Genomic DNA, 56,275 nt, shown 5'->3' with positions numbered 1-56,275 from the left:
GCGTTCCGCGTCTTGGTAAACAGAACGTTAGCAATATAACCCAAAGATGGTTCGATTTATAACGATTTAAGTGCCCTTGCGGCGCTTCTCTAATCCTTTTGGGCTGTTTCGTTGCGGAGATCTTTACGTTACATTAGCTATCGCGAATTTTATCGCACAGGAATAATCGTGACGCATAAGTGGTTCCGAATAAATTTTTTGAAAGTGGGGCGTGCCCACGGCCAGACCGGGGCACCCATAAAAATAAATGGAAAAATCCTAGGAGGGCGTAATGTATCCTGGAAGCTCCAAAGTGGGTGATTTTGAAGATAACAACAAGGCTTTGTCACAAAAGAAAAAAATCGTAATGCTCGCCAAGATCGACCTGTTCGCCGAATGCCTGATGCAGGCCGTCGGGTCCAGGTTTCAAGGGCACGATATCGTCAGCTTCTCCGATCCCGACAATCTGCTTGACGGTAGTCTCGTCGATGTCACGCTGATCATGCTGTACCGGATGCCTCCCAAGTCCTTTCCGGCTATCTTGCGGACCATTCACGAGTTCCACCCGCGGGCATCGATTGGCCTGGTGGTGGAGAATGCCGAGGAACTCGATCCGTCGATTGCCGGCTTCGTCGAAGAGCGCCTCATCCATGGCGTCCTGCCGTTGAACCTCAATCTGGATGTCTGCCTTGCAGCCATCGACTTACTGATGAAGGGCGGCGAACATTTCCCGGCGGCTCTGCTGCGGCGGCTTTCTCCCGAGCCTTTCGCGGCGAACAGCCTTTATGGCCGGCGCGGGGAGGCCCCGGGCCAGACGACCGTTTCGGGAACAGGACGGCGCAAGCGCGATGCTGGCCCCGATGGCCTGACGACACGCGAGGTCCAGATCCTCGATCTGATCTGCAAGGGCACGCAGAACAAGATCATCGCGGACCGGCTCGGGCTGTCGGAAAATACCGTCAAGGTTCACGTCCGCAACATCTATAAGAAGATGAACGTTCGCAACCGTACGGAAGCGGCGTCTCGATACTTCACCAACGATGCGGCGACGGAGCGCAACGGCGACGTCCTCCTGTCGCGTTGGAAGAACTAGGCGCGACGTAAGGCAGACATTTGTCTGCTTGAGGGCTTGGCCGTCGTCGAAGGCGTGCCAAGTTCTATTCGGCCCCAGGTGCGTTCTCCTGGGGCTGATTCCCGAAATCAAATGCTACTTTGAGCCTGCCCCGGCGATTGGCCGGGCGGTCCCGCTGTGGCATGTCTCCTCGACAGGTGCGTGAAAGTTCGAAGGATCACACCGAAAATTACCCTAGAATATACTGGTAAATATTTCGTTACTTTTGGCCTGGATTGGCTGAAATGTAATCACATATGATTATGTCAATAGTAATTTGTTGTAATTTTGGATTATTTACTGGAAATATATTCCATACATATTGACTGGACGGTTCGTATTTGATAATTAGCTAATATTGAAATTGAGAATCTAAAAAATATTGATTGAAATTGAATAGTTTATTTTTTGTCGGGTTGTGCGTGTCGTTGTAATAAAGAGAATATTTTTATTATCTATTGCGCTCGCATCCCGTCTCCAAATCACCAACAAAAATGGTGAGTTTAATAATTGGAGGTGCGCATGCGAAAGGTCGTCACGGGACCGCTGTCCGTGGTCGGACAGCGGGAGTTTCTTAAGAAGATCGCAGGAATACCGAAGAGAATACTAGTAACGGGTGGAAGTGGTTTTCTCGGATCTCATATTTGCGAAAGACTTATTTCCCTGGGTCATACGGTCATCTGTCTTGACAACTTTTCGACCGGCCGGCGCGAAAATCTCTCTCATCTGGCGCAGGACCCCCATCTCCACATCATCGATCACGACGTTCGAAAGCCCTACCTGATCGATGCCGATGTCATCTTCAACTTTGCCTCCCCCGCGTCACCACCGGACTATCAGGCGGACCCGGTCGGGACATTGATGACGAACGTTCTCGGCGCGCTGCATGCGCTCGAAAACGCCAAGGCCACTGGCGCCACCGTCATCCAGTCTTCGACTTCGGAAGTCTATGGCGATCCGCTGACCAGTCCGCAGCGGGAAACCTATTTCGGCAACGTCAACACGATCGGGCCGCGAGCCTGCTATGACGAAGGCAAACGGTCGGCCGAGACGCTGTTCTTCGACTACCACCGGACCTACGGTGTGAAGATCAAGGTCGCGCGTATCTTCAACACCTACGGTCCGCGCATGCGGCCCGACGACGGGCGGGTGATATCCAACTTCGTCGTCCAAGCCCTGCAGGGCAAGGACCTGACGATCTATGGTGACGGGCACCAGACCCGGTCCTTCTGCTATGTCGACGACCTGATCGACGGTTTCCTCCGTCTTTCGGTCTCGGCCGACCCGTGCACCGGGCCGATCAACCTCGGCAATCCCGGAGAGTTCACGGTTCTCGAGCTCGCGCGAATGGTGCTTTCGATGACGGGCTCGCGCTCGCGCATCGTGCATCTGGCGGCGGCCACCGACGATCCCCGCCAGCGGCGACCCGATATCACCCAGGCGCGTGGCGAGCTCGCATGGGAGCCGAAGGTGATGCTGCGCGAAGGCCTTGAGCGCACGATCGCCCATTTCGACGAGCGCCTCAGTGCGGCCGGTCGCGCAGTGGCCGGAGAGGCGGTATGACATGTCTCGCGTCGCACTGGTCACCGGCGGAGCCGGCTTCATAGGCAGCCACACCTGCAAGCGTCTGGCTGAGCAGGGCATCGTTCCCGTCGTCTACGACAATCTCTCGACGGGGCATCGAGCCAACGTGAAATGGGGCCCCCTCGTGGAGGGGGCGATCGAGGACAAGGAACGGCTGGCGGCGGCAATCCGGACCCATTCGCCCGAATGCCTCATCCACTTTGCCGCATCCGCCTACGTCGGGGAATCGGTCGAGGATCCCGGAAAATACTACACCAACAATGTCGCCGGCAGCATCGCGCTTCTGGAAGCCTGCCGGGCGACCGGACTTGGACGCATCGTCTTTTCCAGCTCGTGCGCCACCTACGGCATCCCGCCGCAGCTGCCGATTACCGAGGACATGGTTCAGCTGCCGATCAATCCCTATGGCCGCACCAAGCTGATGATCGAACTGATGCTTGGCGACTATGCCCGTGCCTACGGCATCCGCTCGGTGGCGCTGCGCTACTTCAATGCGGCCGGCGCCGATCCGGAAGGGCAGCTGACCGAAAAACACGATCCGGAAACGCATCTCATTCCCCGTGCGCTGATGGCGGCGGCCGGGCGGATCGACAGGCTCGATGTCTTCGGCGACGACTATGCGACACCGGATGGCACCTGCATCCGCGACTACATCCACGTGACCGATCTTGCCGACGCGCATGTGGCGGCGGTGAACTATCTGCGCGACGGCGGCGAGGTGTTGCACGCCAATCTCGGTTCTGGCCATGGGACGTCGGTCCGGCAGGTGCTGTCGGCCATCGACCGGGTCACCGGTCGGCCGGTCCCGGTGCAGATGCTGCCGCGCCGGCCCGGCGACCCGCCGGTTCTCTATGCCGACACGAACTGGGCGCGCCAGAGGCTGGGTTTCCGTCCGCAGCTTTCGGACATCGACACGATCATCGCGACGGCCGCGCCGAGCTTCGGCCTGGAGGTGCGCTCATGAACTGGTCGCTGGAAACCGCGAAACCGGATGAGACGATCGCCTTCGGGCAGAGCCGGAAGGCCGCTTCGGCGCCCGCCGCCCTGTTTTCGGGCCGGCTGCGACTGCTCCATGTCCTCGGCATTGCCGCATGGTTTGGCGCCCTCCTGTATTTCTGGCAGTGGTGGCTTGATCCTGCCCACGTCGTCGACTGGCCGTCCTATGTGCTGATCACGGTGGTCGTCGGATGGATCACGCTGCTGCCGGTCTATTTCATCGTGATCTTTTCCGGCGCGAAGGTTATGGCGGCAAGCGCCGGCCCGGTGCCGCAGGGGCGGGTCGCGATGGTGGTAACCAAGGCGCCTTCGGAACCCTTTTCGGTGGTGCGCAAGACGCTGCTCGCCATGCTCGACCAGACCGGCTGCGAATTCGACGTGTGGCTCGCCGACGAAGATCCGTCGCCGGACACGATTGCCTGGTGCGCGGCGCGCGGGGTGATGATCTCCACGCGAAAGGGCGTCTCAGACTACCATCGCTCTTCCTGGCCGCGCCGGACCCGGTGCAAGGAGGGAAACCTCGCCTATTTCTACGATCACTATGGCTACGAGCGCTACGATTTCGTCGCCCAGTTCGATGCCGATCATGTGCCGGAAACCACCTATCTCGTCGAGGTGCTGCGCCCGTTCAACGACCCGTCGGTCGGTTATGTCTCGGCGCCGAGCATCTGCGATGCCAACGCCGCCACCAGCTGGGCAGCGCGCGGGAGGCTCCACGCGGAGGCCAGCATGCACGGCTCGCTGCAGGCCGGCTACAACAACGGCTGGGCGCCGCTGTGCATCGGTTCGCACTATGCCGTTCGGACGAAGGCCCTGAAGCAGATCGGTGGGCTTGGGCCCGAACTTGCCGAAGACCATTCGACAACGCTGATCATGAATGCCCATGGCTGGCGCGGCGTGCATGCGCTGAACGCGATCGCCCATGGCGACGGACCGGCCAATTTCGCCGATCTCGTGGTTCAGGAGTTCCAATGGTCGCGAAGCCTCGTCACGATCCTGTTGAAATACTCGCCGGTCTACGTGCCGAAGCTGTCGCCGCGGCTGAAGTTCCAGTTCCTGTTCTCGCAGCTCTGGTATCCGCTGTTTTCGTCGTTCATGGCGCTGATGTTCCTGATGCCGATCGTGGCGCTCGTCTCCGGTCGGACCTTCGTCGCCGTCACCTATCCGGAATTTCTGCTGCATTTCGCGCCGCTCTCGCTGGTGCTGATCGCGCTTGCCTATTTCTGGCGCTCGACGGGCACGTTCCGGCCCTATGACGCACGCGTCCTGAGCTGGGAAGGCACGCTGTTCCTGTTTGCACGCTGGCCCTGGTCGCTGCTCGGTTGCCTTGCGGCGGTGCGCGATCATCTGACGGGCTCCTTCGTCGACTTCCGCATCACGCCGAAGGGCGGCGGTGCTGCCGCGCCTTTGCCGCTGCGGGTGCTGATGCCCTATCTGGTGCTCGCCGTCGCGTCGGCGCTGGTCGCCTGGGGTATCTCCGATGCCGGCACGGCGCGCGGGTTTTATGTCTTCGCCGGCATCAACGCGCTCATCTATGCGGGGCTGGTGGCGGTGATCCTCATTTGCCACGCACGCGAAAACCGGTTGGCCCTGATCCCGCGGTCGACGATGACGGCGGCGACGGCCGGGTGCCTGGTGCTGGTCTCGGTGCTCTCGGCTCAATCGGCCGTGCGCCATGGGGCCGAGGCAACCCAGGCGCTGTCGCACGGCCTGCAGTTCGTGAGCTTCACCGAAACGAGATACACGGTCGCCGGTGCCGGCAGCGGCACCAATCTCAAAACCGTTCGCTTCCGCCTGAAATGGAGAGGGTTTTCACAGCCATCCGACGGGCAGGCGCGCGGCGAAATCAGTGCATCGAATGTCATCCAGCAAAGTAACAGGGAAACGATAACGACCAGGAAGGTCGGTCGGTTTCATGTGCCGTCATGACGACGGCAAGCAGTCGAGTGTGTGTGATCTCCAATGCGAGGAGAAATGCAATGAAAGGGTCGTTGAAAGTCATAGCTCTCCCGCTGCTGGTGCCTTTGGCAGCGGCCGCGGTCTATTTCGGCGCCGAGCCGGTCAAGGCGAAGATGGAAGTCAAGCCAAAGCCGCTTAGCGCCTATGAGGTCTACTCGCTCTACCGCAACAAGACCTGGGAATGGTCGACAGGCGGTGCCCGGTTCGAAGCCCACGGGCGCAAGCTCGTGGCGTTCGTCGACAAGGGCAAGGGCGATCGTTCCTTTGCCGAAGGCAACTGGTACGTCAGCGACCTCGGCATGATGTGCATGCAGGCCACCTGGACGACCTCGGCCAATGCCGGCAACGCCCGGAGCTGCTTCGGTCACGCCCGGATCGGCGACACAGTCTATCAACGCAAGGTGCCCAACGGGAAGTGGTACGTCTTCAGCCATGCCAAGCCCCGCGCCGGTGACGAGTACAAACGCTTCGTCGCCCACGACAACATCACGGCCAAGGCACTCCGGCTGAAGGAACAGTTCCTGGCCAAGAAATAGACGTTCTGCTGCAGGAGGATGAAATGAAACGCAAATTGGCATTCGCGCTATGCACGGCTCTGGCTCTCCAGCTGGATCTCAGTGCAAGCTTGGTATCCGCGTTGGCGCAGGAGAAAGCCAATCCTGCGACCAGTGCAGAACAGACGATGAGCGATAAACGTCCGGTCATTCACCCGGGCGGAACGAAGTTCGGTGCCTATGATCCGCATGGCGATTTCGGCGCCCAGAGCGATGTCTCGACCGAGGCCCTGTTCCTGCCTTGGGAAGACGTGGACCTCGCTTCCCTGCAGGTCGCCGACGAGTACGCGCTCCAGCGCAATCGCAACCTGCTGATCACCATCGAGCCCTGGTCCTGGTCGCTGGACTGGAAACTGACGCCGACGCAGCTTCGCGACCGCATGCTCAGAGGTGAGTATGACGCCAACATGGAAGCAATCGCCAACACGATTGCCGGGCTGAAGAGCCCAGTCATCGTGCGCTGGGGCCAGGAAATGGAAGATACGTCCGGGCGTTTCTCCTGGGCCGGCTGGGAGCCCCAGGACTGGATCAAGGCCTACCGGCACGCGATGGACATCGTGCGGGCGAAAGCGCCAAAAGCGCAGATCATGTGGTCGCCCAAGGGGCTGCCGAACCTGGTCGACTACTATCCGGGCGATGACTACGTCGATCTCGTCGGCCTCTCGGTCTTCGGGCTCGAACCGTTTGACAAGATCGAATACGGCGCGCCGAAGACCTTCACCGAGGCACTGAAACCCGGCTACGACCTGGTCGCCAAATACAACAAGCCGATATGGGTGGCCGAGCTCGGATGGGAAGGCAGCCAAGCCTATATGCAGCCCTGGATGAACGCCGCGACGCAAGCGGATTCGCAGTTCCCCAATCTCGCCGAGGTCGTCTACTTCAACGACCGCGACGTCATCGATTGGCCGCACGACCTTGGTCGGCCAAACTGGCGGGTGGTCAACGACGCCACGAACTGAGGCTCTCGCCGATGCGTGCCCCTCTTGGGGCACGTTGGGGGGTCACTGGGCGCGGCTGGCTTGCGGGTGGCCCAGGTCTCCAAAGTAAAAAGCCCCTCGCTTGAGGCGAGAGGCTGATTTGATTGGGCGGTGGCGTCCGGCCGATGCCGGACCTGCTTACTCGGCCGCCTGCGGACCCAGTTCGCCGCGACGGATCTGGTCGGCTTCGATCGATTCGAACAGAGCGCGGAAGTTGCCCTCGCCGAAACCCTCGTCGCCCTTGCGCTGGATGAACTCGAAGAAGATCGGGCCGATTACGGTTTTCGAGAAGATCTGCAAGAGGATCTTTGTCATGCCACCGTTCACGACACCTTCGCCGTCGATGAGGATGCCGTGCTTCTTCATCCTGTCGATCGGCTCATCATGGCCGTGCACACGGTCGTGAGACATGTCGTAGTAGGTCTCCGGCGGGCCCGGCATGAACTTCAGGCCATTGTCCGACAGCTTGTCGGTGGCATCGTAGATGCCTTCGGTGCCGACGGCGATGTGCTGGATGCCTTCGCCCTTGTACTTGCGCAGATATTCCTCGATCTGGCTCGTATCGTCCTTGGACTCGTTCAAGGGGATACGGATCTTGCCGCAGGGCGAGGTGATCGCGCGACTGACGAGGCCGGTGATGCGGCCGTCGATGTCGAAGAAGTGGATCTGCGTGAAGTTGAACAGTTCGCGGTAGAACGCCCACCACTTGTCCATGTTGCCGCGATAGACGTTGTGGGTCAGGTGGTCGAGATAATAGAAGCCGACGCCCTCGGGCTTCGGATTGCGCTCCCCGGTCCACTCGAATTCGGCCTCGTAGGCCGAGCCCTTGGCACCGTAAGTCTCGACGAAATAGAGCAGCGAACCGCCGATGCCGACGATCGCCGGGACGTCGAGGCACTTGTCCTTGCCTTCGTAAGGGATGGCGCCCTTCGAGACTGCATGCTCGAAGGCGTGCTTGGCATCGACGACGCGCCAGGCCATCGACGGGGCGCAGGGGCCGTGTTCGTCGACGAAGCGCATGGCGTGCGAGCCAGGCTCGGCGTTCAGGATGTAATTGATGTCGCCCTGGCGCCAGACGGTGATGTTCTTGCTTCTGTGTTTGGCGACCGGGCTGTAGCCCATGCGAGTAAAGAGCTCGGCCAGCTTTTCCGGTTCCGGATGGGCGAATTCGACGAACTCGAAGCCGTCGGTGCCGGCGGGATTGTCAGCGGTAATCGTTGCCGGCGGGGCGTCATGCGGGAAGGGGCCCATCGGAAGTCTCCTCTTATTCTTCCAAACTTTGCTGGAGTATGACGCAATTCCCATGCATGATGCTTGTATTCTTGCGCGGTTTAGACAGAATGGCGCACGAAACATGCAAAATTGCGTATTAGGATGCACGAATGGAGCAGCTTGACGGGTTCGATCTCAAGATCCTCAGCGAATTGCAGCGTGACGGGCATCTGACCAACAACGAACTATCGGAACGCATCGCGCTTTCGCCGTCGCAATGTTCGCGCCGGCGCACCCGGCTTGAAGCGGAAGGCTACATCACCGGCTACCAGGCACAGATCGACCGGCAGAAGCTCGGCCTCGATCTGATGGTGGTGATCTCGGTCACGCTCGCTACCCACAATCGCGACAATGCCAAGCGCTTCGGCAAGCTCATTTCCGGCCTGCCGGAGGTGCTGGAGGCCTATGCGCTCACCGGCGAGATGGACTACCACATGCGGGTGGTGACGCCAGATCTTGCGGGGCTGTCGCGCTTCGTCAACGAAGTGCTTCTGCCGCACGACAGCGTGCAGCATGTGAAGACGTCGATCGTGCTTGAAACCTTGAAGAGCTTCGAGGGCGTGCCGATCCCCGAGCGGATGAAGGGCTGAAGCCTCAGGCAGAGGGCGGAGGGTCGAACCTGCCGATAGCGCGTTCCACTGCTTCCAGCCCGACGGCGAGCGCCTGTATCCCGGCCGGCCCGATCAGCGTGTCGAGTTCCGCCTGATAGCGGACGGCGAGCTCCGTCAATTCGCCATAGGCCCGGATGCCGGTCTTCGTCAGTTCCAGATGTTCGATGCGGCGGTCGTTTTCGTCTTCGCGCCGCGTCAGCCAGCGGCGTTTTTCGAGCAAGGCGACGGCGCGGCTGACCTTGGTCTTGTGCATGGCCGAGTGCGCGCCGACTTCGGTGGCCGTCATCGGGCGGTTTGTGCTGCCGAGGGCGGCCAGAGTGCGCCATTCCGGGCGCGTGAGCTGGTAGCGCGCCTTGTACTGGGCGGCAAAGCGCAGCGCGACGAATTCCGCGGCGCGGTTCAGCCGATAGGGCAGGAAGGCATTGAGTTCGAAGCCATCGGCGGCCATCGGGCATCCTTGATAGTTACAAAATCGATAGTTACGATTGCAACTAATATGCCGAAGGCGACGCCTGCGTCCACCCTGGGAAAAGGCCGTCGCCGCGGTATTTGGAATTGCGCCGGACCTGTGAACAGGTCGCTTCGCGAAGCCGAAGCAGGGCGCCATGAGGAGGAGGATCGACGATGCTGGACAAGGCAGGAAAACAGGCCGGGACACAGGCTAAGGCCAACGAAGCGCTTGGCTACATGCCCGGCTTCGGCAATGATTTCGAGACCGAGAGCCTGCCGGGCGCCCTGCCGCAAGGGCAGAACAGCCCGCAGAAATGTGCCTATGGCCTCTATGCCGAGCAGCTTTCGGGCTCCCCCTTTACCGCGCCGCGCGGCACCAACGAGCGGTCCTGGCTCTATCGCATCCGCCCGAGCGTTCGCCACACCGGACGTTTCAACAAAATCGACTATCCGCACTGGAAGACGGCGCCGCATGTCGCCGAGCATTCCCTGGCGCTTGGCCAGTTGCGCTGGAATCCGCTGCCGGAGCCGACGGAAAAGCTGAACTTCCTGCAGGGCATCCGCACGATGACGACGGCGGGCGATGCGCCGACGCATTCGGGCATGGCAGCGCATGCCTATGCCTTCAACGCCGACATGGTGGACGACTATTTCTTCAATGCCGACGGCGAGCTGCTGATCGTTCCGGAAATGGGCGCGATCCAGGTGTTCACCGAGCTCGGCAAGATGGACGTCGAACCCTCCGAGATCTGCATCGTGCCACGCGGCACCATGTTCAAGGTGACGCGACTTGGCGACGAGAAGGTCTGGCGCGGCTATGTCTGCGAAAACTACGGCGCCAAGTTCACGCTGCCGGATCGCGGTCCGATCGGCGCAAACTGCCTGGCCAATCCGCGCGATTTCAAGACGCCGGTCGCCGCCTTCGAGGAGAAGGAGACGCCCTGCCGCGTGCATGTGAAGTGGTGCGGCGGTTTCCACGTAACCGAGATCGGACATTCGCCGCTCGACGTCATCGCCTGGCATGGCAACTACGCGCCCTACAAATACGACCTCAAGACCTATTCGCCTGTTGGCGCGATCCTCTTTGACCATCCGGATCCGTCGATCTTCACGGTGCTGACGGCGCCCTCGGGCGAAGAGGGCACGGCAAATATCGATTTCGTAATCTTCCCGCCGCGCTGGTTGGTGGCTGAACACACTTTCCGTCCGCCCTGGTACCACCGCAACATCATGAGCGAATTCATGGGGCTGATCTACGGTCGCTACGACGCAAAGGAAGAGGGCTTCGTTCCCGGCGGCATGAGCCTGCACAACATGATGCTGGCGCATGGGCCCGATGCGTCGGGCTACGACAAAGCGACGAATAGCGAGTTGAAACCGGTGAAGCTCGACCATACGATGGCCTTCATGTTCGAGACCCGCTTCCCGCAGCAACTGACCCGCTACGCCGCCGAACTGGAGACGTTGCAGGACAACTACATCGACTGCTGGACGGATCTGAAGAAGCGGTTCAACGGGACGCCGGAAGGCGATTGGTCTTGAGTTCACGCCTGGTTTTGCTCGGCAGCAAGGGCGGTCCGGCGATCCGGCCGGGCGGCCCGTGGCCGACGTCGTCTCTGCTTCAAATCGGCGGCCGGACGGTTGTCGTCGATTGCGGCCTTGGCGTCACGCGCGGACTGACCGATGCCGGTGTGGCGCTGAAGACGCTGGACCTGATCGTCATTACCCATCTGCATTCGGATCATGTGCTGGAACTCGGGCCGCTCATTCACACGGCCTGGACCGCGGGGTTGTCGCAGGCGGTACGTGTGTTCGGCCCCGCAGGCACCCGCGCTTACTGGCAGGGCTTCCTGCAATCGATGGCCTTCGACATCGAGATCCGTATCGTCGATGAGGGCCGGCCCGACCTGCGGATGCTGGTCGAGGTCATCGAGTTTTCGGAAGGCGAGATCTTCTCCGAGAACGGCCTGACGCTCTCGGCGCTGCGCGTCGACCATCCGCCGGTGACCGATTGCTTTGCGCTTCGGTTCGACGATGCGGAAGGCTCGGTCGTGTTCTCGTCCGATACGGCCTATTTCCCACCGCTTGCTGATTTCGCCAAAGGAGCTGACATCCTCGTGCATGAGGCGATGCTCGCCGAAGGCGTCGACCGGCTGGTGGCGCGCACCGGCAATGGCGCGCGGCTGAAGGAGCATCTGCTGGCGAGCCACAGTTTCGCCGAACAGGCGGCGGCGATCGCGGCGGCTGCCGGCGTCGGCCGGCTGGTGCTGCATCACCTCATCCCCGCCGACGACCCCGAGATATCTGAGGCCCACTGGATTGCAGCGGCTCGCAAAAACTGGGCGGGCGCCTTGACGATCGCCACCGACGGCCTTGTTGTGAAGATTGCGGACGATTCGTCCGCGTAAAGAAATTCCGCGACGGCCGCGAAGCGGTCGTCGGTCTGGAACAATGAGAAGTTTGAGAGGGAGGACTGCATGAAACTGGCGACACTCAAGGACAGTACGCGCGACGGAAAGCTCGTGGTCGTCTCCCGCGATCTTACCCGCTGCTCGGAGGTCGGGCACATCGCCCGCACGCTGCAGGCAGCGCTCGACGACTGGGCGCATGCGGGCCCTCGGCTTGCGCGCGTCGCCGAAGGGATCGAGACCGGTTCGCAGCCGACGATCCGCTTCCATGAACATGATGCGCTGTCGCCGTTGCCGCGCGCTTACCAATGGGCCGACGGCTCGGCCTACGTCAATCACGTCGAGCTGGTGCGCAAGGCCCGCAATGCCGAGATGCCTTCAAGCTTCTGGACCGATCCCTTGATGTACCAGGGCGGCTCCGACAGCTTCATCGCGCCGCGCGATCCGATCCCGCTTGCCGACGAGACCTTTGGCGTCGACATGGAGGGCGAGGTCGCCGTCATCGTCGACGACGTGCCGATGGGTGCGACCATCGACGAGGCACGGGCGGCGATCCAGCTCGTCATGCTCGTCAACGACGTGTCGCTGCGCGGGTTGATCCCGGCCGAGCTTGCCAAGGGTTTTGGTTTCTTCCAGTCAAAGCCGTCGTCGGCCTTTTCGCCGGTTGCCGTTTCGCCGGATGAACTGGGCGACGCCTGGGACGGCGGCAAGCTGCACCTGCCGCTCCAAGTCGACCTCAACGGCAAACCCTTCGGCCGCGCCAATGCCGGCATCGACATGACCTTCGATTTTGCGCAGCTGGTCGCGCATGCGGCCAAGACCCGGCCGCTTTCCGCCGGCACGATCATCGGTTCGGGCACCGTTTCCAACAAGCTCGACGGCGGACCGGGCAAGCCCGTTGCGGAAGGCGGCGCCGGCTATTCCTGCATCGCTGAACTCCGGATGATCGAGACGATCGCCGGCGGTGCGCCGAAAACCCAGTTCCTGAGGGTCGGCGACGTCGTGCGCATCGAGATGAAGGACAAAACCGGTCATTCCATCTTCGGAGCTATCGAGCAGACCGTCGAAGCTTACAACACAGTCGCAAACGGCTGACTGACACGAACGGGCAAGGCATGAGCGAGACCGTCCTTTACGACTACTGGCGTTCGTCGGCGAGCTATCGGGTGCGCATCGCGCTCAACAGCCTCGGTGAAAGCTATCGTTCTGTGCCTGTCGACCTGCTTGCCAAGGCACACAAGGCGCCGGAGCATCTGGTCCGCAACCCGCAAGGGCTCGTGCCTGTCCTTGAGATCGATGGCGAGCGCTTCACGCAATCGCTCGCCATCATCGAGTACCTCGCCGAGACCCGGGCAACCTCCGGCTTCCTGCCGGAAGACGCCATCGGTCGTCAGCGGGTGCGCAGCCTGTCCTATGCGATCGCCATGGACATCCACCCCGTCTGCAACCTCAGCGTCGTGTCCCACGTCATGGCCAATGCCGAGGACAGCGAGGCGGCGCGGCGCAACTGGATGCGCAAATTCATCGGCGAGGGGCTTTCCGCCTTCGAACGGTTGCTCGACCATTCCGCGACCGGGCGCTTCTGCCATGGCGACATGCCGACCATGGCGGATTTCTGCCTTGTGCCGCAGGTCTACAATGCCCGCCGATGGGACGTCGATCTTTCGGCCTGTCCGCGGCTGGTCGCGATCGACCAGAACTGCGCGGAGATCGAGGCTTTCGCCCGCGCGCACCCGGACCGCACGCCGCGCTGAGGGGCCACGCGGCTTCCCGCTTGATCCCTTCTCCTTGCACCTTCGGATGCGCCCGCATCCTGCGGGCCGCCTTCTCTGGCCGGTTCCGTCAAGCGAATGTCGCGAATGGATCGACGGCGGCGAAAAGGCCGCGCTAGTTTTTGTATGACTGGCCGTATAAGGGGGGCCGGAAAAACCTCTGGAGCGAGAGACATACCGATGAAAAGCTATGTGCTGAACGTCAGCTGCAAGACCACCCGTGGCATCGTCGCCGCGATCACCGGCTACCTCGCCGAAAAGGGCTGTTATATCTCCGACAGTTCGCAGTTCGACGACCTCGAAACCGGCCTGTTCTTCATGCGTCTCAGCTTCATCAGCCAGGAAGGCGCAAAACTCGACGAGTTGAAGGCAGGTTTCGAAGCGGTGGTGAAGCGCTTCGACATGAACGCCGAGATCCGCGACAGCGAGGAGCGCATGAAGGTGCTGCTCATGGTGTCGCGTTTCGGCCATTGCCTCAACGACCTGCTCTATCGCTGGAAGATCGGCGCACTGCCGATCGATATCGTCGGTGTCGTCTCCAACCACTTCGACTACCAGAAGGTGGTGGTCAACCACGATATCCCGTTCCACTGCATCAAGGTGACGAAGGAGAACAAGCCGAAGGCGGAAGCCCAGCTGCTGGAACTGGTCGACCAGACCGGCGCCGAACTGATCGTGCTTGCCCGCTACATGCAGGTCCTGTCCGACGCGCTCTGCAAGAAGATGTCGGGCCGCATCATCAACATCCATCACTCCTTCCTGCCGTCGTTCAAGGGCGCCAACCCCTACAAGCAGGCCTATGAGCGCGGCGTGAAGCTGATCGGCGCGACGGCGCACTACGTCACCGCCGACCTCGACGAAGGCCCGATCATCGAGCAGGACATCGCCCGCATCACCCACGCCCAGAGCGCCGAAGACTATGTCTCGATCGGCCGCGACGTGGAAAGCCAGGTGCTGGCGCGCGCGGTGCACGCCCATATCCACAACCGTTGCTTCATCAACGGCAACCGTGTCGTCGTCTTCCCGCCGAGCCCGGGCTCCTATGCTTCCGAGCGTATGGGGTGAGGTGTCAGGCAAATCGCATGCTGAAAACGAGAAACGCCGCCGGTTCGATCGGCGGCGTTTCTCGTAGGTTGGAGCGCGAGGCGACTGGAACGCGCTACGCTATTGCAACAGCTCAAGCCCGACCGCCGTCGCCTCGCCGCCGCCGATGCAGAGCGAGGCGATGCCGCGCTTGACGCCCTTGGCGCGCATGGCGTGAAGCAATGTCACGATGATGCGGGCGCCGGATGCGCCGATCGGGTGGCCGAGCGCGCAGGCGCCGCCGTTGATGTTGACGATCTCGTCCGACAGGCCGAGGTCGCGGATCGCCGCCATCGCCACCACGGCGAAGGCCTCGTTGATTTCGTAGAGGCCGACGCTGCCCTTCTCCCAGGCGAGCTTTGCCAGCAGCTTGTCGATTGCGCCAATCGGGGCGGTCGTGAACCAGGCCGGCTCCTGGGCGTGGCCCGCATGGCCCGCGACGATAGCAAGCGGGGTCAGCCCGCGTTTTTCCGCTTCGCTGGCGCGCATCAGGATCAGCGCCGCTGCCCCGTCTGATATCGACGACGAATTGGCGGCCGTCACGCTGCCGCCGTCGCGGAAGGCGGGTTTCAGCTTCGGGATCTTTGACGGATCCGATTTGGTCGGCTGTTCGTCGCGGTCGAGATTGGCGGTCTGGCGCTTGCCGGCGCCAGCGACTGCCACGACTTCCTCGGCAAAGGAACCATCCTCAGCTGCGCGGGTTGCGCGCTCCAGAGATCGCAGCGCAAAGCCGTCCTGATCGGCGCGCGAGAACTGATAGTGCTCGGCCGTGTCTTCGGCATAGGTGCCCATCAGCCGGCCGGAATAGGCGTCTTCGAGGCCATCGAGGAACATGTGGTCCTTGACTTCGCCATGACCCAGGCGGAAGCCGCCGCGCGCTTTCGGCAGCAGATAGGGCGCGTTGGTCATCGACTCCATGCCGCCGACCGCAAGCACCGACGCGCTACCGGACAGCAGAGCATCGTGGCCAAGCATCAGCGCCTTCATGCCGGAGCCGCAGACCTTGGAGATGGTCGTCGACGGCGTTTCCTTGCCGAGGCCGGCGCCAAGGGCTGCCTGGCGCGCCGGGTTCTGGCCAATGCCGGCCGGCAGCACATTGCCCATCAACACCTCGTCGACAGCATCAAGGCCGGCACGATCGAGTGCGGCTTTGAGCGCTATGGCGCCGATTTCTGGCGCGGTCAAATCCTTGAGGCTGCCCTGAAAGGCGCCCATTGGCGTGCGGGCCGCCGAAACGATGACGATCGGGTCAGTTCTGCTCATGTCTTTCTCCCATACGGCAAAAGGCAATGGTTGGCGCGAGTGCGTGCCCCGCGTGTGTCCTTCTCCCCGCGTGGCGGGGAGAAGGTGGCCGGCAGGCCGGATGAGGGGCACTTTTGCCCCAACCGCCCCTCGACGTCAGATATGCAGCGCGTGCCCCAGCGCCTTCAACGCGGACTCCTGGAAAGCTTCCGATTGCGTCGGATGCGCATGGATCGTGCCGGCGATGTCTTCGAGGCGCGCGCCCATTTCGATCGCCAGGCTGAAGCTTGCCGAGAGTTCCGAGACGCCGTGGCCGACGGCCTGGATGCCGAGCACCAGGTGGTTGTCGGCGCGAGCGACGATGCGAACGAAACCGTCTTCGGCAAGCGTCGTCATGGCGCGGCCATTCGCCTGGAAGGGGAACTGGCCGATCTTGATCTCGATGCCGCTCGCACGCGCCTCGTCGGGCGACAGCCCTGCGGTGACGATCTCCGGATCGGTGAAGCAGACGGCCGGGATGCAGCGCTTGTCCCAGCTGCGCTTGTGACCGGCAACGATCTCCGCCACCATTTCCCCTTGCGCCATGGCGCGGTGCGCCAGCATCGGCTCGCCGGTGACGTCGCCGATCGCATAGATGCCGCGCATGGACGTCCGGCACTGGTCGTCGATGCGGATGAAGCGGCCAGTGCGGTCGAGGTCGATTTCCTCAAGGCCGAAGCCCTCGGTCACGGGTTTGCGGCCGACGGTGACCAGCACCTTTTCGGCGGCGACATCGATTGCGCGACCGTTGTGTTCGGCTTGCAGGCTGCCGGTTTCGGCGGAGTAGCTCTTGGCGACCGTCTGGGTGAAGACCTCGATGCCGAGTTCGCCGAGACGCTTGGCGATCGGTTTCGTCAGATCGGCGTCATAGAGCGGCAGAATGCGCGGCTGCGCTTCGAGTACGGTCACGTGGCTGCCGAGCTTGGCGAAAGCGGTGCCAAGTTCGAGACCGATGTAACCGCCGCCGATGACGGCGATGCTCTTCGGCACACTTTTCAGCGACAGGGCCTCGGTCGAGGAAATGATCGACCCGCCGAAAGGCAGGTCGGGCAGCTCGACCGGCGCCGAGCCGGTGGCAATGACGATCGTCTCGGCGCGGATGCGCTGCAGTCCGATCTCGGTCTCGACATCGACGGTCTTGCCGTCGACGAAACGGGCGGTGCCGATCACCGCCTTGACACCCGCCTTCTTCAAAAGGCCGATGACGCCGCCGTTCAGCCGTCCGACGATGCCGTCTTTCCAGGCGATGGTGCGGGCGAGGTCGATTGTCGGATTGGCGAGCGACAGACCGAGCGGGCTGCGGCCGGAAGCGGCCGAGCGCAGCTTATGAAACTCTTCCGCCGCGTGGATGAGGGCCTTGGAGGGAATACAGCCGACATTGAGGCAGGTGCCGCCGGCTTTCGCCTTTTCGACGATGACCGTGTCGATGCCGAGCTGGCCGGCGCGGATTGCGCAGATGTAGCCGCCGGGGCCGGCGCCGATGACGAGCAGCTTGCAGGAAATTTCCTTCATGATCGCCTCAGGCCTCCACGAAAATAAGCGCCGGCGTTTCGAGCAGGGTCTTCAGCCGCTGCACGAAGACCGCCGCATCCCACCCGTCGATGACGCGGTGATCGAAGCTCGAGGAAAGGTTCATGATCTTGCGCGGCACGAACTGCGTGCCATCCCAGACCGGGCGGACAGCGAGCTTGTTGACGCCGATGATTGCGACTTCCGGATGGTTGATGACCGGCGTGGAGACGATGCCGCCGAGTGCGCCGAGCGAAGAGATGGTGATGGTCGATCCGGTGAGCTCGTCGCGGGTGGCCGTGCCGGTGCGGGCAGCGTCCGCCAGGCGATTGAGCTCGTTGGCACAATCCCAGATGCCGCGGGCTTCGGCATGGCGCACGACCGGAACGGTGAGGCCGGCCGGGGTCTGCGTCGCGATGCCGATATGCACGCCGTGATGGCGGCTGATGATGCCGGCGCCGTCGTCGAAAGTGGCATTGACGGCGGGTTGATCGGCAATGGTGCGCACGAGCGCGCGCATCAGATAGGGCAGGATGGTCAGCTTCGGCTGGTCGGGTTTGCGGTCGCGGTTCATCGTCGTCCGCAGGTCCTCGAGCGCCGTCATGTCGACCTCTTCCACATAGGTGATGTGGGGAATGCGCGAGGTCGAAAGCGACATCTTCTCGGCGATGCGACGGCGAAGGCCGGTTACCTTGATCTCGTCGACGGCGGTCTTGCGCTGCAGGCCGGCTGGCGCAAGCGCCGGCTGGGCGCCGCGGGCGATGAACTGGTCGAGGTCATCATGGGTGATGCGGCCGGCCGGACCGGTGCCGGTCACCTGGCGCAGATCGACGCCGCTTTCCTTGGCGCGCAGGCGCACCGCCGGCGAGGCAAGGGCCTTCTCCAATCGTTCGCCGGCGGCATGGGCGCCGTTGGCGTGGACACCGTTCGTGGTCGGTGCCTTGACCTCGACCTTGGCGGGCTGGGCCGGCTTGGAGACCGGCGCGGGCGCCTCAGTCTTCACTGCGGGTTTTTCTTCCACCTTCGCGACAGGCTTCTCTTCCACGGGAGCAGCCGTTTCGCCTTCGCCTGATATCTCGATGCGCACGAGCGGCGCCTTCACCGCAACGGTGTCGCCCACCTCGGCGCCGAGCCAGAGCACGGTGCCGGTGACGGGCGAGGGGATTTCGACGGTCGCCTTGTCGGTCATCACGGCGGCGAGCACCATGTCCTCGCGCACGGGGTCACCGGGCTTCACATGCCATTCGACGAGTTCAGCCTCGGCCACGCCTTCGCCGACATCGGGCATCTTGATTACGAATTCGCCCATGTCAGGCCTCCATCACTTCGACGAGCGCGCGTCCGACGCGCGCGGGGCCGGGGAAATAGTCCCATTCCTGCGCGTGCGGGTAGGGCGTGTCCCAGCCGGCGACGCGCACGACGGGCGCTTCGAGATGGTAGAAGCAGTGCTCCTGCACGAGTGCGGCCACTTCGCCGCCGAAGCCCGACGTCAGCGTCGCTTCGTGCACGACGACGCAGCGCCCGGTCTTTTCCACCGACTTGACGATCGTATCGAGGTCGAGCGGCAGCAGACTGCGCAGGTCGATCACCTCGGCGTCGATGCCGGTTTCCTCGGCAGCCGCGAGCGCCACGTGCACCATGGTGCCATAGGCGACGACGGTGACGGCGGAGCCCTCTCGGCGGACTTCCGCCTTGCCGATCGGAACGGTGTAGTGGCCTTCCGGCACCTCGCCGAGATCGTGTTTCGACCAGGGAATGACTGGCCGGTCATGGTGGCCGTCGAAGGGACCGTTGTAGAGCCGCTTCGGTTCCAGGAACATCACCGGATCGGGGTCCTCGATCGACGCGATCAGCAGGCCCTTGGCGTCGTATGGATTGGAGGGCACGACGACTTTCAGGCCGCAGACGTGGGTGAAGAGCGCTTCGGGGCTCTGGCTGTGCGTCTGGCCACCGAAGATGCCGCCGCCGGTCGGCATGCGCAGGACGATCGGGCAGGTGAAATCACCGTTGGATCGGTAACGAATACGGGCCGCTTCCTGGGTGATCTGGTCGTAGGCCGGATACATATAGTCGGCGAACTGGATCTCGACGCAGGGCTTCAGCCCGTAGGCGGCCATGCCGATCGCCGTGCCGACGATGCCACTTTCGCTGATCGGCGCGTCGAAACAGCGGGTCTTGCCGTATTTCGCCTGGAGGCCTTGCGTGCAACGGAAGACTCCACCGAAATAGCCGACGTCCTCGCCGAAGACGACGACATTGTCGTCGCGCTCCATGGATACGTCCATGGCGCTGCGCACGGCTTCGATCATTGTCATTCTGGCCATATCAGTATCCTGCCTTCTGCCGCTGGCGGCGAATGTGCGGCGGCATCTCGGCATAGACGCCCTCGAAGATATCGCGCACCGACGGCTTGCCGCCGGCATGCAGCGTGCCGTGGCCCTCGGCCTGTTTCTGGGCCTGGATCACTTCGTCGGTGATCTCGGCTTCCGCCTGCGCATGACGTTCTTCCGACCAGGCGCCGCGCAGAATCAGGTGCTTCTTCAATCTCAAGACTGGATCGCCGAGCGGCCAGGCCTCGGATTCCGTCTTCGGGCGATAGGCGCTCGGATCGTCGGAGGTCGAATGGGCGCCGACGCGGTAGGTGACGTATTCGATCAGGGTCGGGCCGAGATTGCGCCTTGCACGCTCGGCCGCCCATTTGGCGACGGCGTAGACGGCGAGATAGTCGTTGCCGTCGACGCGCAGGGCCGGAATGCCGAAGCCGAGGCCGCGGGCGGCAAAGGTGCCGGAGCCGCCACGGGCGATGCCCTGGAAGGTCGAGATCGCCCACTGATTGTTGACGATGTTGAGGATAACCGGCGCCTTGTAGGTGGAGGCAAAGACGAGCGCCGAGTGGAAGTCCGATTCCGCCGTCGAGCCGTCGCCGATCCAGGCGGCTGCGATCTTGGTGTCGCGCTTGATGGCCGACGCCATCGCCCAGCCGACCGCCTGCACATATTGGGTTGCGAGGTTGCCGGAGATGGTGAAGAAGCCATGCTCCTTGGAGGAATACATGATCGGCAGCTGCCGGCCGCGCAGAGGGTCGCTCTCGTTCGAGAAGATCTGGTTCATCATCTCGACCATGGGATAGCCGTCGGCGATCAGAAGACCGGCCTGTCGATAGGTCGGGAAGTTCATGTCGCCCTTCACCAACGCCTTGCGGAAGGCGCAACTGACGGCCTCTTCGCCCAGATGCTGCATGTAGAAGGAGGTCTTGCCTTGACGCTGCGCCATGACCATGCGCGCATCGAAGGCGCGCAGCAGCATCATGTGCCTGAGGCCGGAGAGCAACTCGTCATCCGAAAGCAGCCCGGCCCAGGGACCGACCGCTTCGCCGTCGCGGTTCAAGACGCGGATGATCGAATAGGCGAGGTCGCGCATCTCTTCCGGCGCGACGTCCACCTCCGGGCGCGGCACGGAGCCGGCCTTCGGGATCTTCACGTTGGAGAAATCCGGCTGGCCGCCGGGCCGAACGGCGGGTTCGGGGACATGCAGGCTAAGTCGATCGAGATCGCTCATGCGGTTTCCGGCCTCCTCCGGAGTGCGCAGTGCACCAAATCAAGATCGGTTCCAGTCGAACCGCTCTTCATTTCTGTTCTCACGCATTTCCGGACGCAAAGGCGCTAGGACCCTCGCTGGAAATGCTCTGGGACGGGATAACGATGGGCCTGAGGTGTACGAGGACGTGCAATGTGACCGGCAAGGCTCCTCCGCCCGAGGTCTGCACAGACTCCTCCCAAAAAGCCCCCGCTCTCCCGACGGGAATGCTCACAGACTGCCACGAGTTCCGGGGCTTATGAAGGTCTTTCCGTGTTGCGGGGCAGGGGCAGGCGAAGAAAGATAGAATCCTGCCGGGAGTGCGCCCACGCGTTGTGTCGTTCACCTTCCTGCCGGTCGTTGCCGGTAATTTTCTTTCGCGGCGATCAGTCGGCGGTAGCGCTCAGACCGGCGGGGCGATGGTGATCGGCGTTCCATCGAGGAAGCGCGAGAGCCGGAATGGCGTCGGATCGACGATCGGTTTCTCGCCGGTTACGAGGTCGGCGACGAGGTGTCCGGCGCCAGGCCCGATGCCAAAACCGTGGCCGGAAAAACCCGTCGCGACAATGAGGCCCGGAACGGTTTCGGCGGGTGAGATGACGGGGACGGCATCGGGCATCACATCGATCAGTCCTCCCCATATCTGTTGCACCTTGGTTTTGCGCAGGAATGGCAAGGCCCTGCCGGCGGCGTCGAGGGCCCGCAGGGCGCGCCGCGAATCCGGATTGGGATCGAGCACGCGGTGGCGTTCGAAGGCGCCGGGCCGGTCGAGCGGGACGGTGCCGATCTCGAACAATTCGTTCCAGCTCTGGGCGTTGATGCCCACCTGCACGGCATCGCCCTCCGCCTTTCGCGCCGGCTGGAAATCCCGGAAGAATGCGAAGCTGTCGGGCACGACCGCGTGCAGGTTGGCGGCACCGTCGGCAATCGTGTAACCGCCATCGAGGCGCTTGCGATAGGCATAGGTCGCGGTTGCGCCGGCCCCTTCCGGACCGCCGGAGACCGGCCCGGTTCTCAACACCGTATTCCGCACCTTCAGCTGCGGCAGCCGGATGCCGAGGCTTTTGAGAAAGAGCCTGGACCAGGCGCCGCCGGCGACGATGACGGTCGACGTCTCGATGCGGCCTCTCTCGGTGACGACGGCGGAGATCCGGCCCGCTGCCTTTTCGACCCCGCGCACGGCGCAGCCCGTCAGGATACGTGCACCGGCGCGGCGTGCACCGGCGACAATCGCGGGCACCGCCTTCTGCGGTTCTGCCCGGCCGTCGCTCGGCGTGAAGAGCCCGCCTCGGTAGCGGATGGCGGCGCCCGGCATCATCGCCTCTGTCGTGTCGGAGCTGAGTTGCACGCTGTCGACGCCGTAGGGTCGGGCCATGGCAAGCCATGCGTCGCGATTGGCGATGTCGCGCTCATTCTCGGAGATATAGAGGATGCCGCTGCGGCGAAAGCCGGTCTCGCCACTGATGCGCGTGTCGAGCGTGTCCCAGATCTTCAGCGCCTCGATCGCCAGCGGGATTTCGCGCTCGTCACGGCCCATCACCCGAACCCAGCCCCAGTTGCGGCTCGATTGCTCGGCGCCGGGCGTGCCCTTCTCGCAGAGCACGACGTTGATACCGCGTTCGGCAAGGAAGAGGGCGGTGCTGACGCCGATGATGCCGCCGCCGACGATGACGACGTCGGCCCTGGCGGGCAGGATGGTGTCTGTGGCGATCGGATCGAGCGTGGGGCCGGGCATGGGGAGGGCACTTTCGGGCAGGAGGTGTCGCGGTCATCGGTGCATGCCGCCGCCGCGAGATCAAGACCTGCAATCTGGCCGTCGTCGGCCGGCGCTCGGTTGCTGGCAATCTTTTATCGCCAACCCGTCCGGTTCGCCGCGAGACGGTCTTTCGGAATTTTGCGCGTGCTTCTATGCTCGTGCGCATGAGTGAGAGCCGCCCTGATCTTCGCCCCGTCCTGCGCATCGATTTTCCGCCCGCCGACCGGCTCGGCCGCGGCAAGATCCTCTTGCTCGAACTGATCCGCGAGACCGGCTCCATCTCCGCCGCCGGGCGGGCGATGGACATGTCGTACCGCCGCGCCTGGCTGCTGGTCGATGCCCTGAACCGGATGTTCAGCGAGCCTTCGGTAGAATCGCAGCGCGGCGGCAAGCAGGGTGGCGGAGCCCTGGTGACGCCGTTCGGCGAAGAGCTTATCCGGCGCTACCGCGAGATGGAGGAGAAGGCACGCCTTGCGATCGGCGAGGATCTGGCCTGGCTCGAATCCGTTCGGAGCAGCGATACACCAGCGTTCGATACGGCCGAGGCTGTTTCCAAAAAGGCCTAATGCATGTCGCGCAAAAGCGTGCAGCGGTATCGCGGCAACGACATGCATAAAAACAAGAGCTTAGAGCCTGGCGCGCGAATGCGTTTTCATGCGACAGGCTTTAGTGATCGATCGCGACCGACTTGATGACGGCATAGACGGTTTTGCCGGGAACAAGCTGCAGCGCGTCGCAGGAAAAGCGGGTGATGCGGGCGGCAATCGTCGCATCGCCGCAAGTCACCCGGACATCGACGCTGCCATCCTCCTCCGATGTCAGCGTCAGAATGCGCCCTTCGAGTACGTTGAGCGCACTGATTTCCACTGGCCTTGAGGTCGCCAGCATGACGTCGCGGGCGGCTATGTGCAGGCGAAGCCTGACGCCGGCCGTCGCGCTGACACCGGCGATGCGCAGCCGTTCCCGTCCGACCCGGACGGTCGTCAGTTCGTGCACCGGATCGGTTCCCTCGACTTCGCCCTCCAGCAGGACACCGGCTTCGCGCCTGCCGGTGGCAAGCGTTGCGGCGGGCGCGCTCAACACCTCGGCGGCCGCGCCCGATGCGGTGACCCGACCGTTTTCGAGCACGACCACGCGCCGGGCCAACCGGGCGACTTCGCCGACCGAGTGGCTGACATAGACGATCGGTATGCGGGCATCGTCGCGCAGCCGTTCGAGATAGGGCAGGATTTCGGCCTTGCGCGCCTCGTCGAGCGCGGCCAGCGGCTCATCCATCAAAAGCAGGCGCGGTGCCGCGAGCAAGGCGCGGCCGATGGCGACGCGCTGCTTTTCGCCGCCGGAAAGGGCCGAAGGGTTGCGTTCGAGCAGATGGCCGATGCCGAGCAGGTCGACGATGCGGGTAAACTCATTGCCGGTGCCGCTCTTGCCGGCGAACCAGCGGCCATAGGCGAGGTTGCGGCGTACGCTCAAATGCGGAAACAGCCGGGCCTCCTGGAAGACATAGCCGAAGCGCCGGCGATGCACCGGCGTGAAGATTCTCCTCTCGCTGTCGGCGATAACGTCGCCATCGAGCAGGACACGTCCGCTTTCGGGCTTCATAAGCCCGGCGATGATGTTGATGAGCGAGGTCTTGCCGGAGCCGGAGCGGCCGAACAGTGCGGTCACGCCTCCATCCGAGGTGAAGGCGGCGTCGAGCGCAAAATTGCCGAGTTGATGATGAGCTTCGACGGTAAGGCTCATTGGGCTGCCACCCGGCGCGCGGCAAATGTCGCCAGCAGTTCCGAGAGGATCAGCGCGGCCATGGAAATGATGACGGAAATGATTGTCAGCCGCATGGCGCCGGCATCGCCACCGGGCACCTGGGTGAAGGTGTAGATGGCGGCCGAAAGCGTCTGCGTCTCGCCGGGAATGTTGGAGACGAAGGTGATCGTGGCGCCGAACTCGCCCATCGCCTTGGCAAAGGCGATGATCATGCCGGCGATGATGCCGGGAATGATCAGCGGCAGCGTGACGGTGGCAAAGACCCAGAGGGGGCTCGCGCCGAGCGTGGTCGCCGCGTCCTCGAGCTTGCGGTCGACCGCCTCGATCGACAGGCGGATGCTGCGCACCATCAACGGGAAGGCCATGACGGCGCAGGCAAGGGCAGCACCGGTCCAGCGGAAGGAAAAGACGAGGCCGAAATAATCGGCGAAGAAGGCGCCGAGCGGGCCGCGGCGGCCGAAAAGCAGGAGCAGCAGGAAGCCGGTGACGACAGGCGGCAGGATCAGCGGCAGATGAACGAGGCCGTTCAGCAGTGTCTTGCCCCAGAAGCGCCCGCGGGCAAGCAGCATGGCGACCACGAGTGCGAAGGGCAGGCTGCAGATCATTGCGACGGTCGCGACACGCAGGCTCAACAGGATCGCCGTCCATTCCGCATCGCTCACTGCAAGCCAGTCCAATGGATATCGCTCCCCAATACGAGGCTTGTGGGACGCGGCTGTCTGCCCCCTATGCCTCTGACAAATGTTCGCGTCGCCCGCGTTTGGGCGCGGGCGGCGCGAACATGACGTTAGATGCTTCGCCTGCCTCTGGACAGACGGCACTAGCGCCTATTTCAGCCGGTTACTTCAGGACCGTGAAGCCCTGCTTTTCAAAGAGTTCAGCAGCCTTTGCCGACTTGACGAAGTCGATGTAGGCGGCCGCATCAGGGCTCTTGCTCTCGGCCGTGATTGCGATCGGGTAGATGATCGGCGGATGGCTGTCTTCCGGGAAGGTGCCGACGACCTTGACGCCCGGGTCTGCCGCGGCATCGGTCTGGTAGACGATGCCGTACGGCGCTTCGCCGCGCGAAACGAGCAGGAGGGCGGCACGCACGCTTTCAGCGCCGGCGACCTTGGCCTCCACGGCCTTCCAGGCGTCGAGCTTTTCGAGCGCAGCCTTGCCGTACTTGCCGGCCGGAACGGAATCGACGGCACCCATGGCAAGGCGACCGTCACCGAGAATGGCTGCGAGATCGAAGCCCTGCTTGATTTCGACCGGGGCAGCGTCCTGCTTGCCGGAGACGAGCACGATGCGGTTGCCGAGCAGGTTTGCGCGGGTGTCGTCCTTGATCAGCTTCTTTTCGGCGAGGTAGTCCATCCAGGCGAGGTCGGCAGAGATGAAGACGTCGGCGGGCGCGCCCTGTTCCACCTGCTTGGCCAGCGCCGAGCTGGCCGCGTAGGAAACGGTCGTTTCCTTGCCACTTTCCTTCTGCCACTCGGCATTGATCGCATCGAGCGCGTTCTTCAGGCTCGCAGCCGCAAAGACCGTCACCTTCTCTTCGGCCTGCGCGGACGCCGGCAGAACACTTGCGCCGGCCCAGGCGAGGCCGAGCGCCAGCACCAGTCCCTTCAGCCAGTCTCTTCTCTTGATCATCGATTTCCCTCCAACGATGCGTGATATCTCTTAGGATACAACGATATCGCCTCCTGATTACCGTTGTATCTGTTGAAATACAATGCTCCTCAAAAGGGCTAGCGTAATACCCGTGTGGTTGTGGCCGCCCGGCAAAACCGGTGCAGCATTCCTGCGGCGGGCGCGATTGGGCTTGCGATGATGTCCGGGCGGCCTAAATTGCGGCCTCGATCCCCTGACATGGAGCGGACGTGCAATGGAAACGGCAGTGAAGCTTGAAGAAAGCTGGAAGGAAGCGTTGGCACCGGAATTCGCCAGCGCCTACATGGCTGACCTCAAGCAGTTCCTCGTGGCCCAGAAGAACGAGGGCCGGCAGATTTTCCCTCGCGGGCCTGAGTATTTTCGCGCGCTCGACCTGACGCCGCTCGACAAGGTGCGCGTGGTCATTCTCGGCCAGGATCCCTATCACGGTGACGGCCAGGCGCATGGGCTCTGCTTCAGCGTTCGCCCCGGTGTCCGGACGCCGCCCTCGCTCGTCAATATCTACAAGGAGCTGAATACAGATCTCGGCATTCCGCCGGCGCGACACGGCTTTCTCGAAAGCTGGGCGAAGCAAGGTGTGCTGCTCCTCAACAGCGTGCTGACGGTAGAGCGCGGCAACGCTGCGTCACACCAGGGCCGCGGCTGGGAAAAATTCACGGATGCGATCATCCGTGCGGTCAACGACGCCGAGCATCCCGTCGTCTTCATGCTCTGGGGCTCCTATGCGCAGAAGAAGGCGGCCTTCGTCGACCGCTCGCGCCATCTTGTCCTGAGGGCACCACATCCATCGCCGCTCTCGGCCCATTCCGGCTTTCTCGGCTGCGGGCATTTTTCCCAGGCCAATGCCTTCCTTGAAGGCAAAGGCTTCGATCCGATCGACTGGCGGCTGCCGGAAAATCCGGCTGCGGACATCAACTGAAGGCTTGGCGCGAATGACGGCTTTGTCGTCGCCCTGAGGTCTTGCCTTGGCGGCGGCGATCCGCCTAAGACGCCCGAACGAAATGGCGGAGGCGGGCATGCGCAAAATTCTGATCATCGGCATCGGTTCGGGCAATCCCGAACACATGACCGTGCAGGCGATCAACGCGCTGAACCGCGCAGACGTGCTCTTTATCCCGACCAAGGGAGCGAAGAAGACCGAGCTTGCCGAAGTGCGCCGCGACATCTGCGCCCGCTACGTCACGCGCAAGGACAGCCGCACCGTCGAGTTCGCGGTGCCCGTGCGGCGCACCGAAGGCGTCAGCTATGACGGCAGCGTCGATGACTGGCACGCCCAGATCGCTGGGATTTACGAAGCGCTTCTGTCGAAGGAGTTGGGCGAAGAGGGAATTGGCGCGTTTCTCGTCTGGGGCGACCCGATGCTCTATGACAGCACCATTCGCATCGTCGAGCGGGTCAGGGCACGCGGTGAGGTCGCCTTCGCCTACGACGTCATTCCCGGGATCACCAGTCTGCAGGCGCTTTGCGCCAGCCACCGCATTCCGCTGAACCTCGTCGGCAAGCCGGTGGAGATCACCACGGGGCGTCGGCTGCACGAGAGCTTTCCCGAGAAGAGCCAGACCTCGGTCGTCATGCTCGATGGCGAACAGGCGTTTCAGCGGGTCGAGGACCCGGAGGCGGAGATCTATTGGGGCGCCTATCTCGGCACGCCGGATGAGATCGTCATTTCCGGCCGCGTGGCTGAGGTGAAGGACCGGATCCTTGAAACGCGGGCGGCGGCGCGCGCGAAGATGGGATGGATCATGGACATCTATCTCCTGCGCAAGGGCGCCGACTTCGACGAGTGACGGGGAGGGCCGATCTGCGTCGTGTTTGATCTCACTCAAGGTTTGCGGCTGTGTTATAGCGTCTTAAGAGGCTTCTTCAGGGAGGAGAGCCTCAAGTGATGACGGATTTGATGACCAGCTGCGCCCTTACATTGACCGGAGATGCCGGCACCGTCGCTTCGATGCGCCGCGGCGCTTGCCCGTCGCTCGCAGAGCCGATGCAGACCGGCGACGGCCTACTCGTGAGGGTGAGGCCAACGGATGACAGCCTGACGCTGCCGAAGGTCATTGCCCTTGCCACGGCTGCCGAGCGCTTCGGCAATGGCATCATCGAGATTACCGCGCGCGGAAACCTGCAGCTTCGCGGCCTGAGCGCGGCTTCGGTGCCAATGCTGGCGCAGGCGATCGGCGATGCGGAGATCGCCATTGCCGAGGGGCTCGCGATCGAGGTGCCGCCCCTGGCCGGCATCGACCCGGACGAGATCGCCGATCCGCGGCCGATTGCCACCAAGCTTCGTGAAGCGTTGGGTGCGCGCCAGGTGCCGTTGAAGCTTGCACCCAAACTATCCGTCGTCATCGATAGCGGTGGCCGGTTTGGTCTCGGCGCTGTCGTCGCCGACATTCGCCTTCAGGCGGTTTCGACTGTCGCGGGGCTGGCCTGGGTGCTGTCGCTTGGCGGCACGTCAACGAAGGCATCGATCGTCGGGACGTTGGCCGGCAACGCGGTCGTGCCCGCCCTGGTCACCATTCTCGAGAAACTGGCGAGCCTGGGCACGACGATGCGCGGGCGCGATCTGGACCCGTCGGAAATCCGCGCGCTCTGTCGCTGTGAGACATCGTCCGAACGCCCGGCCGCTCCGCGTTCGGCCGCAATACCCGGCATTCATGCGCTGGGTAACGCCGACACCGTTCTTGGCCTCGGTCTGGCCTTTGCTCAGGTGGAGGCCGCCGCGCTGGCATCCTACCTGCATCAGGTCCAGGCGCTTGGCGCCAATGCGATCCGGCTTGCGCCCGGGCACGCCTTCTTCGTCCTCGGCCTTCGCCCCGAGACGGCGGCTGTGGCGCAGAGCCTGGCAGTGGGACACGGTTTTCGCATTGCCGAGCAGGATCCGCGCAACGCGATCGCCACCTGCGCCGGCAGCAGGGGTTGCGCCTCGGCGTGGATGGAAACCAAGGGCATGGCCGAGCGCCTCGTCGAGACGGCGCCGGAATTGCTCGACGGGTCGCTCACCGTGCATCTCTCCGGCTGCGCCAAGGGCTGCGCCCGGCCGAAGCCGTCCGAACTGACGCTTGTCGGTGCGCCATCAGGATACGGGCTTGTCGTAAATGGGGCTGCCAATGGCTTGCCAAGCGCCTACACCGATGAGAATGGAATGGGATCCGCCCTTGCCCGGCTCGGCCGGCTGGTGCGGCAAAACAAAGACGCTGGCGAATCGGCGCAGTCCTGTCTTACACGGCTCGGAGCTGCGCGCGTCTCGGCAGCGTTCGAACAGGGATAGACATGCCTGAGTATGATTACATTCGCGATGGCAACGCCATCTACGAGCGTTCCTTCGCCATCATCCGCGCCGAGGCCGATCTGTCGCGCTTCTCCGAAGAGGAAGCGGATCTGGCGGTGCGCATGGTGCACGCCTGCGGTTCCGTCGAGGCGACCAGGCAGTTCGTGTTTTCTCCCAATTTCGTAAGCTCGGCCCGTGCGGCGCTGAAAGCCGGTGCGCCGATCCTCTGCGATGCCGAGATGGTTGCGCACGGTGTCACCCGCGCCCGTCTGCCGGCTGGCAACGAGGTGATCTGCACGCTGCGCGATCCTCGCACGCCCGCACTTGCGGCCGAGATCGGCAACACCCGCTCCGCCGCAGCCCTGAAGCTCTGGAGCGAGCGGCTGGCCGGATCAGTGGTCGCGATCGGCAACGCACCGACGGCGCTGTTCTTCCTCTTGGAAATGCTGCGCGACGGCGCGCCGAAGCCGGCGGCAATCCTCGGCATGCCCGTCGGTTTCGTCGGCGCGGCGGAATCGAAGGATGCGTTGGCCGAGAATTCCTATGGCGTTCCCTTCGCCATCGTGCGCGGCCGGCTTGGCGGCAGCGCCATGACGGCGGCAGCGCTCAACTCGCTCGCGAGGCCGGGCCTGTGAGCGGCGTCGGCGTGGGGCGCCTGATCGGTGTTGGGACCGGCCCCGGTGATCCGGAACTTTTGACGGTCAAGGCGGTGAAGGCGCTCGGGCAAGCCGATGTGCTTGCCTATTTCGCCAAGGCCGGGCGAAGCGGTAACGGCCGCGCGGTGGTCGAGGGTCTGCTGAAGCCCGATCTTGTCGAGCTGCCGCTATACTATCCGGTGACGACCGAAATCGACAAGGACGATGGCGCCTACAAGACCCAGATCACCGACTTCTACAATGCGTCGGCCGAAGCGGTAGCGGCGCATCTTGCCGCCGGGCGCACGGTCGCCGTGCTCAGTGAAGGCGACCCGCTGTTCTATGGTTCCTACATGCATCTGCATGTGCGGCTCGCCAATCGTTTCCCGGTCGAGGTGATCCCCGGCATTACCGCCATGTCCGGCTGTTGGTCGCTTGCCGGCCTGCCGCTGGTGCAGGGCGACGACGTGCTCTCGGTGCTTCCGGGCACCATGGCCGAGGCCGAGCTCGGCCGCAGGCTTGCGGATACCGAAGCCGCCGTGATCATGAAGGTCGGGCGCAATTTGCCGAAGATCCGTCGGGCGCTTGCTGCCTCCGGCCGTCTCGACCAGGCCGTCTATGTCGAACGCGGCACGATGAAGAACGCGGCGATGACGGCTCTTGCGGAAAAGGCCGACGACGAGGCGCCCTATTTCTCGCTGGTGCTCGTTCCCGGCTGGAAGGACCGACCATGACCGGTACGCTCTATGTCGTCGGTACCGGACCGGGCAGCGCCAAGCAGATGACGCCGGAAACGGCGGAAGCCGTTGCGGCCGCTCAGGAGTTTTACGGCTACTTTCCCTATCTCGACCGGCTGAACCTCAGACCGGATCAGATCCGTGTCGCCTCGGACAACCGCGAGGAGCTCGATCGGGCACAGGTCGCGCTGACGCGGGCTGCGGCAGGCGTGAAGGTCTGCATGGTCTCCGGTGGCGATCCCGGTGTCTTTGCCATGGCGGCCGCCGTCTGCGAGGCGATCGACAAGGGACCGGCGGAATGGAAGTCGGTTGAACTGGTGATCACGCCCGGCGTGACCGCGATGCTCGCCGTTGCCGCCCGCATCGGCGCGCCGCTCGGTCATGATTTCTGTGCGATCTCGCTTTCCGACAATCTGAAGCCCTGGGAAGTCATCACCCGGCGTCTCAGGCTGGCGGCGGAAGCGGGCTTCGTCATTGCGCTCTACAATCCGATCAGCAAGGCGCGGCCCTGGCAGCTCGGTGAGGCCTTCGAGCTTCTGCGCAGCGTTCTGCCGGCAACGGTTCCGGTCATCTTCGGCCGTGCGGCCGGGCGGCCGGACGAACGGATCGCGGTGATGCCGCTCGGCGAGGCCGATGCTAACCGCGCCGACATGGCGACCTGCGTCATCATCGGCTCGCCGGAGACGCGCATCGTCGAGCGCGACGGCCAACCCGATCTCGTCTACACGCCGCGCTTCTATGCAGGGGCGAGCCAGTGAGCGATGCGGTTGAGTGCCTCGTCGCAACTGCCGACCGTCGGCACGTCCGCGGGCTTGCGCCGCTCGACCATGATCACCTCGATGCCGAGCCGGCGCGCTGCGGCAATCTTGCCGTAGGTGGCGCTGCCGCCGCTGTTCTTGGCGACGATCACATCGATCTGCCGGCTCCTGAGCAACGCGGCTTCATCGGCTTCCGCAAAGGGACCGGTCGCCAGGATCGCCTCCTGGTCGGGCAGATTAAGCGGCGGCGTCACCGGATCGACGCTGCGGATGACGTAGCTGTGCTGCGGCGCGACCTCGAAGTGGAAAGCTTCCTGTCGACCTATCGCCAGGAAGACGCGGCGTCGCCGATCACCGAGCGCGCTGACGGCCTCGACAACGCTATCGACAGCAGTCCAGCGGTCGCCAGGCAGGGGCACCCATTCCGGTCGGCGGAGGGCGATAAGCGCAACGCCGGTTCTTTGCGCTGCGTCCGCGGCGTTGTGCGAAATGCGTGCGGCAAAGGGGTGCGTCGCATCGACCAGCAGCGCGATGTTTTCGTCATGCAGGAAATGCGCCAGCCCATCGGCGCCGCCAAAGCCGCCGATGCGCGTCTTGACCGGCTGCGGCCGCGGGTCCGCGGTGCGGCCGGCCAGCGAGATGGCGGTGTCGTAGCGGACATCTTCGGCCAAGCGGCGCGCGAGTTCGCGTGCCTCGGTGGTGCCACCCAGAATCAGAATACGAGGTTTTTCCATGGCTGACGTGTCGAACAGCGAACCCGCCATAGTCTCCCCCTGGCTGACCGTCATCGGTATCGGTGAGGATGGTGTAGCGGGTCTCGGCGACGAGGCCAAGCGGCTGATCGCCGAAGCGCCGGTCGTCTACGGCGGCCATCGTCATCTGGAGCTCGCCGCCTCCCTCATCACCGGCGAAGCGCACAATTGGCTAAGCCCCCTCGAACGCTCGGTCGTCGAGATCGTCGCGCGTCGCGGCAGCCCGGTGGTGGTGCTTGCCTCGGGCGACCCGTTCTTCTTCGGCGTCGGCGTGACGCTGGCGCGCCGCATCGCCTCGGCCGAAATACGCACGCTTCCGGCGCCGTCGTCGATCAGTCTTGCCGCCTCGCGCCTCGGCTGGGCGCTGCAGGATGCGACGCTCGTCTCCGTCCATGGGCGGCCGCTGGATCTCGTCCGGCCGCATCTTCATCCGGGCGCCAAGGTGCTGACGCTGACCTCCGATGGCGCCGGCCCCAGGGACCTTGCCGAGCTCTTGGTTTCAAGCGGCTTCGGTCAGTCGCGGCTGACGGTTCTCGAGGCGCTTGGCGGCGCCGGCGAACGGGTGACGACGCAGATCGCCGCGCGCTTCATGCTCGGCCTCGTGCATCCTTTGAACGTCTGCGCCATTGAGGTGGCGGCCGACGAGGGCGCGCGCATCCTGCCGCTTGCCGCCGGCCGCGACGATGCGCTGTTCGAACATGACGGGCAGATCACCAAGCGCGAGGTCCGGGCGCTGACGCTGTCGGCACTCGCACCGCGCAAGGGCGAACTGCTCTGGGATATCGGCGGCGGCTCCGGCTCGATCGGCATCGAATGGATGCTCGCCGATCCGACCATGCAGGCGATCACCATCGAGGTGGAGCCGGAGCGGGCAGCGCGCATCGGCCGCAACGCGACGATGTTCGGCGTGCCCGGGCTGACGGTTGTCGAAGGCGAGGCGCCGGCGGCGCTTGCCGGCCTGCCACAACCGGACGCGATCTTCATCGGCGGCGGCGGCAGCGAAGACGGCGTCATGGAAGCAGCGATCGAGGCGCTCAAGTCAGGCGGACGGCTGGTTGCAAACGCGGTGACGACGGACATGGAAGCGGTGCTGCTCGATCATCACGCGCGGCTCGGCGGTTCGCTGATCCGCATCGATATCGCGCGTGCAGGACCGATCGGTGGCATGACCGGCTGGAAGCCGGCCATGCCGGTCACCCAATGGTCGTGGACGAAGGGCTAAAGCAGTTCCAGCGAAAGTGTGACGCGGTTTTGGGTCCGGAACTGCGTAAGATAAAGAAAGAGTAACCTATGACGGTACATTTCATCGGCGCCGGCCCGGGAGCCGCAGACCTGATCACGGTGCGCGGTCGCGACCTGATCGGGCGCTGCCCGGTCTGCCTCTACGCCGGCTCGATCGTCTCGCCGGAGCTGCTGCAATATTGCCCGCCGGGCGCCCGCATTGTCGATACGGCACCGATGTCGCTCGACGAGATCGAGGCGGAGTATGTGAAGGCCGAAGCCGAAGGGCTCGACGTGGCGCGGCTTCATTCGGGCGACCTCTCGGTCTGGAGTGCTGTGGCCGAACAGATCCGCCGGCTCGAGAAGCATGGCATCGCCTATACGATGACGCCGGGCGTTCCTTCCTTTGCGGCGGCGGCTTCAGCGCTCGGTCGCGAACTGACCATTCCGGCGGTGGCCCAGAGCCTGGTTCTGACCCGCGTTTCGGGCCGCGCCTCGCCGATGCCGAACTCAGAAACGCTTTCCGCTTTCGGCGCTACTGGATCGACGCTGGCAATCCACCTTGCGATCCATGCGCTTCAGCAGGTGGTCGAGGAACTGACGCCGCTCTACGGTGCCGACTGCCCGGTCGCCATCGTCGTCAAGGCCTCCTGGCCGGACGAACGCGTGGTGCGCGGCACGCTCGGTGACATCGCCGCCAAGGTGGCGGAAGAGCCGATCGAGCGTACGGCACTGATCTTCGTCGGTCCGGGGCTCGAAGCCTCTGATTTCCGTGAAAGCTCGCTCTACGATCCCGCCTATCAGCGGCGCTTCAGAGGGCGCGGCGAATAGGCCGCACTCCCTCGGGGGTCGGCCTAAGTTTCCCGCTGAGAGGGTTTTGAAACCTATTCTGCCGGTTCTTCGCGCGGCGGCCGCTGCTTGAGCGGGACGCCGCGCTTTTCCTCGACGCGGTCGCGGTAGAGCGCTGCCTGTCCAAGCAGCATCAGCGTCACCGGCGTGGTGGCGATGACGAAGACGATGATCAGGATTTCGTGGAATACCCAGCGGCTCTGCAGCACGGCAAAGCAGATGATAGAGGCGGTGCAGATCATCAGTACGCCGCCGCTGGTCGCCAGCGTCGGTGCGTGCAGGCGCTCGTAGAAGCTGGTGAACCGGAGCAGGCCGACGGAGCCGATCAGCGCCACTGCGGCGCCGAGGACGGTGAGCCCGCAGACGAGAACGGCGGCCCAGACGGGAAGGTCGGTGAGGTGGCTCATTCGATGATCTCCCCGCGCATCAGGAACTTGCCGAAGGCGATCGACGAGACGAAGCCGATCAAAGCCACGATCAGGGCGGACTCGAAATAGAGCGAGTTGGCCGTGCGGATGCCGAAGGTCAAGAGCATCAGCATGGCGTTGATATAGAGCGTGTCGAGGCCGAGGATGCGGTCCTGGGCGCGCGGTCCCCTCACCATGCGATAGAAGGCAAAAGCCATCGCCAGGCCGAGCATGATCTGGGCAATCAGGATCGACCAGATGATTGAAAGTTCCATCATCCGAATATCTCCTTCAGGGCGGTCTCATAGCGCTTGACCGTATCGAGCCAGATGTCCTCGTTCTCCATGTCGAGCACGTGGAAGAGCAGGGACTTGCGGCCGCGATCGTATTCGAGCCAGGCCGTTCCCGGCGTCGCTGTCATGACACAGGCAAGCAGCGCCAGGGCGTTTTCGTCTTCCAGATCGAGATCGATGGTCAGGAAGCCCGAGTTCGGCGGTCGGCGCTGGCCACGCAGGATGACGGCGATGACGGCGATGTTCGAGCGGATCACGTCGACGGCGACGGCAAAGCCGAAGCGCACGATCAACAGAACCCGGCGCGGTTGCGAGCGCACGAGGCCAAGCTTCAGCGTCACCCAGCCAAGACCGGTTGCCAGTACCGTCCCCATCAGGAAGGTGCCGGGCGCAACCGACTGATTGAGCAGGAGCCAGATGATGAGCAGTCCGACGGAGAGCAGGGGATAGGGGAGCCAGGTGCGCATCGCCTATTGCCCTCCCGCCCGCGGCGCTGAGAGCACCCGTTCCGTATAACCCGCAGGATCGAACAGCGAATCCGCTGTTGCCTGCATGTAGCGCATCGCCGGCCCGGCTTGCACGCTTAAGAAGATGCAGGCAGCGAGCAACACGACGACGGGGGTGATCTCGATGACTACGACGCGCGGCACGGTGTTTTCGATCGACGCCCAGAAGGTGCGGATGCCGACGCGGTTCATTGCGATCATCGCGGCGAGACCGGAAACGATCAGCAGCGTGACATAGGTCCAGTCGGCGGCGGAGACCGCCGGGGCGGCTTCCGCTCCCGACAGGCCGAAGAGACCGCCGAGGATTGCGAACTTGGCGACGAAGCCGGAGAGCGGCGGCAGGCCGGCAAGCAAGAGGGCGCAAAGGCAGAAGCAGAGGCCGAGGATCGCCATCGTGCCGGGGATCGCCGAGCCGACTTCTTCTTCCTCCTCGTCCTCGTCGGCGTCGCCGTAGGCTTCCATCGTCACCGCCAGAACGTCGGCGCCGGCGTCACGTCCGCGCTCGACCAGTTCGATCAGCAGGAAGAAGGCGGCGATCGTCAATGTCGAGCTGACGAGGTAAAAGAGCGCACCGGCGATCATGCTTGGGTGGCCGAGGCCGATGGCGGCGAGCAGGGTGCCGGAGGAGACCAGCACCGAATAGGCGGCGAGGCGGCCCATGGCCTGCGATGCGAGCACGCCGATGGCGCCGAAGGCGATCGTCAGCAGGCCGCCGGCAAGCAGGATCGGCTGGCCGAAACCGGCAGACGCGCCGGCACTGGCGCCGAAGACCAGCAGCGACAGCCTGAGGATGACATAGATGCCGACCTTGGTGAGGATCGCAAAGACGGCGGCGACCGGCGGCGTCGCGGCTGCATAGGCCGTCGGCAGCCAGAAGCTCAAGGGCCACATGCCTGCCTTCACCAGGAAGGCGACGCCGAGCACGCCGGCACCGACTTCGACCATCTGGCGATCCTCCGGTGAGAGCGTCGCCAGCTTCATGGAGAGATCAGCCATGTTGAGCGTGCCGGTCGCGCCATAGATCAGGCTGACGCCGATCAGGAAGAGCGAGGAGGCGGCGAGGTTGATCGCGACATAGTGCAGGCCGGCCTTGACGCGCAGCGGCCCGGAGCCGTGCAGCAGCAGCCCGTAGGACGCCGCCAGCATGATCTCGAAGAAGACGAAGAGGTTGAAAAGGTCACCAGTCAGGAACGACCCGTTGAGGCCGGCGATCAAGAGCTGGAACAGCGAATGGAAATGATGGCCCGCGGTGTGCCAGCGCGCGATCGAATAGGCCTGGGCGGCAAGCGCCAGTCCGCTCGTCAGGCACAGCATCAGTGCCGAAAGGCGGTCGAGCACCAGCACGATGCCGAAAGGGGCGGGCCAGTTGCCGAGCTGATAGACGCCGTTGCCTGCGGGCGCCCCATCCATCGAGGCGATCCGCATCAGCACGATCGAGAAGATGAAGAGCGCGAGCGTCGAGACGAAGCTCAGCACACCCTTGAGCGAGCGGTTGCGCTCGTCGATCGGGATCATCGCGGCGCCGACCATCAGCGGCAGCAGGATCGGCAGGATCAGCAGGTGGTGCATCCAGTTAGTCATGGCGCTGCTCCCTGCCGTCGACGTGGTCGGTGCCGGTGAAGCCGCGCGAGGCGAGCAGCACGACGAGGAAGAGCGCGGTCATGGCAAAGCCGATGACGATCGCTGTCAGCACCAGGGCCTGCGGCACCGGATCGGTGAAGCGGCTGAGATCGCCGACACCGCCTGGCTCCAGCACCGGCGGCGCGTTCACGCGAAGGCGCCCCATGCCGAAGATGAAGAGATTGACCGCATAGGAGAGCAACGAGAGGCCGATGATCACCTGGTAGGTGCGCGGGCGCAAAAGCAGGTAGACGCCGGATGCTGTAAGCACGCCGATGGCGGCAGAGAGAATGATCTCCATCAGCGTGCCTCCTTTCGCATGGCGCGTGCATGGGCACGCGGCGCGCGGATCGACTGGTGGGCGAGCGCGATGAGGATCAGCACGGTTGCGCCGAGCACCAGCGAGAAGACGCCGAGATCGAAGAATAGGGCGCTCGCCAGAGGAAACTTGCCGATGATTGGTAGCGTCACGTATTGCGAATGCGACGTCAGGAACGGATAGCCGAAGAGCCAGGAGCCGATGCCGGTCGCAGCGGCCACCAGAAGCCCGATGCTCATCCAGCGCAGCGGATGGATGCGCAGCCGCTCCTCGACCCAGCGGGTTCCGCCGGACATGTATTGCAGGATGAAGCCGATCGACATGGCGATGCCGGCAGCAAAGCCTCCGCCCGGCAGGTCATGGCCGCGCAGGAAGAGGTAGGCTGCGAGCATGCCGATGACCGGGAACATCCAACGCATGATCACCGATGGCACGAACAGGTATTCAGCCACGCTGTCACCCTTGTTGCGATCCGGGTGATCGTCGTCGAAGGCGTTCTGGACGCGCTGCTGTTCCGGAGCCTCCAGGCTGTCGGCCTGCGGGCGGAAGCGCAGCAGCAGGGCGAAGACGGTAAGCGCGACGATCGCCAGCACCGCGATCTCGCCGAGCGTGTCGAAGCCGCGGAAGTCGACGAGGATGACGTTGACGACATTGGTGCCGCCGCCCTCCTTGTAGGCGCGCTCGAGGAAGTAGCTCGCGATCGTGTCAGGCATGGGCCGGGTCATGATCGTATAGGCGATCAGCGCCACGCCGCCGCCGGCGACGACCGCCAGCAGGAAGTCACGCAGGCGCCGGAAGCGGACCTTCAGCGACAAGAGCTCGGTTTCCTCGGTGTCCTCGATGCGCTTCGGCAGCCATCGCAGGCCGAGCAGGATCAGCACCGTCGTGACGATCTCGACGAGGAGCTGTGTTACCGCCAGATCCGGCGCCGAAAGCCAGACGAAGGTGAGGCAGGTGGTGAGCCCGGCGCCGCCGAGCAGCACGAGTGCCGCCAGCCGGTGGAACTTCGCCAGGATCGCAGCGCCGATGGCACAGGCGATGCCGACCGCCCAGAGGAGGGCAAAGGCCGGATCGATGCTGCGCACGAGAAGCGGCGGCAGCTCGAAATGATTGAGAAGCAGCGGCAGCGCGCCGGCGGCGATCGCGATGAAGACGAGGAAGCGCATCTGCGGCTGCAGCCGCCGCGTGCCGAGGCGCTGCTCCAGCGAACGCGCCCATTTCCAGGAGAGCGTTACCAGCACGCGCTCGAAGATGCGCTGGCCGTGCAGCAGGCGGAAGATCGGTGGCCCCTCGACGCTGGTGGCGAGGTAGTTGCGCATCAGGAAGTAGAGACCGATGCCGCCGGCAAGAGCGACGAAGCTCATGATCAGCGGCAGGTTCCAGCCGTGCCAGACGGAAAGGCTGTAATAGGGCGTGTTGGCGCCGAGAATGGAGACGACAGCCGTGTGCAGGAACGGGCCGATGGTGATCGCCGGAATGATGCCGACGACGAGGCAGGCGAGCACCAGGAACTCGATCGGCACACGCATCCAGCGCGGCGGCTCGTGCGGCACCTTGGGCAGGTCCTCCGGCGTCTTGCCGAAGAAGACGCTGTGGATGAAGCGCAGCGAATAGGTAACGGCAAACATGCCGGCGAGCGTCGCGACATAGGGCGTCATCGTATCGAGAATGTTGGCCTGGTGCGTTTCGATCGCTTCGGCGAAGAACATTTCCTTCGAGATGAAGCCGTTCAAGAGTGGTACGCCAGCCATGGCCGCGCTCGCGACCATGGCGAGCACCGCCGTTCCAGGCATGTACCTGATCAGCCCCCCGAGCTTGCGCATGTCGCGCGTTCCGGTCTCGTGGTCGATGATGCCGGCCGCCATGAACAGCGACGCCTTGAAGGTCGCGTGGTTGACGATGTGGAAGACCGCGGCGACCGCGGCCAGCGGGCTGCCGAGACTCAGGAGCACGGTGATCAGGCCGAGATGGCTGATAGTGGAATAGGCGAGCAGGCCCTTGAGGTCCTGCTGGAAGATGGCGAAATAGGCGCCGAGCAGCAGCGTCGAAAGACCGGCAAGGCCAACGATCCAGAACCAGGCCTCGGTGCCGGCCATGACCGGCCAGAGGCGCGCCAAGAGGAAGACGCCGGCCTTCACCATGGTTGCCGAATGCAAATAGGCCGAAACCGGCGTCGGCGCCGACATGGCGTGCGGCAGCCAGAAATGGAACGGGAACTGCGCGCTCTTCGTCAGCGCCCCGAGCAGCACCAGGATCAGTACCGGCATGTAGAGCGGCGAGTTGCGGATGAGGTCGCCGGAGGCGAGCACCACGTCGAGATCGTAGCTGCCGACGATGCGACCCATCAGCAGAAGGCCGACGAGCATGCAGAGGCCACCGGTGCCGGTCACGGTCAGCGCCATGCGGGCGCCGTCACGGGCGTGGGCATTGTGGTGCCAGTAGCCGATCAATAGGAAGGAGACGATGCTCGTCAGTTCCCAGAAGACGGCGAGCAGGATGAGATTGCCTGATAGCACGACGCCGAGCATCGAGCCCATGAAGGCGAGGAAAAGCGACAGGAAGCGCGGCACCGGGTCTTCCGCGGCCATATAGTAGCGGGCGTAAAGCACCACGAGCACGCCGATCGCGGTTACCAGAACCGTGAAGAGCCAGGCGAAGCCGTCCATCCGGAGCGTGAAGTTGAGGCCGAGTTCCGGCAGCCAGGCGATGTCATAGCGCAGGACGCCGCCCGAGGTGACGAAGGGATAGAGGCCGGCGGCGACGAGGAAACAAAGGAGCGCGATCGCTCCTGCAAACCAGGCTGTCGCACCGCGCTGATCGGGCGGAAAGAAGATTGCAAGGAGGCTTCCCACAAATGGGGCGAGAATGAAGACAGAAAGCAATTTTCCCGCGTATTCGATCGTACCGTTCCCTTCGTTCGGGTTCATGGAGAGCGGGCACCCGAGCGCCGTGCTTTCCAAAAGAATGCACAAGGGACGCACCAGGATTTTGATTCTAGAGCATCTTTTCCGCTTTCAGTGGTTCCACTTGAAGCGGGACGCTCTAGAGGCCCGAAAGGGCGGTCGCATCAGCGACTGCCGCAGGTGATGCCGCCATTCCCAAGAATGTGGAGGCAGGCAATTGTTTTTATGGCGATTCGCGGCAGGGCTGCCAAGCCTCAAGCCTGCGAAAAATGCACGCACCTGCGCTTTTTAGCTGTGGCCGAAGCCTCTCAGGCTGCCAGCCACCGACGCTCGAAGGCGAAGGTCGCAAGGTCGTTGGCGCTCATGGGCCGCGCGAAAGCATAACCTTGCAGCCCATGGCAGCCGAGTTCCTTCAGGATGGCCGCGTGTTCGAGGGTCTCGACGCCTTCGGCGATCACTTCGATGCCGAGCGACGTGCCGATGTCGATGATGGACTCGACCAGACGCTTTTCGGCTGGGGATTTGAGGATCGGCAGGACGAGCTGGCGGTCGATCTTCAAGCGCCGCGGCGTCAGCTTCAGCAGGCTGACGATGGATGCATAGCCGGTGCCGAAATCGTCGATCTCGATGGCGATGCCGAGTTCCTTGATCCGGCGGATGTTCGACAGGACCGTCATGTCGCTTTCGTCGAAGGAGATCGATTCCAACAGTTCAAACGACAGGCGGCCGGCCGGGATCTGCAACTGTTCCAGGCGCTCGATCAGATTTTCGTCGTGAAGCCGGGCATAGGAGAGATTGACAGAGACTTTGGGGATACGAATGCCGCTTGCTTCCCAGCGATAGATCTGGAACAGCGCCTGCTCCAGGATCGCCTGGTCGATCGCGGCCACGACGTTGATGTCTTCGGCCGTCTTCAGGAACGTGTGCGGGCCGAGCAGGCCCTTGGTCGGATGGTCCCAGCGCGCCAGCGCCTCGACACCGATGATGTCGAGCGAGCGCGGGCAGAACTGCGGCTGGAAATACGCGATGAATTCGTTGTGTTCGAGCCCGCGCAGGATCTCGTCGGCCGTCTGCTTGGTCTTGAAGACGGCCGTCTTCAGTTCGCCGGTAAAGATCTCGTGGCGGTTGCGGCCGCGGCGCTTGGCTTCATAGAGCGCGATGTCGGCGTTGACGAGCACGTGCGACAGCTCTTCGCTCGTCTGGCTTTGGGCGGCGATGCCGATGCTGACGCCAATGCGGCACTCCTGGTCCTTGTAGCGGACGGGCACGCTCATCGCCTCGATGATGCGTGACGCCAGCCGGGCATCCGGCTCGATGCCTCCATCCTGGCGGACGAGCACGAATTCGTCGCCGCCGATGCGGGCGACGAAGTCCTTTTCGTCGGCATTGCCGCGCAGAAGCTCGGCGGCATGCCGCAGGATCTCGTCGCCGGCCGCGTGGCCGAGCGTATCGTTGATCTGCTTGAAGCGGTCGAGGTCCATGTGGAAGATGCTGAGTTTCGCCTCCCGCGCGAAATGCCGGTCGCGATCGGCCAGGACCTGGTCGAGGAAACGCCGGTTTGGCAGGCCGGTCAGCGGATCGTGCAGCGCGTTGAACTCCATGCGATGGCGCGCCGCTTCGAGTTCGACGCTGTGCGCCTCGGCCGTGCGCTTGGCTTCGAAAAGCGTTTCGCGGGTCTCGAAGTCGGCGGTCACGTCCCAGTTGACCCCGACGATCTTCCTGTGGCCGTCGGCGCCGATATAGAAGGAGCCGTTGGCCCGGATGTGGCGCGTGCTGCCGTCGGGCAGGCGAACGCGGAAGTCGGAATTGTAGGCGAGCCCGGATTCCAGCGCCTCGGCAAACTCCCGCTCGGCGCGGTCGAGGTCGTCCGGGTGCAGCGCGTCCTTCCAGTCGTCATAGGCCTGACGCAACGACGCCTTTTGCCCATAGAGTTCCTTGGTCCGCTCGTCCCAGAGCAGCTTCTTGCTGGCGATGTCGAGTTCCCAGATGCCGATCTGGGAGGAGTCGAGCGCGATCTTCAGCCGATGGGACAGTTCCTGGAGCTGCGCCTTGCTGTATCTGAGCGCACGAATGTTGCCTTGCCGCTCGCTCAAGAGGCGCCCGGTCAACACCATCGGCAGGATGATCATCAGTCCGCCGATGACGATGAGGCCGCGGATGAGCCAGGCGTTGCCCGCCGTCGTCGGCCAGCCGCCCTTCGGAACGGCTGCGATATGCCAGGAACCGCCGGGTAGGAGCACGGTCATTTCGATCGGCGCGCCACGGAAAATATTGGCGTCGCCGTAAAAGACCGGACCTTGCGCGCCTGTGCCGTCCTGACCGGCAATGGCGACGTCTATGCCGAGTTCATCGGAAGAAAGGCCGCTGTCGCGATAGAGCCGGTCCACGTCGATGATGGCCGAGACGATGCCCCAGAAGCGGTTGCTGCCGCCGCCGGCGTCGATCGATACGGGGAAGCGGCCGATCAGCCCTTTGCCGCCCTGGACGAGATCGACAGGCCCGGCAAGCACCATCTGGCCGGTGTCCTTTACGCGCATGACGGCGGCGCGCTGCGCTTCGTTCCGGCGGTAGTCGAGGCCGAGTGCGCGGCGATTTTGTTCGAGCGGGTAGACAAGCGAGACGATCAGATTGGGCGCAGCTGCGATGCTGCGCAATTGCGAGCGCTCGGTGAAGACGCTGCGCGACAGCGCGGCGAAGCGCTGCTGATCCATTGCCGGCTCGGTGACCAGCGTGCCGATCAGCCCGCGCACGAGCTGGATGTTGCCGTTGACGTTGGCCTCGAGCTTGGAGCGGATGGGATTGAGTTCCTCGGCGACGCGCGCGCGCTGGCGCGCCTCGTCGACCACCTGGTTCTGGTTGTCCGCAAGGATGCCAGCGACCAGAACCACGAAGGCGGCAATGATCGCCGGAAGATAGCTCGGCGTCAAAACCCTGGAGAGCCTCTTCATCCCGAGGTTGAAAGCATGTCTGGCAGGCACGAAACACCCCGGCGGCACGCGAATGGCTATGTCTTGAGCCGGATAATCCCAAAAGGGTCTTAATAAACCTTGTTTTAGGTTCCGCTTTTATTCCTTCGCGTCTCAGTCACCTTTGTGCTCGGGCAGCTTCTTGTGCTTGGTTTCTGCAAGGTCTTCGAGTTCACCTTCACTCATGGATTTCTCCATTTCGCGCGAGGCGCCCTTGAGGCTGGATTTCTTGACGTCGCCGCGCTTGGCGGCAAGGGCAGCGCCGGCTGCACGCTGTTGCGCTTTCGACTTGGCTGGCATGGCACATCGCCTTTCGGTTGGTTGCCCTGGCCAACGCGAGGCAGCGCCGGATGTTCCGCGAAGCTAGGTATTCTCCCGCGCCTCGATCATCGCCTGCAGCGTCTCCAGCCGGTCGGCGTCACGCGGCAACTTGTCCTGTCTCAGGCGCGCGATGCGCGGGAAGCGCATGGCGACGCCTGACTTGTGCCGGCTCGAGCGGTTGATACCCTCGAAGGCGACCTCGACGACGAAACCGAAATCGGGCTCGGCCCTGACGGCGCGCACCGGCCCGAAGCGCTCGGTCGTATTGTCCCGGACGAAACGGTCGAGAATTTCCAGTTCGGCGTCGGTGAAGCCGAAATAGGCCTTGCCGACCGGTACCAGCGTTTCCTTTCCGTCGATGTCGGTCCAGACGCCGAAGGTGTAATCGGAGTAGTAGCTCGAGCGCTTGCCGTGGCCGCGCTGGGCATACATCAGCACCGCGTCGATGTTGAAGGGCGCGCGCTTCCACTTGAACCACGGGCCCTTGACGCGGCCCGGCGTATAGGGCGAATCCAGCCGTTTCAGCATGATGCCCTCGATCACCGGATCGGGCGGGTCGGCGCGCAGGCTGTCGAGTTCTTGCCAGGACGAGAAGGGCACCAGCGGCGACAGGTCGAAATGCTGCGGCGAGGCGCGGTCGACGAGGTCGGCGAGCCGCGCGCGTCGGGCGACGAAGCCCAGTGGGCGAACGTCCTCTTCGCCTGAGAAGAGAATGTCATAGGCGCGGACGAAGGCCGGATAGGTCTCTATGAGCTTAGGGCTGACCGTCTTGCGGTTCAGCCGTTGCTGCAGGTCGGCGAAAGTTCGGGTTGCGCGGTTGGTGCGCGCGGTGCCGCCGACGAGCAGTTCGCCATCGATCACCCCGGTGAAGTCGGCGGCCTCCAGGACGTCGGGAAAGGCGCCGGAAATCTCGTCGCCACTGCGGGAATAGAGCCGGCGCACGCCGCCGATATTGGCAAGCTGCACGCGGATCCCGTCCCACTTCCATTCGGCAGCGAAGTCCTTGGGGTCGAGCCCGTCGAGATCGCCGTCGCCGACAGGATTGGCGAGCATGACCGAATGAAAGACGGCCGGCGTCGAAAGCTCGGGCTTTTCCGCCTCGCCCGAAAGCCAGCGGAAGAGCGGCAGATAGGGCGGCGACAGGCCGTGCCAGAGGGTCTCGATCTCGGCGACGTCCTTGCCGCCCATGTCTGCGAGCGCCTGCTTGGCGAGCTTCGCCGATACGCCGATGCGAAGGCCGCCCGTCACAAGTTTGAGGAAGGCGAAGCGCGCCGACGTATCCAATCGGTCGAGCATGTCGCGAACGACGCCGCGCACATCGGCCCGTCCGGTCCTTTGCAGACGCTCGATGGCCTCGCCAAGCGGAATGTCCGCCTCTACGGTGCCGGCAGGCGGCTCCCAGACGAGCGACACCGTTTCGGCGAGGTCACCGACATAGTCGTAGGAATACTGGAAAAGCACCGCGTCCATGCGTTCGAGCAAGAGGTCGCGGATCATCGCCGGCTTGACGGTGTTGAGCGACAGCGTGCCGGCGATCGCCGCGAGCGCATAGCCGCGATCCGGATCCGGCGCGGTCCGGAAGTAATCGACAAGCAGGCGGATCTTGGCATTGCGCTGCGGGCTGAGGACGAGGCGGTCGAGCAGTTCGGCGAAGGCGCGCATCTCGTCACTCTCCCTCGTCGTCGTAGCCGACGAGGTGAAGCGGGCGGGCGGCGATGCCCTTGAGCTCGCACCAGCGCACCAGCGCTTCCTCGCGTCCGTGCGTGACCCAGACCTCGGCCGGCGCGATCTCGGTGATCGTTGCCGTCAGTTCGGCCCAGTCACAATGGTCGGAGATGATCAATGGCAGCTCGACGCCCCGCTGTTTCGCTCGTTGCCGGATCAACATCCAGCCGGAAGCGAAACTGGCAATCGGGTCGGAGAAGCGCCGCGACCAGCGATCGGCGAAGGCGGCGGGCGGGCCGATCACGATCGTGCCCCTGAAATCCTGCTTTTCGTCGGCGGCAAGCGTTGCCGGGCGCAGGTCGCCGAGGTCGATGCCCTGGCTCTGATAGTAGTCGCACAGCCGTTGCAGGGCGCCATGGATGAAGATCGGCTGGTGATACCCCTCTTCGCGCAGGAGTGCGATCACCCGCTGCGCCTTGCCGAGCGCATAGGCGCCGACCACGTGGGTGCGCTCGGGAAACTGGGCGAGCGACGTCAGCAATTTGCGGGTTTCCGCGCGATCGTCCGGGTGGTGGAAGACCGGCAGGCCGAAGGTGGCTTCGGTGATGAAGACATCGCAGGCGACTGGCTCGAAGCCGGCGCAGGTCGGATCCCGTCGCCGCTTGTAGTCGCCAGACGCGACGATGCGCACGCCGTTTGCACGAACGGAGATCTGCGCCGAGCCGAGTACATGACCGGCCGGATGGAAGCCCACGTCGACGCCATTGACGACAAGGGGTTCACCGAGGCTGATCGCCTGGCTCGTGCCGCAGAAGTCGTCGCCGTAGCGGATGCGCATGATGTCGAGGGTCTCGCGGGTGGCGAGCACGTGGCCGTGCCCCGCGCGGGCATGGTCGGAATGGCCGTGTGTGATCAGCGCCCTTTCGACCGGTTGAACCGGGTCGATGTAGAAGTCACCGATCGGGCAATAGAGGCCTTTGGGGGCGGGGTAGAGCAGGGCGTCCGGTTTCATGGACTGAAAGATAGCCGGCGAATGCGCATTCGCCAGCCGTCTTGTTCAAGTTTTTCAAGGCGCAACATTCGCTGCGCCTCGATCAGGTTCAGCCGGCCAGAACCAGCGTGTCGATAATCAGCTTCAGCGTGCGGGCGGCATCGATGTCGATGCAGGCCTTCTGGCTCGGCAGATCGTCCCAGGGGCTTGGCGGGAACAAACGGTTGTCGGGGCTCTGGATCGTCTGGCCGTCGGCAATGCCGCCGCAGACGACACGGATCGATCCGCTCCTGACGGTGAAGAGGTCGGGCGCCACGACATAGGCGCAGGCGCAGCTGTCATGCACGACCATGCCGTCGGGCACGTGCTGCTCGTAGAAGGTGACGTAGAATTTCGAGATATCGGCAAGCAGCTTGCCGGCGTCGCCGCCGCGTTCGGCGATATCGGCGATCATCGCCTTGGTCATCACGGTCTGGGTGGTGACGTCGAGGCCAACGACGGTGACCGGCCAGGGCGCCGTCATCACGACGTCGGCAGCTTCCGGGTCGCCGTGGATGTTGGCCTCGGCAGCCGGCGTGATGTTGCCGTTGACGTCGAAGGCGCCACCCATGATGACGACTTCGCGCACGAGCGCTGCGAAATCGGGATCCTCGCGCAGTGCCAGCGCCAGGTTGGTCATGCGGCCAACGGCGATCAGCGTCACTTCGCCGGGATGGGCGCGAACGGTGTCGATGATGAAGCGGTGCGCCGGGCGCGGATCGACCGGCAGGTCGACCGTCTCGGGCACGTCGATGTTGCCGAGGCCATCGTCACCGTGGATGAAGGTCGGCCAGCCGACATGCGGGCGGTTGGGATTGAAAGTCTTGTCGAGACCCTTGGCGACGGGCGCACCGATGCCCCAACGCTGCTTCAGGAACAGCGCGTTGCGGGTAGTGGTTTCGACCGAGGCGTTGCCGAATACGGTGGTGATGCCGATCAGGTCGATGGCCGGGTGACGGTGCAGGAAAAGCAGCGCCATTGCATCGTCGATGCCCGGATCCGTATCAAAGATGACTTTATGCATTCTCGTTCTTCTTTTCTTGTTCTTGTGTTTGACGGCTCGCAATGGAGGCAAGATGGCTGCGAATGTCAATCGCCATCCGGGTTGACTCGGGGAGCGGCCGCGCCTCTGGCCATGGTTTCCATGGGAACATCACCAACCGGGCGAGCATGGCAAGCTCTGCGTGTGGATGGGAACGGCTCATCCAGTCAACCGGGAGGTAATGTCATGCATCGGCTGGTCCTTGTTTCCATGATCGTCGTCACCGCGGCAACGTCGTTTGCCGCTCCCTCCTTTGCCCAAAGCGCCGGTGGCAAGGGCCGCGGCGGCGGTGGCGGCGGACACGGTTCTTCCGACAGCAGCGACTGGTATGCCGGTATCGGTTCCTTCACCCATGCCAACGACAGCTACAGCCGGCGGCGCCCCAAGGTCATCCTGACGAAGTCGGGCGCCTATTGCGTCGAAAACCGCCGGTGGATCGATGCCTCGGGCAAGGTGCATCTTTCGCCTTACCGCGAGTGCCGCGACCGGATCGATATCGCCGTCGACTGATCGGCGTGCATGCTTCAGACAGGAGGCCGGCGCACAATCACCGGCCTCCTGTCTGTTGATCTGCCACCCGCCGGTGTCTTGCGGGTTGCCGGAAGATCGCTACCGCAATTTAAACTTTCCGAAAGGTCGCGCGCCTAATGTTGTGCTGCCCGTTCCGGGCTTTTTTGCAATTTCTGGATATGATGGCGGAGTCCACGCTCGTGAAGGCTATCCTCGGCAAGATCAGGCCATCAAAGAGACTGCTCGTCATTCTCACGGCGGCTTTCGGTGTTTCCGCCGCTTCGGGCGGTGCTGCCGTCTATGTCAGCCGCGATGCGCTCATGGCGGAACTTTCCAAGCCGAAGGTTTCGGGCCTCGAGTGCACGACCATTCGCACGTTGAAGCTCGGCCACAACGGCCAGCGCTGGATCCGCATGCACGTCAAGACCGACCGCGCCGACGGCCAGGCGCGCATGCGCACGGCGTTGCGCGTCGTGGGCGCCCTCGCGAAGGCCGAGCGGGCAGATCTCTATCAGGTCGTCGTGCTCGATTCCGCCGGTCCCGAAAACCGGGCTGACGTGCGCGGTGCGGCGATCGGTGCGGAGGTGCTCTTCGCCCCCGGTCCGCAGAGCGTTCCGGGCATGAGCGAGACGTTTCGGGCGTTCTACAATGACGGCACGGCAAATTCTGTCGGCGTCTTCCATGGCAAGACCGTCGACCTTTCGATGGACGACATCCGCACGATGATGGCGGCCATGGACGACCATTCGCCATGCATCGACCCGTCGGCCGCACCGGCCGATGGCGTGAGCGCCGAGGGCGGCGCCGGTGAGCAGGAGGCCAAGCCGGCCGAGACCGCCGAGGCGCCTGCGGGCCACTAGGCCCGGGTTACGTTCGGTAATCCGTTCTTTCTGAGAATTGAAAAAAGGCCCGGCGCGTGAGCGGCGGGCCTTCGTGTTCGTGGGTTTTGCGACCTTGATCAGTCAGCCTTCTGCCGGCGGGCCGGGAAGAGGATGACGTCGCGGATCGACGGTGCGTTGGTGAGCAGCATGATCAGGCGGTCGACGCCGATGCCGAGGCCACCGGCCGGCGGCATGCCCTGGTCGATCGCGTCAAGGAACTCGTCGTCGAGCTGCTTGGCCTTTTCGCCGCGGGCGTGCGCCTGCTCGAGCTGCTCGACCATGCGGGCGCGCTGCTCTTCCGGATCGTTGAGTTCCGAGAAGGCGTTGCCCAGTTCCCAGGCGTTGCAATAGGTCTCGAAACGTTCGACGAGGCGCGGTTCGCCCGGCACTTCCTTGGCAAAGGGCGAGATGTCCTTCGGGAAATGCGTGACGTGGGCCGGCTGGATCAGCGTGCCTTCGACCTTCTCTTCGAAGATGAAGGCGAGGCACTCGCCCCAGGTCCAGTCCTTCTCGACCTCAAAGCCTGCAGCCTTGGCGGCAGCGCGGGCTTCTTCGTCGGTCTTCATCGCCAGGAAGTCGATGCCGGTCGCTTCCTTGACAGCGTCGGGCATCGGCACGCGGCGGAACGGACCCTTGAAGGAGATTTCCTTGTCGCCATAGGCAAACTCGGTCGAGCCGTGGATCGCCATGGCAAGCTCACCGAACAGCCGCTCGACGAGGTCCATGATGTCCTCGTAGTCGGCATAGGCCCAGTAGCACTCCATCATGGTGAATTCCGGATTGTGCCGGGTGGAGACGCCTTCGTTGCGGAAGTTGCGGTTGATCTCGAAGACCTTGTCGGTGAGGCCCGAAACCAGCGTGCGCTTCAGGTACAGTTCCGGCGCGATGCGCAGGAACATGTCGAGCTTCAGCGTGTTGTGATGCGTCTTGAACGGCTCGGCGGTGGCGCCGCCGTAGACCGAGTGCAGCATCGGCGTCTCGACTTCCATGAAGCCGTCGTTTTCCATGAAGCGGCGGATGCCCGAGACGATCTTGCTGCGCTGCTGGAAGCGCAGCTTCGATTCCTCGTTGGTCATGATGTCGAGGTGGCGCTTGCGGTAGCGGATCTCGATGTCCGACAGGCCGTGCCACTTTTCGGGCATCGGCAGCAGCGACTTCGTCAGCATGGTGATTGCCTGGGCGTTGATCGTCAGCTCACCACGCTTGGTGCGGCGAACGACGCCGGTCACGCCGATGATATCGCCGATGTCGATCATCGGCAGCAGCGCGCGGGCGTCTTCCGGCGTGGTGTCCTTGTGGCTGAAGATCTGGATCTTGCCGGAGGCGTCATGGATGTCCATGAACATGCCGGAGTTGCGCGAGGAATAGACGCGGCCGGCAACGGTCACGACATCCTGGGTCTCGGTGTCCGGCTCCAGGCTCTCGTACTTTGCGGTCAGCTCGGCATTGCTCATCGTCCGGTGGAAATGCGCCGGATAGACGTCGCCGATCTGCTCGCGCAAAAGCTTCAGCTTCTGTGCGCGCACTTCCGTGGCGTCGGAGGAGAGGCCAGTGGTCTCGGTCTTGTCGTTCATCGTGCTCTCCTTACTTTCCGCTACCGGCCATGGAGGCGACCACCTGGGACGCGACCTTGAGACGCTGGCGGACCACGGCGCGGCCGAGGATTTCCATGCTGTCGAACAGCGGCAGCGAGCGCTGCGAGCCGGACACAGACACGAAGAGCGGCGCCAGGATCACCTTCAGCTTCTTGCCCATGCGCTCGGCGACCGCGCGCAGTTCGGCTTCGATCGATTCCTTGTTCCATTCGAGGATCTTTTCAAGGTCCGGCTGAACGGTGTTGAGGATCTCGAGCAGTTCTTCGGGCGTCGACTTGACGCCGGCGAAGGCTTCGGGCTTGAGGCCGAGGTCGGACTTCAAGAGGAAGCTTGCGAGATCAGGCAGTTCGCCGAGCTTCGAAATGCGCGACTGGCTGAGCTTCAGGCCCTGTTTCAGGCGGTCGTTTTCCATGGCCCAGGCAAGGACGCGGGCGGCGAATTCTTCTTCCGAAAGCTTCTCGCGGATCCAGCGGGCGTTCAGCCAGTCGAGCTTCTGGATGTCGAAGATCGCGCCGGCCTTGGAGAGGTTCTCCGAGTCGAACTTTGCAGCCAGTTCCTCGATCGTCAGCAACTCCTCGCCTTCGGCGATCTGGATGAAGAACAGGCCGAGGAAGTTCATCAGCGCTTCCGGCAGATAGCCAAGCGCCGTGTAGTACGAGATCGACGTCGGGTTCTTGCGCTTCGACAGCTTCGACTTGTCGGCATTGCGCATCAGCGACAGGTGCATGAAGACCGGCGGCTCGAGGCCGAGATAGCGGTAGATCAGGATGTGCTTCGGCACGGAGGCCAGCCACTCCTCGCCGCGGGCGACGTGGGTGATCTTCATCAGGTGGTCGTCGACGACGTTGGCCATGTGGTAGGTCGGCATGCCGTCGGCCTTCAAGAGGACCTGCATGTCGACGGCATCCCACGGAATTTCCACGTCGCCATAGACGCCGTCGGTAAACTTGCACGAGCCCTCGGTCGGGATCTTCATGCGCACGACATGCGGCTCGCCGGCGGCAACGCGCGAGGTCACTTCTTCGGCGGACAGGTGGAGACACAGGCCGTCATACTTCGACGGCTTGCCGGCGGCGCGCTGGCTCTCGCGCATCTGCTCGAGCCGCTCGGGCGTGCAGAAGCAGCGGAAGCCGTGACCATTCTCGACGATCTTCTCGACGTAGGGGCGGTACATGTCCTTGCGGTCGCTCTGGCGGTAGGGACCAAAGGGACCACCGACATCAGGACCTTCCGACCATTCGAGCCCGCACCATTTCAACGCGTCCAGCACCTTCTGTTCGAACTCGGGCGTCGAGCGGGTGGCATCGGTGTCTTCGATGCGCAGGATGAACTCGCCGCCGTGCTTCTTTGCGAAGAGGTAGTTGAACAGAGCGATGTAGGCGGTGCCGACATGCGGCTCGCCGGTGGGGGAGGGTGCGATGCGTACCCGGACTGCTGAATTTGCCATGGTCTTTGCCCGTCTGACGTGCTTTTCGCCCCTTGCCGGAGAAGAAACCGGCCGCCGGGGGCGCGCATTTTATGGGAAGGAAAGGCCCGCAAGGGTGCCGCAACAACGGTATCGGCAGGCTATTCCAATAGGCTCGCGTGAGACCATAGAACGCCGATCATGTCAACGGAAACCCGATCACGCCGGTTTTTGTTGACACTGCCGCCAGCGGGCGTTAATGAACCAAAAGGTTATTTAACTGAAAGGTTTTTTAGAAAATGCCGGAAGATCGCTTGTCGACGACGCTCTCAGCCCTGGCCGATCCAACGCGAAGGGCCATTCTCGCCCGCCTCGCACTTGGAGAGGCCTCGGTCGGCGAGCTGGCGGAGCCCTTCGAAATGAGCCTGCCGGCAGTCTCCAAGCATCTCAAGGTTCTCGAGCGCGCCGGGCTGATCAGCCGTGGCCGCGAAGCGCAGTGGCGACCATGCAAGCTTGAAGCCGCCCCGCTGAAGGACGTCAACAGCTGGCTCGACGGCTACCGTCGCTTCTGGGAGCAGAAGTTCGACCGTCTCGACGCCTATCTGCAGGAACTCCAGCATATCGACCCCGGTGCCGGCAAGAACTGATCGCCGCCCCGTCTTCCGTCCTTGGCCGTTCTGCGCTAAGCAGGGACGTCGAAAAAGGCAGGACCGGATAAGGTAAGCCCGGTCCCTTCGGTTTTCTAAACGAAGCTCTGCTCGAACGTCCCGTTCGAACCCGCGACGTGGTTCCGATGCAATCGCATCGGTCCGCGGCGGGGTGTATGCAATCGACGCAGTCCGCCGCGTTTCTCGAACACGGAGACTGTAAACATGCGACTGAACCATATCGACCTCTATAGCCCTGTCGTTGCCGAAACGGCGTCCTTCCTCATCGATCATTTCGGCCTGACGCTGGTCGAAAAACGCGGCAAGGATGCCTTTTTCCGCCTGACGGACGGTTCCGGCCTGGTGCTCGTCGTCAGCCCGCCGATCACTGCGCTCGGCGGCGGCGACCAGGTCAGCCTCGGGACCCAGACCTACCACATCGGCTTTTTGCTGCCGGTGCGGGCCGACGTCGACGATGCCTATCAGCGGGTGCTTGGATCCGGCGCCCAGGTTATCCCGCCTGCCGATCGGCACGGCGCCTATGTTTTCTACGTAGTGATACCCGGCAACATTCTGGTCGAGGTCGGCCATCGCCCGGATGTTTGAGCGGCTGAAACCGGATCGGAACGTTTCCTGAGGAGATGCGTTGTCCAACCAGAAGGCGTGGGGACTGGCCCCGGCAAGCTTGGCGGAAAGAGGAAACGACCCCGTTTGTCTTGCCGCCGATGGCTCGCGGTTGACGGCCGGTCAGCCGGGCTCCGCGTCTTCCAGAACTCCCGCAAGCAGAAGGCCCGCATCCTGGATGCGGGCCTTTCTCATGACGGGATTGTTTTCGGCCCGGCGCGTCAGTCGAGCTTTCCGGCCTTCCTCAGGCGCGCATTGCGCGCGACCATGTTGAGGATTTCGACGAGCGCCGAGAAGGCCATGGCGGCGTAGATGTAACCCTTCGGCACATGCAGGCCCATGCCTTCGGCGATCAGTGTCGTGCCGATCATCAGAAGGAAGGCGAGCGCCAGCATGACGATCGTCGGGTTCTTCTCGATGAAGTTGGCGAGCGGGTTGGCGGCAACGAGCATGACCGTGACGGCGGCGATGACGGCGATGACCATGATCGGCAGGTGCGGTGTCATGCCGACGGCGGTGATGATGCTGTCGACGGAGAACACGAGGTCGAGCAAAAGGATCTGGGCGATCGCGGCGCCGAAGCTGTTGATCGCCGAGGAGGCGATGAAGTCCTCGCCGTGATCGGCCGGATCGACATTGTGGTGGATTTCCTTGGTCGCCTTCCAGACGAGGAACAGGCCGCCGGCAATGAGGATCATGTCCTTCCAGGAGAAGCCGTGGCCGAAGGCCTCGAACACCGGCGTCGTCAGCTTGACGATCCAGGCAACCGTGCCGAGCAGCGCAAGGCGCATGACGAGGGCAAGGGCGATACCGATGCGCCGGGCCTTTTCGCGATGCTCGACAGGCAGCTTGTTGGTGAGGATCGAGATGAAGATCAGGTTGTCGATGCCGAGAACCACCTCCATGACGACCAGGGTGACGAGGGCGACCCAGGCGGCGGGGTCTTGAGCAAGCAACAGGATATCCTGCATCGGCGATCTTTCTCTTTCAGCACTTCATAAGTTCCACAGCGCCGCGCGTCCGATGGACGCGCGGCGCTGTGGGGGATGGCGCGTCGACGCGCAAGAATCGCCGAAAGTATTTAAGAAACATTGCGGAAGAGACAAGCGCCGCTGCCCGATTGCAGCGGCGCTTTACCGTTTACGATTTGACAGGAATCCACATTTCGACCACGCCCATGCCCGAATGCGGGTCAAAGCGCGCATCATAGCGTTCGATGAGGTCGGGCGTTTCTCCATGCTGCAGTCCGGATTCGGGCAGCCATGTGCCGAAGACGTAGTCGGCGGTTTTGGCGATCGCGGAGATGTGCCCGCGATGCAGAAAGACGGCGTAGCGCTGCTTCGGCAGCCGTAGCGTCGAAAAGCCTTCCGCCAGGTCGTCGGCGTCGCTGATTTCGGCTGCCGCCATGTAGCGGAAGGTGCCAGCCTCGCCGTTGCTGTCGGTGCACACACCGTAGGCGATGTCGCCTCTCTGTCCGGGTATCGCGCCGAAATGGCGATTGAACCGTTGCCAGAGCGACGGGATGCCTTCGGTGCGGCCGTAGGTGTAGGTTTCCGAAAGGCCCGCCAGAAGCAATGGCGGGCTGTCTTCGAAGCGGGGCGGGTCGATCTTGAGAAGGCGGGTATCGTCCATTCTTAAAGGCTCCATCAGCTCGATGTTTCGAATGTGCCTTTGCTTGCGAACCGTTTCGGGTGTCACGCCGAACTGGTCGCGAAAGGCACGGGTGAAAGCCTCGTGCGAGCTGTAGCCCGCATCGAGTGCCACCGAGAGAATGCTGATGGAGCCATCGGCAAGCGCGCTGGCGGCATCGCTGAGACGCCGTCCGCGGATATAGGCGGTGATCGAGCGGCCGGTGACCAGCCCGAAAACGCGCGAAAGATGGAAGCGCGAAAGGCCCGCGGCCCCCGCGATTTCATCCAGCGATATCTCTTTTGCGAAATGGCTCTCGATGAACCAGACCGCCCGTCCGATGGCACTCATCTTCACTCCCCTGGCAACGCCCTTTTGATAGGGGCTCGGCTGAAGGCGCGCTTGATCGAAATTGCTCGATTGAAACGCAGGAGGGCTGAAGGAGGTTCGGCGTCAGTCCGCCTATTTCTTCTTCTTCGGACCGTAGGCGGACATGAAGACGCGGACGGCGGCGGTCACCGTCGCCTCGATCTGTTCTTTCGGCGGTGCCGAACACATGCCGCCGAAAAGCCGGTGCTTGAAGAGGCCGGCTTGGGCCATCTCGATAAACTGGCGGGCGGCCATTTCTGTGTTGTCGATGTCGAGCACGCCGGTCGGGACCTGGCGGTCGAGATAGGCCTTGAGCACAGTGTAGCCGTTCTCCGGTGCTTCGCTGAAGAAGCGCTCGGCCAGATGCGGCATGCGGTCGATCACCCCGATCACCATGCGCATGGAGCGGATTGTCTCTTCCGCCGTCATGCTCGTCGTCAGCGTCACGCCGAAATCGTAGAGTGATTCTTCGACGTCGTCGTGATCGTTGAGCGCGTGCTTGGCGGTCTGGACCACCCGGGTCTTGCCCTTGATGATCAGCGCCTTGAACAAGTCTTCCTTGTTCTCGAAATAGACGTAGAGCGTGCCCTTGGAGACGCCCGCCTCGCGGGTGATGTCGTTCATGCTGGCGGCATCGAAACCCTGGCTCAGGAACGCGCGTCGCGCGCCTTCGAGGATCTGTTCACGCTTGGCTGGATCCTCGCCGGCGGCGTGACGGCCGCCACCCGAACAGAGATCCTCATCCATGCCGGCTGCCGGCTGCATGACGTCCTGGGTTCCGTTCTTTGCCTCGCTCATGATGGTCGCTTGTTTCCGCCCTGCTCATATTAAATTTAAGTCATCGAACCACGCGGTTCGATTTCCTCTTGATATGCGACCAGAAAGGGCCTATGTCAAGTTCCAATCGAACCGAACGGTTCAGTTCGTTCAGCAATCCTTAACCAGGCCGGTGCCCAATGTCCGCATCCAACACGTCCAGCGCTGCCCGCGTCCGTCCCGTCGACGAGACTTTCGAAGTGCAGCAGGAAACC

Annotated in this window: 54 protein-coding genes (1 of these 54 running past the window's edge); 26 read left to right on the top strand and 28 right to left on the bottom strand. The window is 63.4% G+C overall.

The window, feature by feature from the left end; genetic code table 11:
- Positions 1-271: 271 nt before the first annotated feature.
- The 6 genes from ASE71_RS03855 (at position 272) to ASE71_RS03830 (ending at position 7,145) form a co-directional block, all read left to right on the top strand.
- Positions 272-1,072 carry a helix-turn-helix transcriptional regulator gene (locus ASE71_RS03855; RefSeq protein ID WP_060517453.1) on the top strand — a complete coding sequence of 267 codons (801 nt, stop codon included), beginning with the start codon at positions 272-274 and terminating at the stop codon, positions 1,070-1,072.
- 540 nt (positions 1,073-1,612) lie between these two features.
- The gene (locus tag ASE71_RS03850) at positions 1,613-2,653 is read left to right on the top strand and encodes a UDP-glucuronic acid decarboxylase family protein (RefSeq protein ID WP_082566281.1); all 1,041 of its coding nucleotides are present in this window, start codon (positions 1,613-1,615) and stop codon (positions 2,651-2,653) included.
- A gap of 1 nt (position 2,654) precedes the next feature.
- A complete protein-coding gene (galE, locus tag ASE71_RS03845) occupies positions 2,655-3,638 on the top strand; it encodes a UDP-glucose 4-epimerase GalE (protein WP_034787210.1) in 984 nt (327 codons plus the stop codon).
- Positions 3,635-5,599: a glycosyltransferase family 2 protein gene (locus ASE71_RS03840; protein ID WP_063891148.1), complete on the top strand. Its 1,965-nt coding sequence runs from the start codon at positions 3,635-3,637 to the stop codon at positions 5,597-5,599. The genes galE and ASE71_RS03840 overlap by 4 nt, the downstream gene beginning before the upstream one ends.
- Before the next feature lie 50 nt (positions 5,600-5,649).
- A complete protein-coding gene (locus tag ASE71_RS03835; RefSeq protein WP_034787207.1) occupies positions 5,650-6,165 on the top strand; it encodes a DUF995 domain-containing protein in 516 nt (171 codons plus the stop codon).
- A gap of 23 nt (positions 6,166-6,188) precedes the next feature.
- On the top strand, positions 6,189-7,145 hold the full coding sequence (locus ASE71_RS03830) for a glycoside hydrolase family 26 protein (protein WP_060517455.1): 957 nt from the start codon (positions 6,189-6,191) through the stop codon (positions 7,143-7,145).
- 156 nt (positions 7,146-7,301) lie between these two features.
- Here ASE71_RS03830 and hppD read toward each other — a convergent pair whose 3' ends face one another.
- Positions 7,302-8,414 (bottom strand): 4-hydroxyphenylpyruvate dioxygenase, encoded by a 1,113-nt coding sequence (gene hppD / locus ASE71_RS03825; RefSeq protein ID WP_060517457.1) that lies wholly within the window; start codon positions 8,412-8,414, stop codon positions 7,302-7,304.
- A 131-nt stretch (positions 8,415-8,545) separates the two neighbouring features.
- On the opposite strand from hppD, the gene ASE71_RS03820 reads away from it, so the two are divergent.
- The gene (locus ASE71_RS03820; RefSeq protein WP_060517460.1) at positions 8,546-9,025 is read left to right on the top strand and encodes an Lrp/AsnC family transcriptional regulator; all 480 of its coding nucleotides are present in this window, start codon (positions 8,546-8,548) and stop codon (positions 9,023-9,025) included.
- A gap of 4 nt (positions 9,026-9,029) precedes the next feature.
- Here the strand turns inward: ASE71_RS03820 and ASE71_RS03815 are convergent, their stop codons facing one another.
- Positions 9,030-9,494 (bottom strand): MarR family winged helix-turn-helix transcriptional regulator, encoded by a 465-nt coding sequence (locus ASE71_RS03815; protein ID WP_060517462.1) that lies wholly within the window; start codon positions 9,492-9,494, stop codon positions 9,030-9,032.
- A 176-nt stretch (positions 9,495-9,670) separates the two neighbouring features.
- On the opposite strand from ASE71_RS03815, the gene hmgA reads away from it, so the two are divergent.
- The 5 genes from hmgA to purU all read left to right on the top strand — a co-directional run bounded on the left by hmgA (position 9,671) and on the right by purU (position 14,741).
- Positions 9,671-11,038, top strand: coding sequence for a homogentisate 1,2-dioxygenase (gene hmgA, locus ASE71_RS03810; protein ID WP_060517464.1), 1,368 nt, complete (start codon positions 9,671-9,673; stop codon positions 11,036-11,038).
- Complete coding sequence (locus ASE71_RS03805; RefSeq protein ID WP_060517466.1) at positions 11,035-11,904, top strand: MBL fold metallo-hydrolase; 870 nt, start codon at positions 11,035-11,037, stop codon at positions 11,902-11,904. The genes hmgA and ASE71_RS03805 overlap by 4 nt, the downstream gene beginning before the upstream one ends.
- Positions 11,905-11,973: 69 nt before the next feature.
- On the top strand, positions 11,974-12,999 hold the full coding sequence (locus tag ASE71_RS03800; protein WP_034787188.1) for a fumarylacetoacetate hydrolase family protein: 1,026 nt from the start codon (positions 11,974-11,976) through the stop codon (positions 12,997-12,999).
- A gap of 20 nt (positions 13,000-13,019) precedes the next feature.
- Complete coding sequence (maiA, locus tag ASE71_RS03795) at positions 13,020-13,658, top strand: maleylacetoacetate isomerase (RefSeq protein ID WP_060517468.1); 639 nt, start codon at positions 13,020-13,022, stop codon at positions 13,656-13,658.
- A gap of 198 nt (positions 13,659-13,856) precedes the next feature.
- Positions 13,857-14,741 carry a formyltetrahydrofolate deformylase gene (gene purU, locus ASE71_RS03790; protein ID WP_034787183.1) on the top strand — a complete coding sequence of 295 codons (885 nt, stop codon included), beginning with the start codon at positions 13,857-13,859 and terminating at the stop codon, positions 14,739-14,741.
- 99 nt (positions 14,742-14,840) lie between these two features.
- On the opposite strand, the gene ASE71_RS03785 is transcribed toward purU, so the two are convergent.
- The 6 genes from ASE71_RS03785 to ASE71_RS03760 form a co-directional block, all read right to left on the bottom strand.
- Positions 14,841-16,022, bottom strand: coding sequence for an acetyl-CoA C-acyltransferase (locus ASE71_RS03785; protein WP_060517471.1), 1,182 nt, complete (start codon positions 16,020-16,022; stop codon positions 14,841-14,843).
- Positions 16,023-16,157: 135 nt separating this feature from the next.
- Positions 16,158-17,552 carry a dihydrolipoyl dehydrogenase gene (gene lpdA, locus ASE71_RS03780; protein ID WP_060517473.1) on the bottom strand — a complete coding sequence of 465 codons (1,395 nt, stop codon included), beginning with the start codon at positions 17,550-17,552 and terminating at the stop codon, positions 16,158-16,160.
- Positions 17,553-17,559: 7 nt separating this feature from the next.
- On the bottom strand, positions 17,560-18,858 hold the full coding sequence (locus ASE71_RS03775) for a dihydrolipoamide acetyltransferase family protein (RefSeq protein WP_034787169.1): 1,299 nt from the start codon (positions 18,856-18,858) through the stop codon (positions 17,560-17,562).
- Position 18,859: 1 nt separating this feature from the next.
- On the bottom strand, positions 18,860-19,873 hold the full coding sequence (locus ASE71_RS03770; protein WP_034787163.1) for an alpha-ketoacid dehydrogenase subunit beta: 1,014 nt from the start codon (positions 19,871-19,873) through the stop codon (positions 18,860-18,862).
- A 1-nt stretch (position 19,874) separates the two neighbouring features.
- Positions 19,875-21,107, bottom strand: a complete 1,233-nt coding sequence (locus ASE71_RS03765; protein WP_034787158.1) for a 3-methyl-2-oxobutanoate dehydrogenase (2-methylpropanoyl-transferring) subunit alpha — start codon at positions 21,105-21,107, stop codon at positions 19,875-19,877.
- A 421-nt stretch (positions 21,108-21,528) separates the two neighbouring features.
- Positions 21,529-22,860 (bottom strand): NAD(P)/FAD-dependent oxidoreductase, encoded by a 1,332-nt coding sequence (locus tag ASE71_RS03760; RefSeq protein ID WP_060517475.1) that lies wholly within the window; start codon positions 22,858-22,860, stop codon positions 21,529-21,531.
- Positions 22,861-23,045: 185 nt separating this feature from the next.
- Here ASE71_RS03760 and ASE71_RS03755 point away from each other — a divergent pair, with 185 nt between their 5' ends.
- Positions 23,046-23,447, top strand: a complete 402-nt coding sequence (locus ASE71_RS03755; RefSeq protein WP_060517635.1) for a winged helix-turn-helix domain-containing protein — start codon at positions 23,046-23,048, stop codon at positions 23,445-23,447.
- 100 nt (positions 23,448-23,547) lie between these two features.
- On the opposite strand, the gene modC is transcribed toward ASE71_RS03755, so the two are convergent.
- From modC to modA, 3 genes are all read right to left on the bottom strand, one after another.
- Positions 23,548-24,621: a molybdenum ABC transporter ATP-binding protein gene (gene modC / locus ASE71_RS03750; protein ID WP_060517477.1), complete on the bottom strand. Its 1,074-nt coding sequence runs from the start codon at positions 24,619-24,621 to the stop codon at positions 23,548-23,550.
- Positions 24,618-25,319 carry a molybdate ABC transporter permease subunit gene (gene modB, locus ASE71_RS03745; protein ID WP_034787131.1) on the bottom strand — a complete coding sequence of 234 codons (702 nt, stop codon included), beginning with the start codon at positions 25,317-25,319 and terminating at the stop codon, positions 24,618-24,620. Before modB ends, modC begins: the two co-directional genes overlap by 4 nt.
- 163 nt (positions 25,320-25,482) lie before the next feature.
- Entirely contained in the window at positions 25,483-26,274 is a 792-nt protein-coding gene (gene modA / locus ASE71_RS03740; protein ID WP_034787129.1) for a molybdate ABC transporter substrate-binding protein, read from the bottom strand.
- 235 nt (positions 26,275-26,509) lie between these two features.
- On the opposite strand from modA, the gene ung reads away from it, so the two are divergent.
- From ung to ASE71_RS03710, 6 genes are all read left to right on the top strand, one after another.
- Positions 26,510-27,214, top strand: coding sequence for a uracil-DNA glycosylase (gene ung / locus ASE71_RS03735; protein ID WP_060517480.1), 705 nt, complete (start codon positions 26,510-26,512; stop codon positions 27,212-27,214).
- Between the two features lie 97 nt (positions 27,215-27,311).
- Positions 27,312-28,082, top strand: a complete 771-nt coding sequence (gene cobF / locus ASE71_RS03730) for a precorrin-6A synthase (deacetylating) (RefSeq protein WP_060517637.1) — start codon at positions 27,312-27,314, stop codon at positions 28,080-28,082.
- 110 nt (positions 28,083-28,192) lie between these two features.
- Positions 28,193-29,560: a precorrin-3B synthase gene (gene cobG / locus ASE71_RS03725; protein WP_060517639.1), complete on the top strand. Its 1,368-nt coding sequence runs from the start codon at positions 28,193-28,195 to the stop codon at positions 29,558-29,560.
- 2 nt (positions 29,561-29,562) lie between these two features.
- A complete protein-coding gene (locus ASE71_RS03720) occupies positions 29,563-30,195 on the top strand; it encodes a precorrin-8X methylmutase (RefSeq protein ID WP_060517482.1) in 633 nt (210 codons plus the stop codon).
- Positions 30,192-30,929 (top strand): precorrin-2 C(20)-methyltransferase, encoded by a 738-nt coding sequence (locus tag ASE71_RS03715; RefSeq protein ID WP_034787112.1) that lies wholly within the window; start codon positions 30,192-30,194, stop codon positions 30,927-30,929. The genes ASE71_RS03720 and ASE71_RS03715 overlap by 4 nt, the downstream gene beginning before the upstream one ends.
- Positions 30,926-31,690 (top strand): precorrin-3B C(17)-methyltransferase, encoded by a 765-nt coding sequence (locus ASE71_RS03710; protein ID WP_060517485.1) that lies wholly within the window; start codon positions 30,926-30,928, stop codon positions 31,688-31,690. The genes ASE71_RS03715 and ASE71_RS03710 overlap by 4 nt, the downstream gene beginning before the upstream one ends.
- Here ASE71_RS03710 and ASE71_RS03705 read toward each other — a convergent pair.
- Positions 31,669-32,454, bottom strand: coding sequence for a cobalt-precorrin-6A reductase (locus tag ASE71_RS03705; protein WP_082566283.1), 786 nt, complete (start codon positions 32,452-32,454; stop codon positions 31,669-31,671). The genes ASE71_RS03710 and ASE71_RS03705 overlap by 22 nt on opposite strands.
- Here ASE71_RS03705 and ASE71_RS03700 point away from each other — a divergent pair.
- Both ASE71_RS03700 and cobM read left to right on the top strand, forming a co-directional pair.
- Positions 32,423-33,664 carry a bifunctional cobalt-precorrin-7 (C(5))-methyltransferase/cobalt-precorrin-6B (C(15))-methyltransferase gene (locus ASE71_RS03700; RefSeq protein WP_034787097.1) on the top strand — a complete coding sequence of 414 codons (1,242 nt, stop codon included), beginning with the start codon at positions 32,423-32,425 and terminating at the stop codon, positions 33,662-33,664. The genes ASE71_RS03705 and ASE71_RS03700 overlap by 32 nt on opposite strands.
- Before the next feature lie 68 nt (positions 33,665-33,732).
- A complete protein-coding gene (cobM, locus tag ASE71_RS03695; RefSeq protein WP_060517490.1) occupies positions 33,733-34,494 on the top strand; it encodes a precorrin-4 C(11)-methyltransferase in 762 nt (253 codons plus the stop codon).
- 53 nt (positions 34,495-34,547) lie between these two features.
- Here cobM and mnhG read toward each other — a convergent pair whose 3' ends face one another.
- The 11 genes from mnhG to ASE71_RS03640 form a co-directional block, all read right to left on the bottom strand.
- Positions 34,548-34,919, bottom strand: a complete 372-nt coding sequence (gene mnhG / locus ASE71_RS03690; RefSeq protein WP_060517492.1) for a monovalent cation/H(+) antiporter subunit G — start codon at positions 34,917-34,919, stop codon at positions 34,548-34,550.
- Positions 34,916-35,197 carry a K+/H+ antiporter subunit F gene (locus ASE71_RS03685; protein ID WP_034787089.1) on the bottom strand — a complete coding sequence of 94 codons (282 nt, stop codon included), beginning with the start codon at positions 35,195-35,197 and terminating at the stop codon, positions 34,916-34,918. The genes mnhG and ASE71_RS03685 overlap by 4 nt, the downstream gene beginning before the upstream one ends.
- Positions 35,194-35,679: a Na+/H+ antiporter subunit E gene (locus ASE71_RS03680; RefSeq protein ID WP_060517494.1), complete on the bottom strand. Its 486-nt coding sequence runs from the start codon at positions 35,677-35,679 to the stop codon at positions 35,194-35,196. Before ASE71_RS03680 ends, ASE71_RS03685 begins: the two co-directional genes overlap by 4 nt.
- 3 nt (positions 35,680-35,682) lie before the next feature.
- Entirely contained in the window at positions 35,683-37,299 is a 1,617-nt protein-coding gene (locus tag ASE71_RS03675) for a monovalent cation/H+ antiporter subunit D (protein ID WP_060517496.1), read from the bottom strand.
- Complete coding sequence (locus ASE71_RS03670; protein WP_034787081.1) at positions 37,292-37,639, bottom strand: Na+/H+ antiporter subunit C; 348 nt, start codon at positions 37,637-37,639, stop codon at positions 37,292-37,294. Before ASE71_RS03670 ends, ASE71_RS03675 begins: the two co-directional genes overlap by 8 nt.
- Positions 37,639-40,584, bottom strand: coding sequence for a monovalent cation/H+ antiporter subunit A (locus ASE71_RS03665; RefSeq protein WP_082566282.1), 2,946 nt, complete (start codon positions 40,582-40,584; stop codon positions 37,639-37,641). The genes ASE71_RS03670 and ASE71_RS03665 overlap by 1 nt, the downstream gene beginning before the upstream one ends.
- A gap of 284 nt (positions 40,585-40,868) precedes the next feature.
- Complete coding sequence (locus tag ASE71_RS03660; protein WP_060517498.1) at positions 40,869-43,508, bottom strand: EAL domain-containing protein; 2,640 nt, start codon at positions 43,506-43,508, stop codon at positions 40,869-40,871.
- A gap of 132 nt (positions 43,509-43,640) precedes the next feature.
- Entirely contained in the window at positions 43,641-43,826 is a 186-nt protein-coding gene (locus ASE71_RS03655; protein WP_034787077.1) for a DUF3008 family protein, read from the bottom strand.
- Positions 43,827-43,889: 63 nt separating this feature from the next.
- A complete protein-coding gene (locus ASE71_RS03650) occupies positions 43,890-45,509 on the bottom strand; it encodes a cisplatin damage response ATP-dependent DNA ligase (RefSeq protein ID WP_060517500.1) in 1,620 nt (539 codons plus the stop codon).
- Positions 45,510-45,513: 4 nt separating this feature from the next.
- A complete protein-coding gene (locus ASE71_RS03645) occupies positions 45,514-46,524 on the bottom strand; it encodes a ligase-associated DNA damage response exonuclease (RefSeq protein ID WP_060517502.1) in 1,011 nt (336 codons plus the stop codon).
- Positions 46,525-46,612: 88 nt separating this feature from the next.
- A complete protein-coding gene (locus ASE71_RS03640; RefSeq protein ID WP_060517504.1) occupies positions 46,613-47,566 on the bottom strand; it encodes a nucleoside hydrolase in 954 nt (317 codons plus the stop codon).
- A 204-nt stretch (positions 47,567-47,770) separates the two neighbouring features.
- Here ASE71_RS03640 and ASE71_RS03635 point away from each other — a divergent pair, with 204 nt between their 5' ends.
- Both ASE71_RS03635 and ASE71_RS03630 read left to right on the top strand, forming a co-directional pair.
- Positions 47,771-48,094 carry a hypothetical protein gene (locus tag ASE71_RS03635; protein WP_034787066.1) on the top strand — a complete coding sequence of 108 codons (324 nt, stop codon included), beginning with the start codon at positions 47,771-47,773 and terminating at the stop codon, positions 48,092-48,094.
- A 200-nt stretch (positions 48,095-48,294) separates the two neighbouring features.
- Entirely contained in the window at positions 48,295-48,954 is a 660-nt protein-coding gene (locus ASE71_RS03630; RefSeq protein ID WP_034787288.1) for a hypothetical protein, read from the top strand.
- Positions 48,955-49,052: 98 nt separating this feature from the next.
- On the opposite strand, the gene lysS is transcribed toward ASE71_RS03630, so the two are convergent.
- Both lysS and gltX read right to left on the bottom strand, forming a co-directional pair.
- Entirely contained in the window at positions 49,053-50,549 is a 1,497-nt protein-coding gene (gene lysS / locus ASE71_RS03625; protein WP_034787063.1) for a lysine--tRNA ligase, read from the bottom strand.
- A 10-nt stretch (positions 50,550-50,559) separates the two neighbouring features.
- Complete coding sequence (gene gltX / locus ASE71_RS03620; protein WP_060517506.1) at positions 50,560-52,017, bottom strand: glutamate--tRNA ligase; 1,458 nt, start codon at positions 52,015-52,017, stop codon at positions 50,560-50,562.
- 257 nt (positions 52,018-52,274) lie between these two features.
- On the opposite strand from gltX, the gene ASE71_RS03615 reads away from it, so the two are divergent.
- Both ASE71_RS03615 and ASE71_RS03610 read left to right on the top strand, forming a co-directional pair.
- The gene (locus ASE71_RS03615) at positions 52,275-52,622 is read left to right on the top strand and encodes an ArsR/SmtB family transcription factor (RefSeq protein ID WP_043618487.1); all 348 of its coding nucleotides are present in this window, start codon (positions 52,275-52,277) and stop codon (positions 52,620-52,622) included.
- A gap of 225 nt (positions 52,623-52,847) precedes the next feature.
- Complete coding sequence (locus ASE71_RS03610) at positions 52,848-53,228, top strand: VOC family protein (protein ID WP_034787050.1); 381 nt, start codon at positions 52,848-52,850, stop codon at positions 53,226-53,228.
- A 239-nt stretch (positions 53,229-53,467) separates the two neighbouring features.
- Here the strand turns inward: ASE71_RS03610 and ASE71_RS03605 are convergent, their stop codons facing one another.
- From ASE71_RS03605 to ASE71_RS03595, 3 genes are all read right to left on the bottom strand, one after another.
- Positions 53,468-54,217: a TerC family protein gene (locus ASE71_RS03605; protein ID WP_034787044.1), complete on the bottom strand. Its 750-nt coding sequence runs from the start codon at positions 54,215-54,217 to the stop codon at positions 53,468-53,470.
- Between the two features lie 169 nt (positions 54,218-54,386).
- Complete coding sequence (locus tag ASE71_RS03600; RefSeq protein ID WP_034787039.1) at positions 54,387-55,226, bottom strand: AraC family transcriptional regulator; 840 nt, start codon at positions 55,224-55,226, stop codon at positions 54,387-54,389.
- Positions 55,227-55,337: 111 nt separating this feature from the next.
- Positions 55,338-56,009 carry a TetR/AcrR family transcriptional regulator gene (locus ASE71_RS03595; protein WP_226020723.1) on the bottom strand — a complete coding sequence of 224 codons (672 nt, stop codon included), beginning with the start codon at positions 56,007-56,009 and terminating at the stop codon, positions 55,338-55,340.
- Between the two features lie 191 nt (positions 56,010-56,200).
- Here ASE71_RS03595 and ASE71_RS03590 point away from each other — a divergent pair, with 191 nt between their 5' ends.
- Positions 56,201-56,275, top strand: the 5' end (the start) of a protein-coding gene (locus ASE71_RS03590) for an HlyD family secretion protein (protein WP_034787034.1). 1,137 nt of this gene lie beyond the right edge of the window; 75 of the gene's 1,212 nt are visible here — the first part of the coding sequence; the start codon lies at positions 56,201-56,203; the stop codon falls past the right edge of the window.

This window comes from Ensifer sp. Root954 (genome assembly GCF_001429005.1).
Lineage (GTDB): Bacteria > Pseudomonadota > Alphaproteobacteria > Rhizobiales > Rhizobiaceae > Ensifer > Ensifer adhaerens.
Note: the sequence above shows the minus strand (reverse complement) of the source record. Positions and strands in the feature narration are given on the sequence as shown.

Bases quoted from the DNA above. Each gene is read 5' to 3' on its own strand.
- ASE71_RS03670 (WP_034787081.1), bottom strand. From the start codon at position 37,639: ATGGAGATCATTCTCTCTGCCGCCATCGGCGTGCTTACAGCATCCGGC.
- ASE71_RS03840 (WP_063891148.1), top strand. From the start codon at position 3,635: ATGAACTGGTCGCTGGAAACCGCGAAACCGGATGAGACGATCGCCTTC.
- ASE71_RS03785 (WP_060517471.1), bottom strand. From the start codon at position 16,022: ATGAGCAGAACTGACCCGATCGTCATCGTTTCGGCGGCCCGCACGCCA.
- ASE71_RS03600 (WP_034787039.1), bottom strand. From the start codon at position 55,226: ATGAGTGCCATCGGACGGGCGGTCTGGTTCATCGAGAGCCATTTCGCA.
- hmgA (WP_060517464.1), top strand. From the start codon at position 9,671: ATGCTGGACAAGGCAGGAAAACAGGCCGGGACACAGGCTAAGGCCAAC.
- ASE71_RS03765 (WP_034787158.1), bottom strand. From the start codon at position 21,107: ATGAGCGATCTCGATCGACTTAGCCTGCATGTCCCCGAACCCGCCGTT.
- ASE71_RS03655 (WP_034787077.1), bottom strand. From the start codon at position 43,826: ATGCCAGCCAAGTCGAAAGCGCAACAGCGTGCAGCCGGCGCTGCCCTT.
- ASE71_RS03770 (WP_034787163.1), bottom strand. From the start codon at position 19,873: ATGGCCAGAATGACAATGATCGAAGCCGTGCGCAGCGCCATGGACGTA.
- ASE71_RS03665 (WP_082566282.1), bottom strand. From the start codon at position 40,584: ATGAACCCGAACGAAGGGAACGGTACGATCGAATACGCGGGAAAATTG.
- ASE71_RS03615 (WP_043618487.1), top strand. From the start codon at position 52,275: ATGCCGGAAGATCGCTTGTCGACGACGCTCTCAGCCCTGGCCGATCCA.
- maiA (WP_060517468.1), top strand. From the start codon at position 13,020: ATGAGCGAGACCGTCCTTTACGACTACTGGCGTTCGTCGGCGAGCTAT.
- ASE71_RS03610 (WP_034787050.1), top strand. From the start codon at position 52,848: ATGCGACTGAACCATATCGACCTCTATAGCCCTGTCGTTGCCGAAACG.
- cobF (WP_060517637.1), top strand. From the start codon at position 27,312: ATGCGCAAAATTCTGATCATCGGCATCGGTTCGGGCAATCCCGAACAC.
- ASE71_RS03640 (WP_060517504.1), bottom strand. From the start codon at position 47,566: ATGCATAAAGTCATCTTTGATACGGATCCGGGCATCGACGATGCAATG.
- ASE71_RS03700 (WP_034787097.1), top strand. From the start codon at position 32,423: ATGGCTGACGTGTCGAACAGCGAACCCGCCATAGTCTCCCCCTGGCTG.
- purU (WP_034787183.1), top strand. From the start codon at position 13,857: ATGAAAAGCTATGTGCTGAACGTCAGCTGCAAGACCACCCGTGGCATC.
- modC (WP_060517477.1), bottom strand. From the start codon at position 24,621: ATGAGCCTTACCGTCGAAGCTCATCATCAACTCGGCAATTTTGCGCTC.
- ASE71_RS03820 (WP_060517460.1), top strand. From the start codon at position 8,546: ATGGAGCAGCTTGACGGGTTCGATCTCAAGATCCTCAGCGAATTGCAG.
- mnhG (WP_060517492.1), bottom strand. From the start codon at position 34,919: ATGAGCCACCTCACCGACCTTCCCGTCTGGGCCGCCGTTCTCGTCTGC.
- lpdA (WP_060517473.1), bottom strand. From the start codon at position 17,552: ATGAAGGAAATTTCCTGCAAGCTGCTCGTCATCGGCGCCGGCCCCGGC.
- hppD (WP_060517457.1), bottom strand. From the start codon at position 8,414: ATGGGCCCCTTCCCGCATGACGCCCCGCCGGCAACGATTACCGCTGAC.
- cobG (WP_060517639.1), top strand. From the start codon at position 28,193: ATGACCAGCTGCGCCCTTACATTGACCGGAGATGCCGGCACCGTCGCT.
- ASE71_RS03710 (WP_060517485.1), top strand. From the start codon at position 30,926: ATGACCGGTACGCTCTATGTCGTCGGTACCGGACCGGGCAGCGCCAAG.
- ASE71_RS03645 (WP_060517502.1), bottom strand. From the start codon at position 46,524: ATGAAACCGGACGCCCTGCTCTACCCCGCCCCCAAAGGCCTCTATTGC.
- ASE71_RS03760 (WP_060517475.1), bottom strand. From the start codon at position 22,860: ATGCCCGGCCCCACGCTCGATCCGATCGCCACAGACACCATCCTGCCC.
- ASE71_RS03605 (WP_034787044.1), bottom strand. From the start codon at position 54,217: ATGCAGGATATCCTGTTGCTTGCTCAAGACCCCGCCGCCTGGGTCGCC.
- ASE71_RS03675 (WP_060517496.1), bottom strand. From the start codon at position 37,299: ATGACTAACTGGATGCACCACCTGCTGATCCTGCCGATCCTGCTGCCG.
- ASE71_RS03755 (WP_060517635.1), top strand. From the start codon at position 23,046: ATGAGTGAGAGCCGCCCTGATCTTCGCCCCGTCCTGCGCATCGATTTT.
- galE (WP_034787210.1), top strand. From the start codon at position 2,655: ATGTCTCGCGTCGCACTGGTCACCGGCGGAGCCGGCTTCATAGGCAGC.
- ASE71_RS03650 (WP_060517500.1), bottom strand. From the start codon at position 45,509: ATGCGCGCCTTCGCCGAACTGCTCGACCGCCTCGTCCTCAGCCCGCAG.
- ASE71_RS03775 (WP_034787169.1), bottom strand. From the start codon at position 18,858: ATGGGCGAATTCGTAATCAAGATGCCCGATGTCGGCGAAGGCGTGGCC.
- ASE71_RS03855 (WP_060517453.1), top strand. From the start codon at position 272: ATGTATCCTGGAAGCTCCAAAGTGGGTGATTTTGAAGATAACAACAAG.
- ASE71_RS03815 (WP_060517462.1), bottom strand. From the start codon at position 9,494: ATGGCCGCCGATGGCTTCGAACTCAATGCCTTCCTGCCCTATCGGCTG.
- ASE71_RS03660 (WP_060517498.1), bottom strand. From the start codon at position 43,508: ATGAAGAGGCTCTCCAGGGTTTTGACGCCGAGCTATCTTCCGGCGATC.
- ASE71_RS03830 (WP_060517455.1), top strand. From the start codon at position 6,189: ATGAAACGCAAATTGGCATTCGCGCTATGCACGGCTCTGGCTCTCCAG.
- ASE71_RS03835 (WP_034787207.1), top strand. From the start codon at position 5,650: ATGAAAGGGTCGTTGAAAGTCATAGCTCTCCCGCTGCTGGTGCCTTTG.
- modA (WP_034787129.1), bottom strand. From the start codon at position 26,274: ATGATCAAGAGAAGAGACTGGCTGAAGGGACTGGTGCTGGCGCTCGGC.
- ASE71_RS03595 (WP_226020723.1), bottom strand. From the start codon at position 56,009: ATGCAGCCGGCAGCCGGCATGGATGAGGATCTCTGTTCGGGTGGCGGC.
- ASE71_RS03680 (WP_060517494.1), bottom strand. From the start codon at position 35,679: ATGCGCACCTGGCTCCCCTATCCCCTGCTCTCCGTCGGACTGCTCATC.
- ASE71_RS03850 (WP_082566281.1), top strand. From the start codon at position 1,613: ATGCGAAAGGTCGTCACGGGACCGCTGTCCGTGGTCGGACAGCGGGAG.
- ASE71_RS03635 (WP_034787066.1), top strand. From the start codon at position 47,771: ATGCATCGGCTGGTCCTTGTTTCCATGATCGTCGTCACCGCGGCAACG.
- ASE71_RS03705 (WP_082566283.1), bottom strand. From the start codon at position 32,454: ATGGCGGGTTCGCTGTTCGACACGTCAGCCATGGAAAAACCTCGTATT.
- ASE71_RS03800 (WP_034787188.1), top strand. From the start codon at position 11,974: ATGAAACTGGCGACACTCAAGGACAGTACGCGCGACGGAAAGCTCGTG.
- ung (WP_060517480.1), top strand. From the start codon at position 26,510: ATGGAAACGGCAGTGAAGCTTGAAGAAAGCTGGAAGGAAGCGTTGGCA.
- gltX (WP_060517506.1), bottom strand. From the start codon at position 52,017: ATGGCAAATTCAGCAGTCCGGGTACGCATCGCACCCTCCCCCACCGGC.
- ASE71_RS03685 (WP_034787089.1), bottom strand. From the start codon at position 35,197: ATGATGGAACTTTCAATCATCTGGTCGATCCTGATTGCCCAGATCATG.
- lysS (WP_034787063.1), bottom strand. From the start codon at position 50,549: ATGAACGACAAGACCGAGACCACTGGCCTCTCCTCCGACGCCACGGAA.
- ASE71_RS03720 (WP_060517482.1), top strand. From the start codon at position 29,563: ATGCCTGAGTATGATTACATTCGCGATGGCAACGCCATCTACGAGCGT.
- cobM (WP_060517490.1), top strand. From the start codon at position 33,733: ATGACGGTACATTTCATCGGCGCCGGCCCGGGAGCCGCAGACCTGATC.